General features: G+C 57.1%; 44 protein-coding genes, 2 tRNA genes and 4 pseudogenes (1 of these 50 only partly in view). 22 read left to right on the forward strand and 28 right to left on the reverse strand.

Features of this window, described 5'->3' with window-relative positions; all coding sequences use genetic code 11:
- Positions 1-193: 193 nt before the first annotated feature.
- Positions 194-1,201 (forward strand): LysR family transcriptional regulator, encoded by a 1,008-nt coding sequence (locus RLEG4DRAFT_RS26330; protein WP_003581344.1) that lies wholly within the window; start codon positions 194-196, stop codon positions 1,199-1,201.
- Positions 1,202-1,409: 208 nt separating this feature from the next.
- Complete coding sequence (locus RLEG4DRAFT_RS26335; protein WP_003581345.1) at positions 1,410-1,868, forward strand: hypothetical protein; 459 nt, start codon at positions 1,410-1,412, stop codon at positions 1,866-1,868.
- Here the strand turns inward: RLEG4DRAFT_RS26335 and RLEG4DRAFT_RS26340 are convergent, their stop codons facing one another.
- Complete coding sequence (locus tag RLEG4DRAFT_RS26340; protein WP_037094182.1) at positions 1,869-2,153, reverse strand: hypothetical protein; 285 nt, start codon at positions 2,151-2,153, stop codon at positions 1,869-1,871.
- Positions 2,154-2,348: 195 nt separating this feature from the next.
- Here RLEG4DRAFT_RS26340 and iolG point away from each other — a divergent pair, with 195 nt between their 5' ends.
- Positions 2,349-3,341: an inositol 2-dehydrogenase gene (gene iolG, locus RLEG4DRAFT_RS26345; RefSeq protein ID WP_003581347.1), complete on the forward strand. Its 993-nt coding sequence runs from the start codon at positions 2,349-2,351 to the stop codon at positions 3,339-3,341.
- A gap of 225 nt (positions 3,342-3,566) precedes the next feature.
- Here iolG and RLEG4DRAFT_RS26350 read toward each other — a convergent pair.
- Positions 3,567-4,771: pseudogene (locus RLEG4DRAFT_RS26350) on the reverse strand (IS481 family transposase).
- A gap of 496 nt (positions 4,772-5,267) precedes the next feature.
- On the reverse strand, positions 5,268-6,491 hold the full coding sequence (locus RLEG4DRAFT_RS26355) for an ROK family transcriptional regulator (protein ID WP_037094186.1): 1,224 nt from the start codon (positions 6,489-6,491) through the stop codon (positions 5,268-5,270).
- A gap of 226 nt (positions 6,492-6,717) precedes the next feature.
- Between RLEG4DRAFT_RS26355 and xylF the strand changes: the two genes are divergently transcribed.
- The 5 genes from xylF (at position 6,718) to RLEG4DRAFT_RS26380 (ending at position 11,400) form a co-directional block, all read left to right on the forward strand.
- A complete protein-coding gene (gene xylF / locus RLEG4DRAFT_RS26360) occupies positions 6,718-7,758 on the forward strand; it encodes a D-xylose ABC transporter substrate-binding protein (RefSeq protein ID WP_003581351.1) in 1,041 nt (346 codons plus the stop codon).
- Between the two features lie 262 nt (positions 7,759-8,020).
- Entirely contained in the window at positions 8,021-9,334 is a 1,314-nt protein-coding gene (locus tag RLEG4DRAFT_RS26365) for a sugar ABC transporter permease (RefSeq protein ID WP_037094189.1), read from the forward strand.
- Positions 9,335-9,348: 14 nt separating this feature from the next.
- Positions 9,349-10,131 carry an ATP-binding cassette domain-containing protein gene (locus RLEG4DRAFT_RS26370; RefSeq protein WP_003581354.1) on the forward strand — a complete coding sequence of 261 codons (783 nt, stop codon included), beginning with the start codon at positions 9,349-9,351 and terminating at the stop codon, positions 10,129-10,131.
- A gap of 204 nt (positions 10,132-10,335) precedes the next feature.
- Positions 10,336-10,412: transfer RNA gene (locus tag RLEG4DRAFT_RS26375), tRNA-Arg, on the forward strand.
- Between the two features lie 535 nt (positions 10,413-10,947).
- Positions 10,948-11,400 carry a hypothetical protein gene (locus RLEG4DRAFT_RS26380; RefSeq protein ID WP_003581356.1) on the forward strand — a complete coding sequence of 151 codons (453 nt, stop codon included), beginning with the start codon at positions 10,948-10,950 and terminating at the stop codon, positions 11,398-11,400.
- Positions 11,401-11,575: 175 nt separating this feature from the next.
- On the opposite strand, the gene RLEG4DRAFT_RS40425 is transcribed toward RLEG4DRAFT_RS26380, so the two are convergent.
- Complete coding sequence (locus tag RLEG4DRAFT_RS40425; protein WP_003581358.1) at positions 11,576-12,502, reverse strand: thermonuclease family protein; 927 nt, start codon at positions 12,500-12,502, stop codon at positions 11,576-11,578.
- A gap of 1,660 nt (positions 12,503-14,162) precedes the next feature.
- On the opposite strand from RLEG4DRAFT_RS40425, the gene RLEG4DRAFT_RS26395 reads away from it, so the two are divergent.
- Complete coding sequence (locus RLEG4DRAFT_RS26395; RefSeq protein WP_003581363.1) at positions 14,163-14,486, forward strand: hypothetical protein; 324 nt, start codon at positions 14,163-14,165, stop codon at positions 14,484-14,486.
- Between the two features lie 208 nt (positions 14,487-14,694).
- Positions 14,695-15,060 (forward strand): hypothetical protein, encoded by a 366-nt coding sequence (locus RLEG4DRAFT_RS26400; RefSeq protein WP_003581365.1) that lies wholly within the window; start codon positions 14,695-14,697, stop codon positions 15,058-15,060.
- Between the two features lie 62 nt (positions 15,061-15,122).
- On the opposite strand, the gene RLEG4DRAFT_RS26405 is transcribed toward RLEG4DRAFT_RS26400, so the two are convergent.
- From RLEG4DRAFT_RS26405 to RLEG4DRAFT_RS26445, 7 genes are all read right to left on the reverse strand, one after another.
- Positions 15,123-15,881, reverse strand: coding sequence for a hypothetical protein (locus RLEG4DRAFT_RS26405; RefSeq protein WP_003581366.1), 759 nt, complete (start codon positions 15,879-15,881; stop codon positions 15,123-15,125).
- Between the two features lie 831 nt (positions 15,882-16,712).
- On the reverse strand, positions 16,713-17,468 hold the full coding sequence (locus tag RLEG4DRAFT_RS26415) for a hypothetical protein (RefSeq protein ID WP_003581370.1): 756 nt from the start codon (positions 17,466-17,468) through the stop codon (positions 16,713-16,715).
- 725 nt (positions 17,469-18,193) lie between these two features.
- Complete coding sequence (locus RLEG4DRAFT_RS26425) at positions 18,194-19,084, reverse strand: hypothetical protein (protein WP_003581372.1); 891 nt, start codon at positions 19,082-19,084, stop codon at positions 18,194-18,196.
- An 18-nt stretch (positions 19,085-19,102) separates the two neighbouring features.
- Complete coding sequence (locus RLEG4DRAFT_RS26430) at positions 19,103-19,933, reverse strand: hypothetical protein (protein WP_037094204.1); 831 nt, start codon at positions 19,931-19,933, stop codon at positions 19,103-19,105.
- Entirely contained in the window at positions 19,926-20,771 is an 846-nt protein-coding gene (locus tag RLEG4DRAFT_RS26435; protein ID WP_003581377.1) for a metallophosphoesterase, read from the reverse strand. The genes RLEG4DRAFT_RS26430 and RLEG4DRAFT_RS26435 overlap by 8 nt, the downstream gene beginning before the upstream one ends.
- The gene (locus tag RLEG4DRAFT_RS26440; RefSeq protein WP_003581378.1) at positions 20,768-22,756 is read right to left on the reverse strand and encodes an AAA family ATPase; all 1,989 of its coding nucleotides are present in this window, start codon (positions 22,754-22,756) and stop codon (positions 20,768-20,770) included. The genes RLEG4DRAFT_RS26435 and RLEG4DRAFT_RS26440 overlap by 4 nt, the downstream gene beginning before the upstream one ends.
- A gap of 55 nt (positions 22,757-22,811) precedes the next feature.
- Positions 22,812-23,408, reverse strand: coding sequence for a hypothetical protein (locus RLEG4DRAFT_RS26445; protein WP_037094207.1), 597 nt, complete (start codon positions 23,406-23,408; stop codon positions 22,812-22,814).
- 233 nt (positions 23,409-23,641) lie between these two features.
- Here RLEG4DRAFT_RS26445 and RLEG4DRAFT_RS26450 point away from each other — a divergent pair, with 233 nt between their 5' ends.
- Positions 23,642-23,971: a hypothetical protein gene (locus RLEG4DRAFT_RS26450; protein ID WP_037094209.1), complete on the forward strand. Its 330-nt coding sequence runs from the start codon at positions 23,642-23,644 to the stop codon at positions 23,969-23,971.
- Between the two features lie 158 nt (positions 23,972-24,129).
- Here RLEG4DRAFT_RS26450 and RLEG4DRAFT_RS26455 read toward each other — a convergent pair whose 3' ends face one another.
- Positions 24,130-24,483 (reverse strand): hypothetical protein, encoded by a 354-nt coding sequence (locus RLEG4DRAFT_RS26455; protein WP_003581380.1) that lies wholly within the window; start codon positions 24,481-24,483, stop codon positions 24,130-24,132.
- A 1,006-nt stretch (positions 24,484-25,489) separates the two neighbouring features.
- Positions 25,490-26,263, reverse strand: coding sequence for a metallophosphoesterase (locus RLEG4DRAFT_RS26470; RefSeq protein WP_003581383.1), 774 nt, complete (start codon positions 26,261-26,263; stop codon positions 25,490-25,492).
- Between the two features lie 154 nt (positions 26,264-26,417).
- Between RLEG4DRAFT_RS26470 and RLEG4DRAFT_RS47245 the strand changes: the two are divergent.
- A pseudogene (locus RLEG4DRAFT_RS47245) lies at positions 26,418-26,691 on the forward strand (cupin); the annotation flags it as partial.
- A 103-nt stretch (positions 26,692-26,794) separates the two neighbouring features.
- Here the strand turns inward: RLEG4DRAFT_RS47245 and RLEG4DRAFT_RS26475 are convergent.
- Positions 26,795-27,868 (reverse strand): helix-turn-helix domain-containing protein, encoded by a 1,074-nt coding sequence (locus RLEG4DRAFT_RS26475; protein ID WP_003581384.1) that lies wholly within the window; start codon positions 27,866-27,868, stop codon positions 26,795-26,797.
- Between the two features lie 173 nt (positions 27,869-28,041).
- On the opposite strand from RLEG4DRAFT_RS26475, the gene RLEG4DRAFT_RS26480 reads away from it, so the two are divergent.
- The 8 genes and pseudogenes from RLEG4DRAFT_RS26480 to RLEG4DRAFT_RS26510 form a co-directional block, all read left to right on the forward strand.
- The gene (locus RLEG4DRAFT_RS26480; protein WP_003581385.1) at positions 28,042-28,986 is read left to right on the forward strand and encodes a CBASS oligonucleotide cyclase; all 945 of its coding nucleotides are present in this window, start codon (positions 28,042-28,044) and stop codon (positions 28,984-28,986) included.
- Between the two features lie 3 nt (positions 28,987-28,989).
- Positions 28,990-29,487 (forward strand): hypothetical protein, encoded by a 498-nt coding sequence (locus tag RLEG4DRAFT_RS26485; RefSeq protein WP_003581386.1) that lies wholly within the window; start codon positions 28,990-28,992, stop codon positions 29,485-29,487.
- Positions 29,484-30,380 (forward strand): AAA family ATPase, encoded by an 897-nt coding sequence (locus tag RLEG4DRAFT_RS26490; protein ID WP_003581388.1) that lies wholly within the window; start codon positions 29,484-29,486, stop codon positions 30,378-30,380. Before RLEG4DRAFT_RS26485 ends, RLEG4DRAFT_RS26490 begins: the two co-directional genes overlap by 4 nt.
- Positions 30,380-31,546, forward strand: coding sequence for a hypothetical protein (locus RLEG4DRAFT_RS26495; RefSeq protein ID WP_003581389.1), 1,167 nt, complete (start codon positions 30,380-30,382; stop codon positions 31,544-31,546). The genes RLEG4DRAFT_RS26490 and RLEG4DRAFT_RS26495 overlap by 1 nt, the downstream gene beginning before the upstream one ends.
- Positions 31,543-32,100 carry a 3'-5' exonuclease gene (locus RLEG4DRAFT_RS26500; protein ID WP_003581391.1) on the forward strand — a complete coding sequence of 186 codons (558 nt, stop codon included), beginning with the start codon at positions 31,543-31,545 and terminating at the stop codon, positions 32,098-32,100. Before RLEG4DRAFT_RS26495 ends, RLEG4DRAFT_RS26500 begins: the two co-directional genes overlap by 4 nt.
- A 68-nt stretch (positions 32,101-32,168) precedes the next feature.
- Positions 32,169-32,684, forward strand: coding sequence for a transposase domain-containing protein (locus RLEG4DRAFT_RS39260; protein ID WP_432416829.1), 516 nt, complete (start codon positions 32,169-32,171; stop codon positions 32,682-32,684).
- Positions 32,685-32,832: 148 nt separating this feature from the next.
- Positions 32,833-32,940: transfer RNA gene (locus tag RLEG4DRAFT_RS41010), tRNA-OTHER, on the forward strand.
- A gap of 357 nt (positions 32,941-33,297) precedes the next feature.
- Positions 33,298-33,399 (forward strand): annotated as a pseudogene (locus RLEG4DRAFT_RS26510) (transposase domain-containing protein); the annotation flags it as partial.
- 44 nt (positions 33,400-33,443) lie between these two features.
- Here RLEG4DRAFT_RS26510 and RLEG4DRAFT_RS26515 read toward each other — a convergent pair.
- From RLEG4DRAFT_RS26515 to RLEG4DRAFT_RS41150, 11 genes and pseudogenes are all read right to left on the reverse strand, one after another.
- Positions 33,444-33,848, reverse strand: coding sequence for a hypothetical protein (locus tag RLEG4DRAFT_RS26515; protein ID WP_003581392.1), 405 nt, complete (start codon positions 33,846-33,848; stop codon positions 33,444-33,446).
- A gap of 481 nt (positions 33,849-34,329) precedes the next feature.
- Positions 34,330-34,542, reverse strand: coding sequence for a hypothetical protein (locus tag RLEG4DRAFT_RS26520; RefSeq protein WP_003581394.1), 213 nt, complete (start codon positions 34,540-34,542; stop codon positions 34,330-34,332).
- 225 nt (positions 34,543-34,767) lie between these two features.
- On the reverse strand, positions 34,768-36,219 hold the full coding sequence (locus RLEG4DRAFT_RS26525) for a M81 family metallopeptidase (RefSeq protein WP_003581396.1): 1,452 nt from the start codon (positions 36,217-36,219) through the stop codon (positions 34,768-34,770).
- A gap of 653 nt (positions 36,220-36,872) precedes the next feature.
- Positions 36,873-38,342 (reverse strand): amidase, encoded by a 1,470-nt coding sequence (locus tag RLEG4DRAFT_RS26530; protein ID WP_003581400.1) that lies wholly within the window; start codon positions 38,340-38,342, stop codon positions 36,873-36,875.
- 103 nt (positions 38,343-38,445) lie between these two features.
- The gene (locus RLEG4DRAFT_RS26535; RefSeq protein WP_003581402.1) at positions 38,446-39,450 is read right to left on the reverse strand and encodes an ABC transporter ATP-binding protein; all 1,005 of its coding nucleotides are present in this window, start codon (positions 39,448-39,450) and stop codon (positions 38,446-38,448) included.
- Positions 39,443-40,456: an ABC transporter ATP-binding protein gene (locus tag RLEG4DRAFT_RS26540; RefSeq protein WP_003581404.1), complete on the reverse strand. Its 1,014-nt coding sequence runs from the start codon at positions 40,454-40,456 to the stop codon at positions 39,443-39,445. Before RLEG4DRAFT_RS26540 ends, RLEG4DRAFT_RS26535 begins: the two co-directional genes overlap by 8 nt.
- The gene (locus RLEG4DRAFT_RS26545; RefSeq protein ID WP_003581405.1) at positions 40,453-41,391 is read right to left on the reverse strand and encodes an ABC transporter permease; all 939 of its coding nucleotides are present in this window, start codon (positions 41,389-41,391) and stop codon (positions 40,453-40,455) included. The genes RLEG4DRAFT_RS26540 and RLEG4DRAFT_RS26545 overlap by 4 nt, the downstream gene beginning before the upstream one ends.
- Positions 41,391-42,389: an ABC transporter permease gene (locus tag RLEG4DRAFT_RS26550; protein ID WP_003581406.1), complete on the reverse strand. Its 999-nt coding sequence runs from the start codon at positions 42,387-42,389 to the stop codon at positions 41,391-41,393. The genes RLEG4DRAFT_RS26545 and RLEG4DRAFT_RS26550 overlap by 1 nt, the downstream gene beginning before the upstream one ends.
- A complete protein-coding gene (locus RLEG4DRAFT_RS26555) occupies positions 42,389-44,074 on the reverse strand; it encodes an ABC transporter substrate-binding protein (protein WP_003581409.1) in 1,686 nt (561 codons plus the stop codon). Before RLEG4DRAFT_RS26555 ends, RLEG4DRAFT_RS26550 begins: the two co-directional genes overlap by 1 nt.
- A 599-nt stretch (positions 44,075-44,673) precedes the next feature.
- Positions 44,674-44,835 (reverse strand): annotated as a pseudogene (locus tag RLEG4DRAFT_RS40430) (DDE-type integrase/transposase/recombinase); the annotation flags it as partial.
- 730 nt (positions 44,836-45,565) lie between these two features.
- Complete coding sequence (locus tag RLEG4DRAFT_RS41150; protein ID WP_037094226.1) at positions 45,566-45,946, reverse strand: hypothetical protein; 381 nt, start codon at positions 45,944-45,946, stop codon at positions 45,566-45,568.
- Positions 45,947-46,060: 114 nt separating this feature from the next.
- Here RLEG4DRAFT_RS41150 and RLEG4DRAFT_RS26570 point away from each other — a divergent pair, with 114 nt between their 5' ends.
- Complete coding sequence (locus RLEG4DRAFT_RS26570; RefSeq protein WP_037094229.1) at positions 46,061-48,721, forward strand: AAA family ATPase; 2,661 nt, start codon at positions 46,061-46,063, stop codon at positions 48,719-48,721.
- A gap of 218 nt (positions 48,722-48,939) precedes the next feature.
- Entirely contained in the window at positions 48,940-50,439 is a 1,500-nt protein-coding gene (locus RLEG4DRAFT_RS26575; protein ID WP_003581414.1) for a hypothetical protein, read from the forward strand.
- A gap of 41 nt (positions 50,440-50,480) precedes the next feature.
- Here the strand turns inward: RLEG4DRAFT_RS26575 and RLEG4DRAFT_RS26580 are convergent, their stop codons facing one another.
- From RLEG4DRAFT_RS26580 to RLEG4DRAFT_RS26590, 3 genes are all read right to left on the reverse strand, one after another.
- On the reverse strand, positions 50,481-53,939 hold the full coding sequence (locus tag RLEG4DRAFT_RS26580) for an ATP-binding protein (RefSeq protein ID WP_003581416.1): 3,459 nt from the start codon (positions 53,937-53,939) through the stop codon (positions 50,481-50,483).
- A gap of 3 nt (positions 53,940-53,942) precedes the next feature.
- Positions 53,943-55,169 (reverse strand): metallophosphoesterase family protein, encoded by a 1,227-nt coding sequence (locus RLEG4DRAFT_RS26585; RefSeq protein WP_037094811.1) that lies wholly within the window; start codon positions 55,167-55,169, stop codon positions 53,943-53,945.
- A gap of 439 nt (positions 55,170-55,608) precedes the next feature.
- Positions 55,609-57,671, reverse strand: the 3' portion of a protein-coding gene (locus RLEG4DRAFT_RS26590) for a DUF3320 domain-containing protein (RefSeq protein WP_003581419.1). It continues 3,499 nt past the right edge of the window; only the last 2,063 of its 5,562 coding nucleotides appear in the window; its start codon lies beyond the right edge, outside the window; the stop codon is at positions 55,609-55,611.

Genomic DNA, 57,671 nt, shown 5'->3' on the forward strand with positions numbered 1-57,671 from the left:
TACTTCAGATTGTGAGAAACGAAGTAGGTCTCCTCCACGATCTCACACGTGTTGAGTGCCAACCAGCACACGGCGGCAAACTGGTATGGATTCCTATAACTGTCAAATAGAATAAGTGGTAAAGTGCATAACAATTTTGGTATATCGTTAAAAAGTATTACTTTTGATGGAGCGCAGCGAGGAGGCTGCAACCATGACGATTGTTTCAGAGCCCATTTCGATGGATCACGTCGATATCCACAGTGATAGTTTCGGCAATGACAGCCTTTTACGTGCAGGACTTAAGCTGAATCACCTAAGGATGATCGTCGCAATCGAAGATAGCGGACAGATTTCCGCAGCTGCGGAAGTCCTGAACATTTCGCAGCCCGCCGCATCGCGCATGCTGTCCGAAATGGAATCAATCACCAAGACTCAGCTCTATGAACGCGTCGCCCGCGGCGTGGTGCTGACGACCTTCGGCGCGGCGCTTGCGAGACGGGCGCGGAAGATCCTGCTGGAGCTGCGCGAGGCAAGCCGCGAGATCGGCGAACTGAAGAGCGGCAAGGGCGGCTCGGTCTTCATCGGCGCGGTGACGGCGCCGGCCATGAGCCTCGTCGTGCCGGCGATCAACAGGGTGCGCAAGGCCTATCCTGGCATCGAGATCAACATTCAGGTGGAGACCAGCAATGTGCTCGCCCGCGAGTTGCTCGCCGCCCGCCACGACTTCGTCATCGGCCGCATCCCCGACGACCTCAACCCGCGCCTGTTCGAGGTGAAGGAGATCGGCATCGAGCGGGCCTGCCTGATCGTGCGCAACCGCCACCCGCTACTGAAAAGGAAGAAGACCAGCAGCCTTTCCGACATCAGGGATTACGACTGGGTGTTCCAGCCGCCGGGTACGCTGCTGCGCCGGACGATCGAGGAAATTTTCCTGTCGAGCGGCGTGGCGTTGCCGGAAAATATCGTCAACACCTCCTCGCTGCTGCTGACCTGCGCCATCGTCTGCGGAACCGATGCGATCGCTCCTGTTGCGACCGACGTCGCCCAATTCCTGTCCAGCCAGAGCGCCAGGGCTTCCGATGTGCGCACGCTGCCGATCGATTTCGACATCAACGTGAAACCCTACAGCCTGATCACCGCCAGAGAACGGGCGCTGCCGCCGAGCGCCAAGCTGCTCTATGACATCATTCTGGAGGAGAGCCTGAAGCAGGCGGGCTAGAGCATGACGCCGAAAAGTGTAAGCGGCTTTCGGGCCACATCATGCTCCAACGATTTTACCGCAAGCCCGGCGCCATCTTGCCCCTCTTTAATGCGCGCCGGAGCAATTCCAGCACAAGACGCAGCGGTTTTTTGCGTCCGGAAATTGCGTAGAAAAATTAGAGCACGTCGGTGTTTCGAAGAAACCGGCATGCTCTCGAGGGACGCGGATGCTGTTCGGACAGTCGGTATTTCAATCAGTCCTCGAGCGGCTGAAGGCGGAGGACGAGACGGCCGAAGAGGCTGAGGCGCCGGCCGGCCATCGCGTCTCCGGCCTCGGCACCGGGCTTGCCTTCGATATCCTGGAGGGGGTGTCCGTCGCCTCGCAGCGCGTCGGCCAAGCCTATTTCGACAATCTGGAACACGAAACCCCGGAGTTCGTGGAGAAGCCTGCGCCTCCACCCGAGCCCGTCATGCCGGACCATCTCACCCGCACCGCGCCGCAAGAGGTTGCCGCCGAATTGGCGATCTCGGCGGCCGATACGCCGCTGACACTCGGCGAGAAGCGCCGAGCCTTCGCTCGGGCCAATCACCCCGACGGCGTCGCCCTGCCCTTCCGCGACAATGCGACGAAGCGCATGATGCTGGCCAATCTGCTCATCGACGAGGCGCTGCGGCAGCTGCGCTGATTATTCCGCCTGCCCGTCCTTGGAGGGTTTTTCCGCAGATGTCTCCTCCGCGTCCGCCTCTTCGGCAGCGTCAGGCTCGGCTGCTGCCGCGGTGACCGTCTGCTGCGGCTTGAAGGTCCAAAACAGCATATAGAAGGAATAGGCGCCCGCCGCCCCCGCCAGCACCGCCCAGAACGGATCGCCGGTGACGAGTTCGACCCCGGTCCAGCCGAAGCAGACGGCAACGATGGCAATCCGCACCCAGAGGCGCCGGTATGCCGGATGGTTCGGATCGATCAGTTGCATCTTTGCCCCGTGGTCGCATATGTCACACTGCGTTAGCATGTGTCGCACTGCCCTCGGCCCGTGCGCGCTTGTCTTTAGTTCGAATCTTGCAAATGTGAAAGAGCCGCGGGCTTGACGCCGCGCATAGATGATGGAATGAAAATTCCAGATTTTTAGCAATTCGGTTCATTTGTTCCGAATTCAACGGAGGTTGCAATGACAGTGAGATTTGGTCTTCTCGGCGCCGGCCGCATCGGCAAGGTTCATGCGAAAGCCGTCAGCGGCGACGCCAATGCGAAGCTCGTCGCGGTTGCCGATGCCTTTCCGCAGGCGGCCGAGGCGATTGCATCAGCCTATGGCTGCGAAGTCCGCACCATCGAGGCGATCGAGGCCGCCGGGGATATCGACGCCGTCGTCATTTGCACGCCGACCGACACCCATGCCGATCTGATCGAGCGTTTCGCCCGCGCCGGCAAGGCGATCTTCTGTGAAAAGCCGATCGACCTCGATGTCGCCCGCGTCAAGGCCTGCATCAAGGTGGTGGAAGAGACCGGCGCCAAGCTGATGGTCGGCTTCAACCGCCGCTTCGACCCGCATTTCATGGCGGTTCGCAAGGTGATCGACGACGGCAAGATCGGCGATGTCGAGATGGTGACGATCACCTCGCGCGATCCCGGCGCCCCGCCGGTGGATTATATCAAGCGCTCGGGCGGCATCTTCCGCGACATGACGATCCACGATTTCGACATGGCCCGCTTCCTGCTCGGCGAAGAGCCGGTCTCGGTGCTGGCGACGGCCGCCGTGCTGGTGGATAAGGCGATCGGAGAAGCCGGCGACTATGACAGCGTCTCGGTGATCCTGCAGACCAAATCCGGCAAGCAGGCCGTCATCTCCAACTCCCGCCGCGCCACCTATGGCTACGACCAGCGCATCGAAGCGCACGGCTCCAAGGGCATGGCTGCGGCCGAAAACCAGCGCCCGGTCTCGATCGAAGTGGCAAACGGCGACGGCTATACCCGCCCGCCGCTGCATGACTTCTTCATGACACGCTATACCGAAGCCTATGCCAACGAGATCGCCGCCTTCATCGCCGCCATCGAAAAAGGCACCAAGATTTCACCGTCCGGCGCCGATGGTCTTGCAGCGCTGGCGCTTGCCGACGCCGCAGTCCAGTCGGTTCGGGAAGGCAAGCTGATCAAGATCGGCTGACGGCCCTCTCCCGACCGGAAGCCATGCATGAGATGGCCGGGCACACGCCCGGCCATTTCGCGTTTGATGCCACTGTTCGGCGGCGAGTTTTCCTTGGACCGATGAGGGGCCGGCGAAGACCACGTAATCGTCGCTGCTGCGGCCGTATTCGCGCTATCTTGCTCCAGAATCCACCCCACCCTCCGTCGTCCTCGGGCCCGACCCGAGGACCCACTTTGGCTTCGATCAGCAACGAGAATGGATCCCAGGCTCAAGTGTAAAGCCCGGATACATACCTGACAGATGTTCGGAGACATGCCTGACAGTCAGTCCTGGCTTTTGAGATCGATTTTTGCGACCTGCGTTGCGCCGAAGAAGACGCCGTAGAGACCGTCGTACTGGAGCGGGCGGATGGCGAGACGTTCGGTTTTGAAGGCGTTGGGCACGCGCCAGAATCGCCCCTTGAAGCTGACATAGCCCTTGGTTGTTCCAACGCGGCGCACGATTTCACCGCTGTCATAGACCGGTTCGGGCAGGCGGTCGGGAAAGGGACGCGATGAGGGACGGTAGCGGCTCGCCGGCACGGCCATGTCGATGCCCTGGTGGGGGCGGTGATGGTTGTAGATGTCGCGCCAGCGGTCGAAGGCGTGTTGCGCCTGAGCGTGGCTGGCGAGCGTGGCGAAGTCGAAGACCTCGGCCTTGAGGCTGCGGTGGAAGCGTTCGTTCTTGCCGCGGCCCTGGGGATGATAGGGCCTGGCATGGATGAGGTCGATGCCGAGTTTGAGCAGCCAGACGCGCAACCTTGTCCATTGGTTGGGCACGCCGGTGCCCCACGGCCTGCCGTTGTCGGTATAGATGGCCATCGGCAAGCCGTGGCGGCGCAGGATCGGCTCCAGCCGGCCGCGAACGGTCAGCATGCGCTCGTCGGCGCAGGCTTCGAGCCCGACGGCGAAGCGGGAATGGTCGTCGATGACCGTCAGCGGATGGCACCAGAGGCCCGAGACGAGCTGCGTGCGACCCTTGAAGTCCATCTGCCAGAGCAGGTTGGGCGCCTCGCGCTCAAAGCGGCCGAGCGCCGGCTGCCCGCCCATCTGCGGCCCGATGCGGTCGTGGCGCACCAGGATGGCATGGACGGTGGAGGCAGCTGGCGGCGCTGTCCCGAGATCCTGCAGCCGGCGGGCGATCTTGCGCGCGCCCCAGGCCGGATGTTCGTCGCGTATATCCAGCACCGCGCCTTCGAGATCGACGGCGGTGCGCCGCGGGCTCGCATGCGGCCGGCGGGAGCGGTCCTCTCCCGGCTCGCCTGCCAGCAGACGCTGCAGCCAGACATAGCCTGTCTGCCGGCTGATGCCGAAGCGCTGGCAAAGCGCAGAGACATTCGCACCCTCAAGCCCCGCCAACCGGCAGAATTCCAAACGTTCATCCACAACTGACCTCGACCGCCAAACCATGCCGACCTCCCGAAAAATCATCTCGAAAGTGTCAGGCATGTCTCCGAACATCTGTCAGGTATGTATCCGGGCTTTACATCAAGGCCTGGGATGACGGAGTGTGGGGGCGCCTTCTGCCAAACTCGCCGTCGCCGCACAGAACGATGCGCCACGCTTCGTGCCCAACGCGGCGCCGTATGGCCTATAGGCCCTTATCCGACCCTTCGGGCCATAACCGGGGCGAGGCGCGGGTCTCGACCCGTCCTTCGGCCCCCCGCTGGGGAGAAGAGAAGGCGGTGGGCAAGACCGGCCCGCCATCCACCTGCGGCACTGAGCGGCTCCAAACACGACCTCTCCCACCCTCATTCCTGTGCCTGTCACAGGAATCCAGCCACCGCGCGTCGACGCGGTGAATGAATCCATTGGAGCTTTGAAACAGTCTCTCGCGCCCAAGGACTTGGGCGCACTGGATTCCTGTGACGGGCACAGGAATGAGGGAGCAGGAGGAGATGTGTCCCTAATCCCCGCTCTGGACCCCCGAGATCACAATGTCCTGGTCGATCACCGAGAGCGCCCGGTTGAGATGGCCTTCGAAGACGAGGATTGGTTCGTCGGTGACGACGCGGATTTCCGGCATGGCTTCCATGCGGACGATGTGCGATTGGCCGAGGCCCTCCTCGATGCCCTGGCGGAGAAGGTCGTAGTAGCGGGTGCCGGGGCCGGTGATGGCGATGGGCATGCGTTCGGTCAGGCTCAGCATGCGCGACAGGCCGTTGCCCAGCGCCAGGCCGGCCTGACGGAAGGCGAAGGCGGAGGTGCGGTGGCCCTGGCGGGCTTTGGCGGCGATCTTGTCGAGTTCGGCGACCGGCACGAATTTGGCGGGGATGGTATCGAGCGGCACTTCGAAGGCGCTGCGCAGAATGGCGTAGAAGCCGGCATAGGCTTCGATGCAGCCGCGCGTGCCGCAGCGGCAGAGGCCGCCACCCGCCATGTGCAGCATATGCCCGAAATTGGGCGCCGAGATCTCCTGGCCGGTCTGATGGCCGCGCCGGACGATGCCGAGGCCGATGCTGTGGCCGAGCGACAGGGCGGCCAGCGAGCGGAAATCGGCGCCCTTGACGATCTCTTCGCGCGCGCCGAGGGCGGCTGCGACCAGCAGCGTCTCATTGTCGAGGATGACCTTGGCCTGCCATTCCGGCCGCAGCACCGATTCGAAATCGATCTGATCGCTGCCGAAGATCGGCGACCACAGAAGCACCGGCTCGGTGGAATTGACCAGCCCCTTGGAGCTGATCGAAATCAGCAGCACCTTTTCTTGGCGGATCCTGGAGCGATCGAGAATGCGCGAGAGACCGGCGCGCACCGCCTGGACGAAGCGGGCAGCCCCTGCCGGATCATGCGAGCGCTCCTCGCCGAACCGGTCGATCAGCTTGCCGGCATAATCCACCAGCGAATATTGCACCGCATCCGAGGAGATGATGACGACGATGAGATAGCCGCAGTCGCGTCGCTGGCGCAGAAGCACGCGCGGCCGGCCGCGGCCGCTTGCCGGCTGATGCTCCGATTTTTCGATGATCTGGGCGCGTTCCAGGTCGGCTGTGATCGCCGAGATGGTGGCCGAGGAAAGGCCGGTGAAATCCGATATCTCGGTATGCGCCAACTGACCGTGGCGGCGCAGCACGGACAGCACGAGCACGCTGTTTCTCTGCCGGACCAGCTCCGTGCTCGACTTGGTCAGCATGAATGCCGCCCTCTCCTCCTGCTTATTCGCCTTTGCTTTCCACTGCATCTCCGGCCGCTGCTGCGCAAGGAAATTAAGCCGGCAGTCCAGTGTTGACAGCTGAAAAAATCTCTGACATCAAATTTCTCGACTGTCGAGAAAATAATCCGAATTTCCTCGACAGCTTTTTCGCGGTGGCCGGAGGAAGCATGGGCTGGGCCGGTCGCAACTCACTCGGGAGGACATTATGAAGTCTATTTTGAAATTGATGGCAGGCGCGGCCATTCTCGTTTCCGTGCATACCGCGGCCATGGCTGCCGATCTCGTCGTCGGCGTTTCCTGGTCGAACTTCCAGGAAGAGCGCTGGAAGACGGATGAAGCCGCAATCAAGAAGGCTCTCGAAGCCAAGGGCGCCAAGTATATTTCCGCCGACGCGCAATCATCGGCCGCAAAGCAGCTGACCGACGTCGAATCGCTGATTTCGCAGGGCGCCAATGCGCTGATCATTCTCGCCCAGGATTCCGACGCCATCGGCCCGGCGATCGAAAAGGCCGCTGCTGAAGGCATCCCGGTCGTCGGTTACGACCGTCTGATCGAAAATCCGGCTGCCTTCTACATCACCTTCGACAACAAGGAAGTCGGCCGTCTGCAGGCTGAAGGCGTCTTCAAGGCCAAGCCGGAAGGCAACTACGTTTTCATCAAGGGCTCGTCTTCCGACCCGAACGCCGACTTCCTGTTCTCGGGCCAGCAGGAAGTGCTGAAGGCCGCGATCGACGCCGGCAAGATCAAGAATGTCGGCGAGGCCTATACCGACGGCTGGCTGCCGGAGAACGCCCAGCGCAACATGGAGCAGTTCCTGACCGCCAACAACAACAAGGTTGACGCCGTCGTCGCCTCCAACGACGGCACGGCCGGCGGCGCGATTGCAGCGCTCGACGCCCAGGGCCTCGCCGGCTCCGTTCCGGTTTCCGGCCAGGACGGCGACAAGGCAGCGCTGAACCGCATCGCGCTCGGCACGCAGACGGTTTCCGTCTGGAAGGACAGCCGCGAACTCGGCAAGCGCGCCGCCGAAATCGCTCTCGACCTCGCCGGCGGCAAGGACATGAGCAAGATCGACGGCGCCCAGGCTTTCAAGGGCGGCCCGAAGGGCGTCGAAATGCAGTCGGTGTTCCTGAAGCCGCTGGCGATCACCAAGGACAATCTGAACGTCGTCATCGACGCCGGCTGGATCTCCAAGGCTGAAGCCTGCCAGGGCGTCAAGGCCGGCACGGTTGCTGCCTGCAAGTAAGCCAGCGCTGAACTAGAATAAGCGGCGCCGCAACGGAGTTACCGTTTCGGCGCCGGATGCGGATGGGAATTCCAATGACGAAGTTTTCTCCGCCTCGCCGCACCATCGCGGACTTTCATTCCCTCGGAACGGTGCCGCGATGCCACGCGACCGGTTTCCGGAAGCATCGCGATGGTCAGTTGAAGAACAGACGAATGACGCCGTTGGCAGCCTCTGGCACGCCGGCGCACCCGTCCAAACACAGTGGGGGAACGGCAAACCCATGGCCGAAATGGTAAAATCAACGACATCGAGCGGACCGCGAACGGCGGACGCCAATCCGGTGACCCGCTTCTTCCGGGCGACCGAGATCGACACGCGCCTGCTCGGCATGATCGGCGCGCTCGTCATCATCTGGATCGGCTTCCACATCATCACCGGCGGCCTGTTTCTGACCCCGCGCAATCTCTGGAACCTCTCGGTTCAGACGACAGACATCGCGATCATGACGACGGGCATGGTGCTGATCATCGTCACCCGCAACATCGACCTGTCCGTGGGATCCGTGCTCGGCCTCTGCGGCATGATCATGGGCGTGACGCAAGCGAAGATCCTGCCTGAATATATCGGCTTCGACAGCCCCTTCACCTGGGTGATCACGCTTGGTATCGGCATCATCGCCGGCGGCCTGATCGGCACTTTCCAGGGCATGATCATCGCCTTCCTGAACGTTCCCTCCTTTATCGTCACCCTCGGCGGCCTGCTGGTCTGGCGCGGTGCGACCTGGCTCGTCACCAGCGGCCAGACGGTTGCGCCGATGGACCAGACTTTTCGCATCATGGGCGGCGGCGCCGAGGGCTCGATCGGCGCCACCTGGAGCTGGGTCGTCGGCATCGCCGCCTGCCTCTTCGTCATCGCCAGCATTATCGGCTCGCGCCATCAGCGCCGCCGTTTCGGCTTTCCGCGCCGGCCGATCTGGGCGGAATATTTCCTCGCCATTCTGAGCTGCGTGCTGATCCTCGGCGCCGTCTGGATCGCCAACAGCTATTACTGGCCGATCAACATCGCCAAGCGTTATGCCGAGGCCAACAATATCCCCTGGCCGGAAACCGGCCTTGATATTCCCTACGGCATCGCCGTGCCGGTGCTGATCGCCATCGTCGTCGGCATCATCATGACCTTCATCGCCACAAGGCTGCGCTTCGGTCGCTATGTCTTCGCAATCGGCGGCAATCCCGAGGCGGCCGAACTCGCCGGCATCAAGACCCGCTGGGTGACGGTGCGCATCTTCGCGCTGATGGGCATTTTGGCCGCGATCGCCGCCGCGATTTCCACCGCCCGCCTCAACGCCGCCACCAACTCGCAAGGCACGCTCGACGAGCTTTACACCATCGCCGCCGCCGTGATCGGCGGAACGTCGCTGGCAGGCGGCACCGGCACGATCGCCGGCGCCATGCTCGGCGCGCTCGTCATGCAATCGCTGCAATCCGGCATGGTGCTGGCGCATGTCGACACGCCGCTGCAGAGCGTCGTCGTCGGCACCGTCCTTGTCGTGGCGGTCTGGCTCGACACCGTCTACCGCGCCCGTGCCAAGTGAGAGGAGCTAAAGATATGGCTGATCAACGCACTCCCCTCGTGGAACTCAAAAACATCTCGATCTCCTTCGGCGGCATTCACGCCGTGGACAATGCCTCGGTCGATCTCTACCCCGGCGAAGTGGTGGCCCTGCTCGGCCACAACGGCGCCGGCAAATCGACGCTGATCAAGATCCTCTCCGGCGCCTACAAGCGCGATGGCGGCGAGATCCTGATCAATGGCGAGCCGGCCGACATCCGCAATCCGCGCGATGCCAAGAAATACGGCATCGAGACGATTTACCAGACGCTCGCCGTCGCCGACAATGTCGACGCCGCCGCCAATCTCTATCTCGGCCGCGAGCTGAAGACCCGCTGGGGCACGCTCGACGACGTGGCGATGGAAGCCTCGGCGCGTCAGGTGATGGGGCGGCTGAACCCCAACTTCAAGCGCTTCAAGGAGCCGGTGAAGGCGCTTTCCGGCGGCCAGCGGCAATCGGTGGCGATCGCCCGCGCCATCCTCTTCAACGCCCGCATCCTGATCATGGACGAGCCGACGGCAGCCCTCGGCCCCCAGGAGACGGCGCAAGTGGGCGAACTGATCAAGCAGCTGAAGAAGGAAGGCATCGGCATCTTCCTCATCAGCCACGACATCCACGACGTCTTCGACCTCGCCGACCGCGTCTCGGTGATGAAGAACGGCCAGGTGGTGGGACACGCCCGCACCGAAGATGTGACCAAGGACGAGGTGCTGGGCATGATCATCCTCGGCAAGGTGCCGCCAAAAGCCATCCCCGGCCCCGGCGCCATGCAAATCTGAGTGCCGCCAAGCGCCCTGCCCCCGACAACCCCGCTCCGCCGCCCGCAAGGCCGGCGGAGTTTTTCGTTCAATCCGAAGGCTGACGAATAAAAACACCCTGCAAACCGCAAGCATCGGTATTTCTGAGAATTTCGCGATTGAAGCCGGCCGCAAGCTAGGCTAAGAACCACCCATCGGACAGGCGATTCAAACCGCCTCAGGCATGCACCCGTAGCTCAGCTGGATAGAGTGTTGGATTCCGATTCCAAAGGTCACAGGTTCGAATCCTGTCGGGTGCGCCACCGATCCCGGGTCCGTTCTGGACACATGGGTTACGGTTTATTAATTGTGCCGCCTTGGTTTGCGCCGGAATCGACTGGTTTGCTATTTTTCTCGCGATAGGCATGCGTCTTAGGATCGTCGACCTGGAATCGGCCCTGCTGCATTGACAGAAAGGCGTTGCCCACGCGCGTGCGATCCTGTGAGTCGCGGGCCCGCGACAACACCGGCCTCGTCACCCTGTCCCACCGATATTTTTGGACAGCTTCACCAAGACCTGAATAGATAACAACCGCGGACCTAGGCAGGTGGTGGAGCTATGGGACTGTTGACGGGCACGGGTCAAAGGTTGATCCAAGCGAGCGTCTGCGCCCTCCTCCGCAATGACAAATGGCACCGCGCCCATGCGAAAGCAGGATCCACCAAGTAGGAGCCACAGGGTCGTTAGCGGTTGTCTCTCTGCCATGATAGTTCGTGACGTCGACATCAGGGAATTTTTCGCTTGCGATAGCTTTTTCGTCGCATGACAATTTGCAATGTCGCAACTTGATAACTCCAATGAATTTTTACACGGTCACAAGTCTCAACGGTTCATCGACGACGAGCGCACATCACATCGAAGACGCGGTTAACGGTTTTGCTCGCAAATATCTCGGCGCCGCCGGGGCCGTCGCCTGGGCAAGCAAATCAGCGAACCGAGATCCAGCTAAATTCGATGGATCGACCAAGGTTTTATTGCTGGAGGGTGAAAGCAACTTCAGTGAGGACCCACAGGCGAGCAAGATGCCAAGCGATCCATCGAAGGCGAGATCGATCTGGATCTTCGAACCTAGAAGGCGCTACGATCAGATATTATCCTCCTTGAATGAGGTTCGCGATGGGCAGCTTGAGACAGCCCTTCGGGAAATCGCGGTGCTCGCGCCGATGATCAAGGATTTATGCCTGGCGGCCGTCGTGAGGCAGATCAATGAAGTGCTGCCTGCTCACCTAAGATGCTCGATCAGTTTCTGATGAGCCACACATCGTGGATCCGTTGTCGAAGCCGGAGATATCGCCTTTCAAAAGAGGAATGAGAACGGGCTTGGTTTCTTCTTGTAGTTCGCTTCCCTTACACTTGCGATCTTCACGCGTTTAGGTGGGACGCCGGAAGGCTTCGGACGAGGTAGTTGTGCGACATGAGGCTAGTTCATCCACACCAGGGTCGTGGAGTTGGCGGGCAGCCGGTCGCCCCACAAACAAAGGGAACGGCAAGGCCCTCATCGATCAAGATCTGTCCGACGTCGCGACCGTCGACTTCAAGCTTCCCGCAGCTACGGCCGTAGTTGCATTTTTTGGTCCCCTCGGTACCGGGTTTGCAAGAGCACGCGACTAAACTGACGTTGGTCGTGTTCGCTCGCCCCACCAGTTCCTGCAGGCGTTCGGAAGCGCGATTTCCTAGTTTGGCCTCGTTTGAACACAACGGCTCGAATTTTTCCGGCGTGTTAAAGCCAATCAATCTGACGCGCGTGCCGTTGTTCAGACGGATCGTGTCCCCATCGGTGATCGTAAAATTCGCACTGCCTCGGGAAGGTGCGTTGGCCACGACCCCGGACCCGACTTGCGGCTCGGCGCTACCCACGCCGTCGACGGTGCGTCCAAAAAAGCTCCCCAATAGTCCGACGAAGAGGATGAAGCCGATTACAATCAGCAAACTGTCTCGTCCTGCCCCGGATGCGTAGCAAAAAGGGTATCGCGGCCGAAACGGATTTCGGAGTCTGAAGGGATTTCGCGGTCGAAGTGGATTGCGTAAACGGAAGGGATTGCGGTTGCGCGATGCTCGCTCGAACGGCGCCCCGATCGAATAGCTATTGCTTACCTGCCGTTGGCGTGGCTGACGTAGTGCCGCCGCTACTTCAGAGAGCACCACTTCGAGTTTTGGTGCCGGCGACTGATCCTGCGTTAGTCGTTTTAGTATCGCAAATTGCTTCTCGCTAACCCTCGTTCGGACACCATAGCGAGCCATCTTGTCGCGGATATCGCTTAGAAACTGACGTTGCCATTTTGTGACATGGCCACTCTGCAGCACCTCATCGATCCGACGCCGGAAGTACGCAATGTCCTGTTCGCTAAGCATTTCCCGCCCTGATGCGACCTCATTCGAGCGGCTACACTAAGTTGAAATGCTTAAATTTCGCCCAACCATACGAGCACGGCGATACCGCACAGTCACGCCCGCCGAGTCGGATAAGACGGTCGGCTCAGCACCAACCGGCCTCCAATGCCCGCGTTTGTGTCGTCTCGATCGACCAAGAGGCAGTACGTGGTGGCGCAGTATTCACTTGAGCCGCCTCGCCTCTGCGGCCCATCAAGCTGGTCGTGAACAGACTGAGATGTCGTGTCGGCGCCCAGCCGTTCCAAGCAGTGACCTTTGGCTGCCCCCGAATAACCACTCCGTAGGAGGGACTGTAAGGAGCCAGCCCTTGACGCTCGCCACGTTTCCGCGGACGCAATTTTCGAAAGGGATGTCCAGCGGTTGGCGAGGTCATCTCGCTGGCAGCATCTGCATTGGGTGTGATTTTTAAACAAAATGGCCGAAAAACCCAAAAGGCGTTCCGGGGATGACCTTCGGCCACCCGAACAAGCAGGAGACAAATGCGACGTGACCATGGTTTGAGTTATCATACGGCTTGACGGCTCCTCGGCTCAGCACCACCCTTCTCTCACCGCATTTAAGCCTACTCCATGACCAGCCATCTCGACAGCACAGACCGTGCACTATTCCCTCGCGTTCTGTCACTCAGTTCGGCGCATCTATCCGAGCGAACTGCGAGTTTTCTGCAGAAGAATGACGCCGCCGATTTTCCCTGTCTTGGAGGACATTGGAGTGACCGGGGATGGATGCCGTGGGTCGACACTGAGTTCGGAGTTATTCCGTCCTGCCCTCCGGATCTGCGTGAGGTTTTCGAGTTCGCGGAGAGGCTAGGTGTCAGCATTGTTATATTTGACGAAGGGGGAAGGGTCTTGCCAGAGCTACCCGTGCTCAGACAGGAGGTTGCGGATAGCTCTCTTGATCGATACGCTCGGCGAGCCAGAAAGAGCTTAGAGCAACTCGAAGACTTATCCGGTCGGGAAGCGCTGGAAAGTCTCGAGAAGACGGGATCGTTCAGCCGGACCGCCGGATATTTTACGACCAGAATGCAGTCGATCAGGGACGCCCTTACTTATGCCTACGAGCGAGGTGACGATTTTACGTCTACAGCTTACCCTTTGCTTGAACAGCTATCCGATCTAAGCGCAGCGTTCGCCTCCTGCGTCCGCCTGGAGCCCGATCAATATCTGACGTCCCTTGATTGCATATGCTCGCTAGAGGCAACGGTCGAAGCTACTCTGGACGGGAATGAATTCCGTGACCGTGGGATCGAACGAAAGATTACCGACGCGTTGGAAGATATCCTTTATCGTCTTCAACGCGCCCGCCAAACGTTAACACATCGGATCATGACGTGAGGACCACGACACGGGCGTTAGCACCTGTCCTTTCTTCGAATAGTGCCTGACGTTCAGAGCCTCTTCCGTACAACATCCCCAAAGGTCAGTTGCTTGAAGGCTGCCCGCACCCCTTTAGGCATCTGCGATCTTGTAAATGTCTGGTACACCACAATTGGGACAACGGTGAAAGGCGACGCGGGAGGGCCTCGAAGTGAGCGATTCACACGCTAAATCGCTTAGTAAAAATTCTTGACGTCGCATTCAAACCCTCCGACAATTATCGTACCGCATCCGAGTTCCACCAAATGCTCTTCCAGCTTGAACTATCTGTCTCCGGCTCCATCACCGTCAACGCCGAGTCCAGCTCAGACGCACTTGCGAAATTCCTGTCCGCCCACAAAGCGGGCATCGACCCGATGGGTCTCTGGTTCAGCGAAAACATGTTCTCCGAAGAAGACTTCCCTGATGTTGATCTCGTGGTGGAGGAAACGCCGACGCCGCTCAACGCGCGTATCATTCTGCGCAACGGCAGAGGAGTCATCAGCACTGCGTATATGCATGTCCCTCACCTTCCTGGCGCCAACGACGGATGTGGCGCTGATAACGCGACGTTCCCTGACCCCGCTTGATACATAATTCTCCAAAGCTAAATTGAGTCCTGAAAAACGATAAGTTCGTTGATCTGACGTGGAGAGCGGAAGAGCCCCACTACGATTGTCGCATGAAGCCTGCCGCCGGGGCCGCATAGTGGCAGCGCCGTTACAACAATGCCTCACGCGAGCATATTGAAATACGCTCCCAGCATCACGATCTCAGATTGGCAATCGGAGCCTTGAAATGCTGTATCTCATCCCTGCCCTGTTCGTTATTACCTGCGCGATATTCGTGGGAAGATACTATGCAATCAAAGCGGGACTCGCGCAGACGATCCTTGATGACGCCATTGCACGGAAGCTTTCCACATCTCCGCTGAACTTGGAGGTGATGCGCTTGAGGGAGCAGAATGCAGTGATGCGCAACCTCCTCCTAGACATGGTGGAGAACGAGGCTTCGGTTGAGACCGACCGGCCAAAGACGGAGCAAGCTCGCGCGTTCAGCGCCAGAACACTGCGGCGGCGGGAGATCTTCGGAGAAGCCGTATTTGTGCTGGAGCAAAGTGAACGACCTCAGGCATCAAATCAAAATCTTAAGATTCCCGGCTAAGGCATTTATATAGCTTGATTGTCTCCGGCTTAATACCACCAGAGTTCGAACTGATGCGCTATTCATCCCTGACAACCTGCTGCTGGTCCGCTTTCACAGCACATCGGTCTAAGTATTTGCAACCGTTGCCTCCCGTCCAGAATTGCTAGGAGGGCGGTCTCGGGATAACGCCATGGGAAGCGGTCAAAGGCATGCACCATCTTACCGACGCCGTAACCGCCCATGGATTTGAACTTTTGAGTTGCGAATTCCAAGAACGAAAGTCCACTGCCGCCAAATGGTTCAACGCAGTTTGAGGGAGCACAGCTAAAGTTGGGAGTCGTGAGAAGTTGAGGCTCACCGTCCTGCTCGAGTATGTCATTTAGGATATGCAGCGCGTAAGTCGGGCCGCCATTGAGATGGCAGCCCTCTCTCAGCTCAAAAGAGGACATCAGCAACGCTACCGTTGCTTCGCGCCAATCATTAACATCGCCTGCGGCGTTTCCATTGTACGTCGGCCTTACAATTTGTGGCGCATCGTTTTCCTGCTGAATGATTAGCGCGACAGCCGCAGGCTCTGTCCATTCAATTGAAAGTAAAAACTCCACCAGCCGAGTTGGAATCGCTTCCGACAAGTTTCGGTAGCCCCCTGAGAATATCACCAGACCAGGCTCGGCAAACAGTTCAGATTTAATGTCGACATTTCCACTCAAGCGGGCTGGAGGTTCCAAGTCCTCGATGGAGAACCACTTGTTGATGGTTTTGATCACATTTGCGTCTGCCTGCGACCGTGCAATTTCCAGATCAGAGAACAAGAGGGTAATTGCTGTGGTAATGGCCATATCCGTGTTACCTGGTGCCGTCCTAACTAGGCTGCGCCAGACCCTGGCCGGCCACAAGCGTTTATTGTTTGCTGTCTCACTGCACGACGACGTTCTGTTTGGCATCAATCAGGAACTTCGAGCCTTTGGCTCCGCCGCGAAACCGTAAGACCATTGTTGGAGGCGGTCCCTCCTTCGTTTTCGGCCTTCCTCGCTCTTGCCTCAGTCAAACTGTGGTTGCCTTTCATTTGTGCGAAGGCCTCTTAGGGCGCTCCTTCTCCGCGCTCCAAAAGGACAAGCCGAGCATCGGGCGCTTCTTTGCGAATGGTAATTTCCATGTAGGCCCGAAGCTCGCTACGAAAACGCGAGGCATTGCGGGCTCCCCATGCGCCAATGAAGCACTCCCCTGATGTATCGTTCTTGAAGACCGCTGAGCCACCGAACGAGGATGATAGGCCGCCTTCACCGACCGCCCCGCCGTTGCCGCAAACGGCGACGACGCTGTCCAGAGGTGCGACGCAGGCCACAGTGTCGCCCGAGGGGGCGAAACCTGTGCTTCTAAAAACGTAAACTGGGCAGGGAGACGTTGTCATCCGTAGAACATATCGGGAAAATAATGAGCCGCAAGCTCGCGGTCAAACTTTGTCAACACGGCCTAGATGCCGCTTCGCCTTTTCAATATTGGGGCCCTTGATGTAAACCGATCCGTAAATTCTGATCTCAACGGCGAACGTGGGCATTCTAAATATTCCATGCTCAATATGGAAATGCTCTTCTGGATATTTGAGCCTGTCAACGTCGCCCACTTTCTATGCGCAGGCAGGACTGTTGCACCTGAGCGGTCTTCGGCCACTAGCGTTGCGACAAACTGATCAACAAACTTGTTACCTGAAGCGCTTCCTCGGCAGACATCTCGCGCATTCCTTTCGCAGTCATTGCCATTCGAAGATTGATCGCAAGATCTTCGACACTTTGCTGATGGACCGTGAACCATGAGGTGAGATCGGCGAGAGTTTCCGGCAGCATCGGCACCTCCTCATCACGGCCAACTTCCTCCTGATCCCGGCGATAGCACGCAATTGCTCTTAGGATACTCAGGATGATCGAATCATGGTTTTCTTCGTCAGGCAGATCGCTCCGATCAATCGCCTGTGGCCAACTCTCTGCATGAGACCAGTTTACCTGACGCTGATCGCTTGACGCCAATGCGAATGTCCAGCCGTCCTCTTCATCCTCGAATGTCCAGTTTAGATCGCCAAGTTCACCTTCCGTCCATACACCGTTTAACAGGATTTGGCGGATCCGAAGGTCCGGGAACGCCTGAAGCTTTGCCCGAACATCGTATGATATCTTGAGTAACGAGTGGTCGACGAAGACCCCGGCATCGGTGTTGCTAACCCAGAAAACGCCGGCCACATAACCGCCATTCACAGTACGTTCAACGAGATGTTCGGCTGTAATATTCGGACTATCGAAGAGGCGGACAGCCGCCTTTTCTATCGACGTCGCATCTGGGTGACGTGGCTTTTGCAAAGCTGCGATGAGCTCATCATCTTCGGTGATAGCGACAATTGCATTAATATCTTCCTGCGTAAGGTTCACCCACATAATTAAACTCAAATGGCGACATCAAATTGTTCAGCGTGGTAAGGAAGCTGTCAAGCCAGAGGCTTCGTGCCAACACATATACGATCAGTCCTGGCCTTCTGGCATAGGGACATTGCCATCTTCATGAGCTGTGTCCACAATCATGAGGATCGAAGGGTCGAACGTTGTAGGCCACCAACCGGGCCCCTTCTGCGGTAACAAATCGGAGCGGTGACAAGGTTCGAAAACGCGGCTCTCTGCCGCTTGACACAGCATGGTTAGTTGCACCCCAATATTCCTTGGTCACCTGGTCCTACCGAGAAGCTCAAAATTGAGACCGCAGGTTCTCGCATATCTTGCACAGGTTATCCACGATCAGCGGAAGGCTGGATCGTCCTGCAGCTCAGCAGCGAGCCCGACAGCCAATCGTTCTGCCGCAGTTTTTCGCTGCCGCAGGAGCCGATGTATTCGGGATAGTGGAATCGCAGCCAACTAAGAAGATCAGCCGCATCCCAAGGGGTCGCGTCGGTCCATGGCTCGAAGGAACCTGTCATGCATCTGCTTCGGTTGAGCTTGTCCGCTTTCTGTCACCTGGTCGGACCTACGAACATCAAACAGGGTGAGATTACCGCATCAGGTTAGGAGCGCAATCGTCCAGAAAGCATTCGGGCAGAGAGATCGAATGCAAGACCTCCGTGCATTCAGCCTCAGCGACGGGTTCACTGCCCTTCTGGCGTCCTTGACCTTCAAGCCGAGTTTTGACGAGACCTTCGCCTGACCACTTCCTCAAAATCCCGTCTCGCCTCGACGTGAAATCGAAAGTAGGATGCCAATCGACCGTCGCGGATGCGGCGACGCACTTCAAAGGCTGGGTCACCATCTACCGGTTCGTCGCCAAGTATAGCGGCCGCCTCCGCTGGTAGCATCGCCTCCTCTGTCGGCAAAGGAATACCTAATTGAATTGCGATTTCGTCGATCCGGTCGCCCTCCTCCAATGCCAGCATCTCTAGGGCAGTGCTGGTGGCCAGAAAGCCTTGCGACCAGCACCAAAGGATGTCCTGCTCGGTCACCGGATCAATGTGATTGAAGTCCCCGATCAGATAATAATCTGGCCGTCGCACGACCCTGTTCAGTCCGCGCAGGACCTTTAGGTTTTCTTCATTGTACTCGAACCCATCGTCGTATGTGTCCTCGAGTGACCGCGCTTTTCCAAATGTCTCTTGTGCCGAGGCGATACTGTCGAGGGAACGGCGAAGCCTGGCATGCACAACTGCATACAGTCGTTGGGCTTCGCCCTGCCCGTAAGCCTCGGCTTCGATAGCGAGGGCAGCCACCGTATCAAGCGTCTCATTCACTGACATCCTGGCCTGGGTAAGTCCCTTGCCGATCTGCTTGCGTTTGGCGTCCCGTAGCTGGGGGCGGAACAACGATTCCAACTGCCAGACACGTTTGTCCAGCGCTTCCTGAGTTGGCGGATTGATACCGTGCTGTTGCGCGAGTTCGAGGAATTCAGAGGTCGTGACCCTTAAAATTGATCGGGCTGTCGACTCGACCAATTCAGCGATGCTCCAGAGGCGCAGGATTTCGATTTGCCCTTCAAGGGTGCTGACATCAACGTTGAATGGATATTGGGCCATTTCAGATCTCCCCGCCCATCACTCGTCCTCGTCCGGTAGCTCGGCCCATGTCCTGGTTGACTTGTCAAATCCGATCACTGTCGACGATGATGTCGAATTCAGAGCCTCGAGTTCACGATCAGCAAAATAGGGCAACTCGATCCCGTAGGTGATAGCCCTTTCGACGGCCTCCTGGCCACTGATGCCGAGCCGCCGGATGACCCGTCGAAGGCTTAAAGCTCCCACTGCCCATCCCTCCAAGGTCGTACGCTCGTAATCGGGATGACCCTTCTCGAACCGGCTTCGATCGATCCTTCGATAGATCTCAACTGCCTTCAGGATGCAGCGGATCGCATCCTCGTCGGACATGTACCCAGCCTCAAAACCAGTTTTGCTCGGCCAGTCCTCTTCGTGCCACCACCTTGCGCCCTTCGTGCCACTTTCGTTGCCTCCAGCTTCGAACCGCCAGTAGGATCCTCTTGCCCGGAAATAAAAGTAGTGCCCGTCAAACACGCCGTGAGCCTGAACGGGGCACCACCCGACAAGTTCGCCTAAGGTAAAATTTGGCAGAGTTTCAAGGCTTTCTCGCGTTTCTGGAGTAAGATGGAGGCGATGAACATTGAAAGGCCTATCCTTATCATCTTGCTCCAAATCGAGATTAAACCCGAGCGCCCGCACCGCCTCAAACAGTCGATGAAGACGTGACCTGTCTGTAGGTGCCCACCGATCACCCTCGCGAACGAAACCTTCCGTGTCAGCAGCCCACTTAATTTCGTCTCGCTGTACAGCAGAGGTATTGGAGAATGTGACAATGTAGGTGGGAACACCGTTATCCCACTCGGTACGCCAATGAACTGTGGGCTTAGTCATCCTTCGTCTCCATGGATTCCGGCACGCCGGCTTCCACAACGTAGCCCGGGCGGAAGCCGCTGCCGCCCAACTCCCCCAGGTATCCCCTGGGATTGCAAAGGAGTCGGGTGCCGCCCTCGACATAGTCTGCGAAGCGATGAATGTGGCCATGCACCCAGAAATGCGGCCGCTCGGCATAGATGACTCCAGATAAATCTGACGCGAACGCCGCGTTCGAGATGTGGCCGGTGAACCGTGGATCCAGAGACCTTGGCGAGATCGCATGGTGGGTGAGCACCATCGTCGTGCCGTCGAAGGGCTTCGCAAGCTCCTGCTCGATATACGCCCTGCTCTCCAAATGGCGAGAGATCATTTCGTCTGGTGTGATGAAACCGCTATCGTCGCCATTCCGAGCATCCGAGCGGTGGATCATTCGGAAGTCCAGCAGATACCGCATGCACTCCCGGGCCGCCAAATCGCGCCGGGCCTGCGCTGGCAGATGCCCGAAATCGTGCGCATCGATCTCGAAGTCGGTCCACAGCGTCGCCCCCACGATACGCAGATCATCGCGATGGAAGGTGTTATTTTCGAGGATGTGGACGTTGGTTCCAGCAGTCCATTTGCGGGCGTACTCCAATGAACGATCAATCGATGAACCGTAATAATCGTGGTTCCCAAGGGTCGCGACCACTGGCATGTGAGGAGCAATCTCAGCATGGAGGAAATCGATGGCATGCTCGATGTTCCCTGCAATATCGCCAGCACAAATGCAGATCTCGGCTTTCGGGACAACCAACTCCCGTCGATGAAGCAGATCAAGTGGCGATGAATGGAGGTCACTGATGATCCACGCCTTCATCGCTGCGCCTCCTTACTAGAGCGTGATCGACTATCACCTTGGGACGTGCCCGACGCTCTTCTCCCGGGGTCTCGCACACGTTTGATCGGAGCAACCGACGGACCTTTTTCGAATTCTTTGCGAAGGTGGTCGAAGCGATCGGGTAGGACGAAACCGGTATCCTCCAGCTCCTTGGTCACCGCGAGAAGGAGCGAGCGCTGCGCCGCTACAATGTCGCCGGCACGAGCCATTTCTCTTCGAAGGATCTCGTCCACCCTATCCATTAGCCACGGCACACTTTGCGCACCGAACGCGTCCCAGGCGGTGCCCTTGCCGAACTGGTACAGGCGAGCGCCCATTCCAGTTTTGGTTTCCATTTGCAGCGCGAGATCTGTTGCGATCGCCAGATCACTTGTCGGCCCCAGGCCGCATCCATCGCCATGGCTTCCAAGGATCAGTCGCTCGGCGGCAATTCCGGCAAGCCGGAGGCAAATTTCATCGCGAAATCGTTGCTCGTTGCGAATATGCAAAGCTGGAAACTCGAACCTCGCCCCGCCCGCCGATTGCAGCTCAAATCTTGGATTAAGCTGGTTGACGACAGTGACTCCGACGAACATTCCAAGCCCAAGAGCGTTGCCAACAACCGTGTGGCCAGCCTCATGAATGGCGACAGTGTGTCGATAGTATCCGGTAATCTGGATGAGTTCGGGCAGTTGCGACGTCAAATCGGATAGAGTCACCCGCCGGTCTTCTCGCCGCGCCCGCTTCTTAGCGTCTCTCACCATTTGCGCGAGATCGGCGCCGGCCATCGCTTCCGTCAGGGGTCCAAGCGTATGGAGATCGGTAAGCTCGTGCTCTCCAAGCATCTGACCGATGATTGCAACCCTATCAGCCGAGCTGGGCATTCCGATCACGACATGCCTATCCAGCCTGCCGGGACGGCGGATCGCGGCGTCAATCTTCCCCGGAAAGTTGGTTGCTCCGATGACTACCAGGCCGTCTCGCTTGACCGATCCGTCCAAGGCTTCCAGCAAAGCGTTCACGATCTGAATGGAATACGACGCATGTTCACCGGTGAAGGTGTTTCGGTCCCCAATGGAGTCAAGTTCGTCGAGTAAAAGGATGCATGGCGCCTTGTTGACGGCAGATGCGAATTCCGCCCGCATGGCTTTGAGGAGGTCACCCAAGTGACCTTTTGCTTGCCATTGGACGACTGAAGTCGCCACGAAGTTCACCTCACAGGTCTCGGCGAGAGCCCGAGCGAAGATGGTCTTCCCGACGCCAGGCGGTCCACTCAACAGGAGACCCCGATCGACTTCGGACCATTTCAGGATACCTGCCTTCCATGCCGCTAGATCCTTGGCGAGCTGTAAGCCCCATTCCTTGGCGTCGCCATATCCGTGCAGCTCCTCCAGTCGCGGCAGGCTCTCCTCGATCGGTTTTACGGCGGGGCTGGTCGGCGATACAGAGTTGAGACGCCGGATTGCATCGGCCGCCGTACTATTTCGTCGAATGGCGGCAAACATCAGGTCGGGCGGAAAAGCCAGAAGCTGCCGAGCCTGTTTGGCGGTCATCTTCAGCTTCAAGACGTATGCGCACGCGACTCGGAGGTCATCCTCGCCGATGGTATCGAGTTCGATGAACTTGTCGACAGCGACAGAGACAAGCAGTGGAAGATTTCTCGTCTCAGTGATTACAATCGCTCGATTGCGTCTCCAGCATTTCCCGGCGAATTCGGATTTTACGTGATCCGGCTTGTCCGTCGCGCTGATGCAAGCATAACCGACATTATCCCAGTCGTCGCGTTCAACGCCTTCATAAAGAAAGGCAACTGCGCACGCCTTGTAGTCCTCTGCCGCTTTTCCTTCAGGGGTGACCAATCCCACGATGCCCGGGCCACCCAGTTTGAAGTCGTTGCATTGCTCGAGCGCCCGTTCAAAGGTGCGATAAAGCGCAAAGGTTTCAACTGAAGAAGCCATTTTCGCATTGATTGTGCTAATAGCCATAGGTTTTCCTCCACTGCCCTTGGCAGCGTCAAAGTGATCGGACGTTTTTGGGAAATTAGTCGCGCTTGCGGCGGACTATGGTCTCAGGGCCGATCAGGCGTTCGTCGAGATCCATCGTCACGAACCGTTGGAGGACCATCGATGCCAGTCCGGCCATTGGTTTCGTCTCGCGAAAGACAATCAACGCCTCGGATACTGTCATACTTGTGAATTCATCGAGTGCGGCAAGAAGCCGAACGCGGTCCGACAAGGCGGCCTCGTACCTGGCATAACGCAACAGATCTTTGGCGTTCTTCAGTCGAACGGATGGAAGGACGGAAGCATCGATTAATTCGTAGGGGTATCCGGCCGCAATGGCCTTTTCACGAACCCATTCCGGCGCCGCTTCTTCACGGATGCCATCAACCACAAAACTCAGGTCTGCTCTTTTCACCAGGAAGTCTGGCTTATAGATCTGCCCGCCGTGCGAAAGAGAAAGGGACCGACACGACCAAGACAGGATGTCATCATCGATATCGAGAAGGCACGCGATATCCCGGGCCAACTGATCTCTGAATAAAACAGGCCCGGCGCATCGGACCGTACTGAGAGGATAAAAAATCTGGACGGAGTTAGACTGCGCTGCGGAACGCAAGGAAGCGATGCTCATCATGAACCCTCGAAAACACAAAACCAGATGATCCCGCTCACGCGGACCGGCTTAGCTGTCTATTCGTATCGAGGTGTGAGCGATGTAGGTCATGCGTGAACAGATACGGAACATCTCTAAACGCGTCAAGTGAAAAAATGGAGTTGACGCAAGCGAAGTTCAGACCAATGCTATTCTTGGCGGCCGGGTTCCTCTGTCGTCTCACGACTGGTCCGTCACCCTAACGAACAGCACCGATGACTATTTTAGCAAAACTCAATTGCTCGACAATATATGAAGTGCCCTCGCATTTCCGCGGGCGAAGCAAACTACAGCGCGGCACGTTCCGCGAGCTTACGGAGCATTTTTTGGCCGAAATTGGTTGGAAGTGCGAGACGCGCCAGCTAATCAATGGTCGTTGGGTCACGAGTGCCAGCCGACGGGGCCGCGAAGTCCTAAAAGGCCACCAAAAGGACACCGTTATCGACGCTGAGACCGACCTTCTGGTGGCTTTTCACCTAAGTCTATCTCCCACCTACAAGAAGGAATATTTTACGTTCTCAGAGGTTCCGACAGACAGGCTTTGATATTCGCTCCGTACGTGAGTTTTCACTACTCGTCCCGAGCCGAAATGAAGATCTCATCGCGCATAGACATCCCGTGGTGTCGCCGGCCTATATCCGGTTCAGGCGCCTGTAACCGTCCTTCGACGCGAGCGTGCTTTGCAGCCTCGGCAAGTGACGTATCACCAATCGGAATCCGTCTTCCACATCCTCCACCGGTAAAAGCCGGCTTCTAGGGCCTGGAGGTCATAAAAGAACCTGCGATTAATCAGTTCGCGAACAAAAGCGAGATCGTCGGGATGGAGCGGTGTCTTATTGGCGCCGACGATCGCGCTTTCTTCGATCCGAACAAGATGACCCTCATCCGTCACTCGTTCGAAGGCGCGAATAACCTCGTCTGCCATAAACAAGTCGAAAACGAGGGTTGATTGCCCACTTTCATCAATGCAGTCGACGCGTTTGATATCGATTTCGGGTGAGAATGGGAGATGCTTGGTCGCTGCCTCGAGCGTATGCGGGCTCAGTTCGTTTATCAAGATTAGGTGCTCTGTACTGGATCATTGATAGCTTGGGTCGAAATGCCTGCACCCGTCAATGGTATTCTCCGGGGTCTCGAGATCACCCCACGGCATTAGTTCGTCTGAGAGGATCCCAGACGCTGCGATCGACCATGCGGACATAGCGATGGCCAGCGCTTTTGGTGCCCCGGCAGCGGAGTCCAAAAAAAGTCCACTACCGTTGTCGACTCTGACCAGTGGCACAGACAATGTGCCAAAATCGAGAATGCCAGCGGAAGTTGCCATGGCGCGTAGACGCCGACCAAAGAAGCTCCCCAAAATCACGCCAGCGGTTTTCTTGGCCGTCCTGGTGTTGGGCGGACTTGGATCGCTATTCGGTCGAACCAATCCAACCACTTCCCCCGCACTCAATGAAACAAGCACTGTCAGCGCTGCTCCTCCGACCGTTGAGCAGCAGGAGACATTGCCAGTTGGGCCGTCCGTCGGCCCCGCGACTCTTCAATCCGCCACGTCGCCGACCGAAATGCAGACGGAAACCCCGCTGCCCTCCCGTCTTGTAAAAGGGAGCAAGGTCGCCCTGAGGGATGGCCCGCGCAAACAGTTCGGCATTCTGGACCGCTATGATAGCGGTAGGGAAGTCAGAGGACTCGATACGGAGGGCGCATGGTCACATATCAGGGATAGCCTCACCCTGCGGGACGGTTGGATTTCGACAAGCTTTCTCAGTGATCAGCAGCAACCACAGACCGAACGAAAAGATCAGGCATCTTCGGAGCGGAAGCCCTCTATTCCCCCAGCAACTCCCGCGATCCCGGATACTCTCGTCGTCCAACGCATCATCGCGGAGTCGATCTAGATGTACCGCTTTGTTTCGCAGGCGATGTGTCTGCCCCCCTTCTGGCGCGTCAAGCGTATTATATTAATGAGCTCACTCCAACCAAGCGCCGGGTCAATCGCCGTTCAACAGGTGAATGGCTGAACAAAAGATAAACCGCGAAGACGCGCACGCCTAACGAAACCGGCCTCAGATTTCGATCACGAAAGCACTGTCGAACTCTGCGAACGTTCTTTCGCCGGGATAGCCTCTTGGATTTGCCAGAACTCTGGTTTTGCCCACCATGTAATCTCGTCGATGGTGGATGTGGCCATGGATCCATAGTTCCGGGCCATCGGCGTAGATTACGTCTTCAAGATCTGAGGCGTAGCAGGCAGATAGGATGTCTGCTTCGTCCCCTGGTTCGATCGATTTTGGCGATGGTGCGTGATGAGTCACAACTACCGTTTTGGCCGATCCGAATTCTGACAGCGCGGTTTCAATGAAGCGTCGGGTTTCAAGATGCTTCCGAAAGGAATGGATCGGTTTAAACCGCATATAAGGCTGTTTACGAAACTTAATTCGCTTGTAGTCATTCATACCGCGCTCAGCAGCAGCCATTGATAAGCCCGGATCATAAGAAAGGACCTTGAAGTCGGTCCAGAGCGTCCCGCCGAGAAAGCGAACCCCACCAATATCCGCAACGTCATTGTCTAAAAGATGGAAATTCTTTTGCAGCTTCGCGTGACTGCGGGCGGCCTGCAGGCTGTCCTCGAAAGAGGCTTTATAGAATTCGTGGTTCCCGGCGACCATCACGATGGGCATGGCGTCGGAAATCGTTTGTACCAGCCAATCGATGCTCGGGACAATTCCCTTCGGCAGGACATCACCTGCACATACGCATACATCCGCTTTTGGAACCGCGAATGACTTCGGAAGTGATGCAAACTCCAGATGCAGATCGGAGAGGATCCAAATGCGCAATTTTACTACTTTCTGTTAGAAAAGTACGGGCCTTCGTTAAGATTGATTTGGATAAGCGATTTCAGGGAGCGGCGGAGGCGGTGACTGGCGCCCGACATCCACATCTCCGATCGGCGGTAACGCGGCGGGCGGACCAGGCGTTGGCGCGGGAAGCTCCGGTGCCCATGAAGTGCTGGGAATTGAACGTGGTAGCGCCACGCGGCTGATTGCTGTCCCGGCGGCCAAGCACTGGAGGTAGCAGCAGGAGACTGCTTGGCGCTTCCAGCGGGGAGAGAGCACCAAAATCTCGGCTGCACTCGGACTTCGAGGGAATCGGCGCTTATCCCAAGGTACAGCACGCCGACGTTCAAACTTCGGCTGTTTCAAGCGAAATGCTCGCGAAAATCTCGTCAGTCCCTCTCCCTGAAACCGATGTTCCACCCGGTTCGCCGCCCGGGCCAACTCCGCGACGAAGGCGTTTTCTGGATTCTCGCTCACATCAGAATGTCTACCCAAGGCGCCTGCTCTCGAAGTTAAACTGACTGAAATGAGTTAGGTACACTCGCCCTCCCAGCTGTACGATATCCGTTTTGAAAGTTCACTCTCGGAGACACCGAGAAGATCGCTGGCATGCGAATTGTCAATAAGCTTCTCGCTCAACGCCCTGAAGCATAGGCGCTCGAACCGCCGTGGCTTTTCGTATTCATAAGGCATGCGTTCGGGTTCCTCGAATGGAGGAGTTCGCCAACCGCGTTCAGCTAAAACTTTGAACAGCTCGGCGAACGTCGCCTCAGAGATGATCCCTAGCTCTCGACACCGATACGTCAATGCCTGGATGCTAACCCCATAGCGCCGCTTCAATGCCGCAAGCTCGGCTAGACTGATGGTCGACCGCTTCGAGCCCACCTCGGCGCGAAGCATATCAGCTGGTAGCAGGAGCGCTCCTGCGAACCGGTGCGCCGCTTTTTCCGAGTTCAAATCCTGTGCGACAGCCAGCACCATATGGCCCAACTCATGGGCCATTGTGAACCGTTTCCGTTCCGACCAAGTGTTTCGCTTAACAACGATAACTCGGGCAGCGTCACGGTCCCGCCGAGGCGCGTGGGCCGCGAGCCCGTCAATGTCGTCGAGATCGACAGACAGGACCTTAATTCCGCGCTCTTCAAGGAGTTCCGCGAAGCGCGGGATCGGATCGTTCCCAAGACCCCAAGCCTCTCTGACCGACCTTGCCGCGTCTTCCGCGTCGCGAAGGTCATTTACAGGGAATGGAACACCGCGTGGTTTCTCCCAATCCGTGCTTTCCAACCCAAGGATCGCTTCGATCTCAAGGTAGCGCTGCAGCAGTGTTATGGCCTTGGCCTGGACAGACGCCTCTTCCTTTGCAGAATTCATGCCCTTGCGAAACTCGACGCTTTCTAGGGTAAGTTGCTCCTCGCTCTCAAGGTGAGCAATGCTGACACCCAAAGCGGTTGATAGAGCCTTCAAAACTGGCGGACTGGGAATGTCCTCACCGCGTTCGTACTTGCCGATTGCCTGGGGGCTGACCAAGCCCGCGATGCGTTCGGACAGCTCTCGAAGCGAAAGCCGCATCGCGGCGCGGGCGATCCGCAACCTTGAGCCAAGCATCACAACTCCCATCTCGCCAGTTTATAACTGGGGATTTTTATGCCTTTTTGTAAACCGCCTCTTGCGGTCGCACGTCGATAATACAATATTACGGATAGTTAAGGCCAAGTTAAGACGGGCGATTGGAAACCAGGCGCTCCCAGCTATAAAATTGCCTCCTAAAAGGATTTCCGATGCCGCTGACCAATTCTGCCCTCTTGAACTACGACCACAACGTTCTCCGCCTGCCCGCAGACAAGCGTAAAGAATATCATGAGCAAGTTGATAGGCTGGTTTCCGAATTGGGCAAAACGCTGAAAGGCCGGGCCGACATCAAGATCACGCGGGTCTTGAAGGCGGGGTCGTTCGCCAAATTCACCATCGTGAAGAAGACCACTCAGGACCCGGTTGACGTCGACATTGTCATCTATGTCGCCGGTGTCGATCCCGACAAGGAGACGCTGGAGCAACTGCTCGACGACATCCACGCTGCATTGATTTCCATCTATCCTTCGAAATCCGTCGAAGACTTCGAAATCCAGCGCAAGGCCGCTACCGTGAAATTCGTGGGCAGCGGTCTCTATGTCGACATCGTACCCGTTGTCGAAGACCCCTATCGTCCTGGCTATGGTTGGCAGTTCGACCGCGATGGGGGGAAGATCGAGACCAACCCGCCAGGCCACTTGAAGTTCATCAGGGACCGAAAGGATATTGACCGTCATTTCCGAACGCTTGTCCGCATGGGTAAGCGTTGGAGCCGTCATGCTGAATTGTCGGCGCTCAAAGGCTTTCACGTCGAGCTGATCACGGCGCACGTCCTCGCGAAATACGGCGCAACCGAGAGCATCGAGAAGCGGTTCCGCGATTTCCTTCTTTATATCGCGCAGTCTGGACTGAAAGAAAAAATCAGCTTCCCGGAAAACACTGGAGTTCACGGTAGTTTCACCGACCCGGTCGTTATTCTCGACCCAGTCAACAGCGAGAACAACGTGACTTCCCGTATCACCGAGGCAGAACGCCAAGAGATCGTCAAGGCAGCAGACCAGTCTTGGGAAGATGCTAACTATGCCTCTGCTGAGGACGACGACGACATCTGGAAGGAAGTTTTCGGAACTCGCTTTTCGGTCGAGGAGGCCTGAGACATGTCGGTTACGCGTACCGCCTCCGCCACTGGCAGCTATACGACCACTGATATCAACATCGTTGTCCGCCAATTCACGACCGATCTGAAGATGATCGCTTCCAGCACCCGGGCGATGACTGAAACGGCTGCGGCCGATTATGGCGCAGACGTCGAGCTTCTGGCTTCCAAGGGTTACCTGAAAGCGGTTGATGTAACGCAGATGTTTGGCGGCAGGGAGATCAGGGCCGTGAAATATCACGTCGATGAGAACACGGGCACACTAAAGTCCGCCCGACCGGGCGGCGTCCGGTGGGACGAGCTTTCAGGCTCGTCCATCCGGATCATCATGAGCCATACCGACAGTTTTAGTAGTGCCGTTCTCGAATCCCTCCGCGGTCGGCTCAACATCAGCTGGGGCTTCACCTCTGTCGATACAAGCCACTCTTCACTGACGAGTTCCGGGCGCCGCGATTATGCGAGCAACGGCTGGGGTATGCGCCGGGAGGATTGGTCGTGAGCGAATCGTCGTTGTTTGATGCCGAACTGCCTCTCCCCGACGACGGTCTCGCTCAAAAGGCGAAGACGCTGATAGGATTCGATGAGCGGTATCAGGCGGTACATGCCCAGCTCCGGCTCCTGCTGAATTCCAGCGAACTCCCTGCCTGGAATACGAAGTTTCACCACGGCAAGTTGAACCTTGGGACATTGCTGCAAGAGCAATATCCGTTTGCGATCTTTCATGGAGACGTTGGCACGGGCAAGACCGCGACGGCGGAGACAATCGCCAACCGCCTCGTGGCCGAGGCGCGAGTCGAGGATGCGACGCTGTTCAAGATGAGTAACCGCGTACGCGGCAGCGGCATGGTCGGCGAAATGGGAACACTCATTTCCCAAGCATTCCAGCAAGTGATCAAGGCTGTTGGAAAGAACAAGCGGGCGATCCTGATCATCGACGAAGGCGACTCCCTCGCCGCCAATCGGTCGCAGGAACACAGCCACCACGAGGACAAGGTCGCGGTCAACACGCTCATCCAGCACATTGATGATCTCCGCCGGTTCAACGGGCGCATTCTCGTTATCCTTTGCACGAACCGCCTGTCTGTCCTCGATCCCGCGCTCCGGCGGAGAGCAGCTGTTGTCCGCGCCTTTTCGAGACCTACGCCGGAGGAGCGGAAAGCTCTCTTCAGCAGCGACCTTGCCGCTCTGAACCCTTCCGCAGACGACCTTGCTAAGCTGGTTGCCATCACCGGCCCACGCGCCGATCAGCCGACGTGGACATATTCGGACATCCGTACCAGGCTCTATCCGCAAGCTCTGGCGAAGGCATTTCCAACTCAACCACTTAGCGCGAACCTCTTGCTACATGTCGCGTCTGCAATGGCGCCCTCGCCCGTCATGGAGGACAAGTAATGCCGAGGTCACCACTGTTCGGACGCCGCATCCACATCACCGGCAGCATTTCGAAAGAGCTGGAACACGCCTCTGTGGAGAATGTTGGCTTGGCACGCCAGTTCGTGGCCGCACTCGTCAAGGAACTCGTTAAGAACGGCGCCAACTTCGTGGTACCCGTGGACGGCGAACCGACGCGCGATATCGACGGAAACCCAAAGATTTTTGATTGGCTTATTTGGGAAACCATTGAAAAGAATGTGATTCTCAGACCGCCGGACGCGCCTGGAATTATGGCTGTCGCCGTTCAGCATCACAAGTCCGAAGGGCAAATCCCCCCTCAGTATAGGGAAATGTGGGATGGCTTGCGCCGGTCGGACAAGGTCAAAATCGACAATGCCTCCTTCTGGAACATGGCTAGCAAGAGGATGGAGGCTCAGGCGTACTGGGGTGACATACTCATACCAATTGGAGGAGAAGAAGGCGCCCTCTTTCTGACCAACCTCTACGCAAGCAATGGCAAACCTGTCGTTCCGGTGAATATACCTATCACGCCGCAAGGAACGGGAGCCCGCCGGGTTTTCGAATTTGGGCTCGGCCGAGCCAACACAAAGCGTTTGTTTCAGACCAGCGGCGCGATTGATGCGCACGGCTGGCTTAATCGCGTGAACTTCGCCAGCCAGAGCAACGTAAATGCGATGGTCCAGGATTTTGTCGATCTGCTAGAAGCACTCGTTCCACCGAAGGCATTCGCGGTTAGGCTGCTGGATCCCACACACGAAAATTTCAAAGCCGTTGAGGACTTCTTCGAAGGCGTGGTTAAACCCGTCGTGGAAGGTAAACTGGGCTTCAAGCTCCTCGTCGTTGACGGGCGGCAGTCTGTGGATCAGTCCCGTATAGATGCAGATATTTTTGCCAAGCTCCATCATAGCCAGTTGGTCATTGCAGACGTCACCGGTTCGAGGCCGAATTGCTTCATAGAGCTTGGATACGCGCTGGGTCGCGGCCATCCCACCATCCTCACTGCCATGAAAGGCGAGAAGTTTCCGTTTGACATCACAACCTACGCAGGGTTCCCTTGGGTACCCACAAAGACTTCTGTTGATTTGCAGAAGGAACTGTTTGAACACTGGACGTCAGTTCAAGCTCGCCCGCCTCTGGTCGACGTGGAGCCGTTGATCTCATGACTGAAAAGCGTGAGGAAATTTTTATCTCTGTCGACATTGAAGCAGCTGGTCCAATGCCTCCGGATTACAGCATGCTTTCACTCGGTTGCTGCTTGGTCTCCGATCCCGACAAAAGCTTCTACGTCGAGTTCAAGCCGATCAGCGAGAATGTCATTCCCGAGGCGATGGCCGTTAGTGGGTTCGATCTCGACAGCCTGAAAGACACCGGGACGAATCCTGCAGAGGCCATGGGACGTCTGGATGAATGGATCACCGCCAATTCCGGGGACGGAAAGCCGATTTTTGTGGGCTTTAACGCACCTTTTGATTGGGCCTTTGTGAACTATTATTTCCTTCACTTTTTAAAGAAGAATCCTTTCGGCATCGGAGCCGTCGACATCAAAGCGATGTATATGGGAGCAACAGATTCGTCCTGGGACGCCACTCGATCAAGCCAGTTTCCTGTCGACAAGCAAAATGAGGCCGAGAAGCATGATGCACTTGCTGATGCCCGTCACCAAGCCAAGCTTTTTCGCTACGTTCGCGGCCTGCGCAACCAGTCCACGAGCGACTAGCTTTCAAAACATATACACATTTCGGTGAAGGATGACGCCAACTTCCCTTAGGCCATCCGGGATTTGCCATTGGGGGCAAGCCTAAGGCCGATGCATTCCGCCACTGGGCTGAAGCTCAACTCACGCGCATTCCGGGCAAAAGCGATCTGGCGACAGCTTTCCGCTGCGTATTGAGCCGATGGTCTTCGCTCTATCTGTTCCCTCGAAGACGGTCGCGTCGCGATCGACAACAATGCCGCCGAGTGGGCCCCCTACGTCCGATAGGCGTGGAAAGATGGAACTGGCTCTTCCCAGGAGCCGATACGGGAGCGGAGACCTTGGCTCGAGCCATGACGATCATTGAGACGGCCAAGATGAATGGTCTTGATCCGCAGGCCTATCTGGCTGTGCTCGATCGCATCCACGATCACAAGGTCAATCGGTTAGAGTTCGTCTGTGAAACGGTTGCGCTTCATTCCCCGGTCCTCTCAATTGGGCCAGAGCTTGCTTCAAATGAATATTTCAAACGGGGCAAGGTCAGAGGCTATTCGCCCATACGTCCGAGATCAACTTCATCGGCCGCGTTATGCACTGATCAATATTAGCGATGCTGTCGTTCTCTATGCATCGTTGGCTGAATTGTAATTGGCGTTGCTCGATCGCCAAGGGCGAGATGGGCAGGAAGCTTACAATCATCTTCGCAGTGGAAGATCCTACTAGGAACAATCGCAAGGCCCGGGAGTTAATGCTTTAGTCGGGCGTAAGCGTAATTGGAGCGCGGCGCTCTCCCCATCCCTCGGGTATCCGAGGTCGCTTCCAGCTTTCGAGCTGTGACGCGGGGTTCGAATCCCCGCCCCGACAACCAAATTCGATACAATCGAATAACGCCCGGCGATTTCTCGTCGGCCTTTGTTCCCCGCAAGTCGCTACGATCTGCAGTCAACCGATCGCGGTCGTCCGAAAGATGATCGCATCGATAATCAATCTGTAACCGGCGTTCCACTTCCACGTTGTCTTCATGACCTGATCTGTGATGGGCTTTCCATGGACGAGCAACGGGAGTTTCTCCATGAAGAGTACATTGGAGTTTCTCACAACCAGGAAGTCTGGACGTGAGGTGCATCGGCATTGGCCGGACGACGTCAAGGCGCAGGATCGTGTCGGAGAGCCTTCGGTCAGGCGTGATGGTGAGTGAAGTCGCAGAGCGTCAATTCCATCGATTCGCTTGCCTACCTGACCGCCACGCTCACTGCCATCGTCAACGGTCACAAGCAGAGCCGGGTTAACGAGCTACTGCCTTGGAATTTTCCGTTCCGGTGACTCGTTTCAGATACCGCAGTCGTCCCGAAAGCGGAAGTTTCGGTTTATGTTTGGGATGCATTGAGAGCTGGAGTTAGCTCTTCATAATCCTCGCTAAATCGGCCTCGCGTCAGAAACAAGGTCAGAGCTTCCTGCGCCACTGGTTTGATCCGTTCAGCGCATCCGGACTGGATGTATTCCGCCTCGCTTTGGAAGTGCAGTGTTTCTGTTGTGATGCCCTCCAACATGCGCCCCAGGTCGTTGACCGTCTGTTCTTCCACGTCCGTGAACGCGCTATTTGGCCACCTGATCAACCGTCCATTATCCCAGCAGTCGAAAAACGCTAAAAAGAACTCATTGTAATTGACCTCAACGAGCCCTTCGTTTCCCCGAGCGAGAACTTCGACGGCGTCGATCACTCGATTTCGCAACCGTTGTTCAATCACACGATCCGAAACTTCTTCATCCATATCGAACACTCCGTTGAGCAGTCGCCTGCCCAACAGTAGTGGTTTTCATTGAAGTCGCAATGTCAGCTTGCGCCGCTATGCTACCGCGCAACTCATGCGGCCATCAGCAAATCTACCGATGACTTCGGTCAAGGTGCGGGTGGCACGCCGCTTACAGGTCACGGAGCCAATCGTCACCTATTTCGAACCCGGAAACCGCGCTGCTTTCGTCACCCGCGCTCCCGCCACCTTCATCCAAGCCACTGTGCCATACCCTTTCCTTGGACGGGCACCATTCATAGAACGCCACTCGCGCCCGCGGCCTAGCCCAACACGTTTTTAGCGCACCGTCGGGGGCTGAGCGCTCGTCACCGTCGATACCCGCGACGCCACGCTAAAAACGCTCTGCGTTATGCGCCGATTGAGATTATGTGGCGGAGCCGTCCCGGCGCCAGCCGACGCCTGCCAAAATCTGGAATTCTCCGCCACATATTACACAATATCAGATACCGTTCAGCAGTTGCAGCCCGGCGTCATTTGGTCGGAAATGGACGCCAAGATCGCCAGCGACTCCCGCCTTCTCGAGTCCTTTACGCATCATCTCGACATCGGCGGCGGCATAGCGGTGGGTCGTGGCGACCACCGGGGGGCGGAATGCTTCGGTAAGCTGAATCCCCAGTCCATACCAGAGACCAGACATGAGGTGGAATGTCATGCCGGGCGCAATTCGGCCTTGTCTCCGATCCGGAAGTTCGCCGGGCTCCCCCGGCGGATAGACAAGGCCAATCGCGTAACCAGCACAGTCCAATTTCACGAGACCGTATTGGCCAGGGCGTTACCGCAAGCGTTCGTTTGTCGTCGCAAGTTTCCCCTACATTGCGATTTGTAGACCAGCACTCATTTCCTCCAGAACAGCCTTTTCTGCGTCTCTCGTCGCGCACTATGCGTCCGACCTCGGCCAGACGGGTCGCTGCAACTTAGTATAGGCGATCCGCGCGAAGTCCGGGGCAGCCGACCCCGGCGCTGCAACGTATTGAATTTCCGCGGCAATCGGTTCGAAGTTGTGATAGAAGTGCTGAGCTGATTTCACCACAATGCCTCTCTTACCCGAGATGGAACAGCCTATATCAGTGAAGAGCTCAGGGGAGAATACCTGTTCGCGGATAGTCGAGCAAATGATGTGCACCCCTTCGACCTCGGCGTAGGCACTGGGACCAAGCCGCGATTGTGAGCCGCTAAGGCCTGGCTGTTTGTGCTCGGGGCAGAGCCCTCGAACGGTGCCGACAACATCCACGGGCTGGCCGGAATTCCGCCCCACCTTTCCGCCGATACGTAGCGCAAGAGCAGCCCCGATGCCGGCGCCGAAGCACATCTGGACCGCGACTGGATCCCAGAAGCAGCCCAGAGCGATGTCTCGAATGCCCAGGTCCAAAACGCGCTGCAGGATCGCTGTGTTGTCGGAGGCTGCTCCACCGCCTGCATTGTCGGCGACGTCCGCGATGACGACAGGAGCCCTCGCCGTGCTGGCGCGAACTCGTGCGAGAGCCTCGTCAACAGTCAGGTATGGTGTGCGGGCTTCCTCGCGCATGGCCGAAAATTCTGCACCGAGTTGGCTTGCGAGCGCATCCGCTTGCGCTTGATTAGTGTCGGCAATCACGAGCACCTTCGCGCCGACGTCGGCCACGTCACCCCATGGGAAGCCATGGATCAGTGAAATCGAAGCAACGCCGTTCTTGCTTTGAAGTGCGCGTAAGCGTTCCACGAACGAGCGAACGGGTTCGCGTGTAGTCGGCCACAAGCCGATTAACCTACAATCATGCACGGCCTTTACGGGCGTCAAGCTGCCCTTGCGCGTGGCCATCGTGAGATCATAGACCTCGCGCGCGCATTCTCGCATGTCGGTGTGTGGGTACTCTTTGTAAGCTACGAGGATATCGGCGCCCTCCACCATTGCCTGAGTTAAGTGGCAGTGGTGATCGAGCGAAACCCCAATCTTGACGTTAGGTCCAACAAGGGCCCGCGTGCGCGCGATGATGTCACCTTCACAATCGTCGTACCCGTCCGCGATCATGGCGCCGTGGAGATCTAGCAGAACAACGGCGACGGGTTGGGCATCGCGGAGGTCATCGAGAATGAAGTCGCGCAACTCTTCGTAAGTGGCACGGACGGTGGTACCGGCTGGTTGAGCAAAGGCGGTGATGCTTTCGACGACCTCGAGGCTATCATTCTTTGCCGCACGGCGCCACTCTGACAGCGCAACGCTACTCGCACTCCTCTCGCTGCAGCTTCCATCGCGGCGTGAATAGCCTCCTTCAGCGAACGACCGCAGATTGGTCGGAATTGGCGAGAACGAATTAGTCTCAGTCGCCAATGACGTCATGAAGATTCGCACTTCCCATTCTCCTCACAGTCAGAGTTTAGCACAATTGGCCCGATTGTCCTCCGCAGCCGTCCGGCTAGGGTGATATGTGGTGGTAGCTCGAACGTGGCCGGCCAAGTGACAAGATCGACCGACAAAAGCGCATGCATTCGGCGCGTAGAGCGGATTGGAACGTCATTGCGTGGCCCCCAAATCCGTTCGAAAGCTGCCCGTTCCCGGCGCGAAAGCTCTGCCCGCACCGTCGTTGTCGCATGCCCGCGGAACAGGCAAGAAAAAGTGGCATGCGGTTCGAGCCATCTTCTGCTACTATCCCCTCCCGCTCCGCGAGCCGCCCGCCCTCCTTTTTACATATACAGAGACTACGATTTCGCCGCGCGCCTGGGAAAGGGAGATAAGGTGAACGTAATATGGTCCTGTGACTTGAAGGAGACGATTCCGGCAACGCAAGAGCGACGTGCGTTCCTAGAAAATCAAACCACGCGGCAACGATGGGACAAACGGATCGCTGAAACAGTAGCAAAAGCTGCGCGACGGCATCCCCTGGGCGCGCAACTGTTTTTAAGTTTGCATAACTAGTTAATAAAGCTAAGTCGCTCTGCACTATTCTGCGATACTCAATAGCCACGGCCGCGATTCCAGTCCAAGCAGTATTTTGTGACGGCACTTTAAGTACCTTGGGCGCGCACAATCGGATCAATCGATCCAGCTCTTATCCTCGGTTTGCGATGCCTCCATGGTAGAGCGTCTTCTAAGTCCCTTGCTGCGCGTACCAAGGTCGACTCGTCTCCGAAGCGGGCGACAATTTGAATCCCGATCGGCAGTGCATCATCACTTTGGGCCAAAGGCAAAGACACAGCTGGATGGCCCGTCACGTTGAATAGGCCGACAAACTGGTAAAGAGCAGCATCCGCGTCCATGTACTCTTCAGCAGAAATCGTAGGATGGGTTGCGCAGTAAATACCGCCGTGAGGGATTGCACGCGATGGCATGGTGGGCGTCAGGAGTATGTCGTAGTCTCGAATCGCCTCACCAACCTGCAGCCTCATCTTCCGTACGGCCTCATGGACGTCAGAGGCATGAGACAGTGGTAAATTACGGGCATGCTCATGAAGCTTCAAATTGACTGGCTCGAGGGTTTCCACATTGATCTCTCGGCCCATGAGTCGCGCCGCATTCTGAAGCCAGTTCGCTCGCAAATCTGCCATTCCGAGCAGGATGCTGCTGTAGTCTGCGGAAGTGTGTGGGGGATCGACGTCCTCAAGCAAGTGCCCCATCTGGGAAAGAACCGCTGCCGTGACATCGATCGCTTTCGAAACTTCTGGTTCGAGTTCGACCGCACCCCATTTTGTCCTAGCGACGCCAATCCGCAGTCGACCAGTCGCCTGTGTCAACTCCTCAACGTACGGGCGATCTGGCTGAACAATAACGAACGGATCTCCTGGATACGGCCCGGAGAATACGTCCAAGGCTGCAGCCATATCTCTAACCGTTTTACATACAACAAACTGACGCGAGAACCCGAAAGCGGAGTCCTGGTTGTTTGGACCTCCGGATATCCGACCGCGTGATGGATTCAACCCGACCAGTCCGCACCATGCTGCGGGAGTACGTGTTGAGCCACCACCGTCACTTGAAGAAGCAATTGGCGTGATTCCTGCCGCAACCGCCGCGGCCGCTCCGCCCGAAGAGCCACCTGCAGTACGGTTTAAGTCCCAGGGGTTTCCGGTCACTCCTGTGAGAATTGATTCGCTCATCCCCGATATGCCGAATTCAGGCGTTGTCGTGCGGCCAAGAATTCTGAGGCCCTCAGCGCGTGCTCTGCGTATATAGTGGCTATCTGTTTCCCAACGGTTGCCCTTGAACAAACGGCTTCCTTTCTCTTCAAGGCGCCCTGCCTCCGCGAAACCCAAATCTTTTCTCAGGAATGGTACGCCGTTGAAGAGTCCTCCGTCCCGACCATTTGCAGCTACAGTTTCAGCATCATCGTAAAACTCAATCACCGCGTTGATCTTGGGATTAACGTCATCATGCGCCTCACGAGCAAGTTGAGCGAGTTCTATCGCTTTCACTTCTCCAGAGCTGACCAGAGAAGCCAATCCGGTAGCATCAAGATCAACGTATTCGCTTAGCTTCATGGTAACTCCTCCATTCGAGCTGCGGCGCCGCGCTTGTTTCCTGCTCGTATCCATGCTCAGAGCCCGCCGAGTACGACCCGGTGCTGCGGTCCAGAGAACTGTCTTATTTCGTGAGCAACCAACAGGCGGCGTCATGAGTTGGACTTAAGGCAACCGCTGGGGGATCCTCCCTTCTGCAGCGATCTACAGCAACTGGGCAACGGGGGTGAAATCTGCACCCTATTGGGATTCGTGCCGCACTAGGCACCTCGCCATCAAGAGCGGGAATAGCTTCGCCAGTGGTGGCGGGATGCGCCTTTGGCGTAGCCTTGCTAAGAGCCAGTGTATAGGGATGCTGGGGATTAAAGGTTATCTCGTCGGCGGTGCCGATCTCTACAATACGACCGAGATACATGACTGCGACGCGATCGGCAATTGACCAAGCGACTGGTAGGTCATGGGTGATGAAGAGGAGGGCCATGTTGCTCTGCGTGCGTAAGTCCGTCAGGACCTGTAGAATTTGCGCGCGTATTGAGACGTCGAGCATCGATACCGGCTCATCCGCCACAATCAGGTCCGGTTGGACAGCCAGTGCCCCCGCAATCACAACTCGCTGACGCTGGCCGCCGGACAACTCGTGAGGAAATCTAGAAAGAAAATCCTGCGGAGGATTGAGGCCGGCTGCTGCGAGTGAGCTGGAAACTCGCTCCGCCAGTTCCTCATCATGCTCCGCCAACCGAAGCGAGCGCACGCCCTCAGCGACGATTTCGAAGACGGTATGGCGCGGGTTTAACGCCTGGTAGGCATCTTGAAAGATCATCTGAACCCGATGCCTGTACGGACGCAGAGCAGAAAAGCCGTTCACCGAGGTCACGTCCCGACCATCAAAAAAAAGCTTGCCGCCTGTCGGCTGGATCAATTTCGTAATAACACGACCCACCGTGGACTTGCCGCTACCAGACTCCCCCACAACGGCGACAATTTCGCCGCGGCCGATGGTAAGATCTATCCCGTCTACAGCGCGAACCGCTGCGACAGGACGTGCAAAGATCCGATCAAGTGTTCCACCTCTCCCTGCAAAGTGTACTTTTAGGTTCTCCAGAGACAAGATACACGCGGCGTTAGACATTTGAGTTTGCTTTCGGTTCTTGGCAAGTCGCCGAGTAAAGGTGACAAGCGACGCGTCCATGTTGTTGGGCCGTTGGGCTCGGAACCTCCTTGGCGCAGATGTCCATCGCGGACGGACAGCGTGTGCGGAAGGCGCAACCTGACGGGCGGTTCTGCAAGGACGGTGGATCACCCGGTATCGGCTTGGTTACACGCTTTCCCCGAGTTGGATCTGGAATGGAGTCGATGAGAAGCTTAGTGTATGGGTGCTTGGGGCTTCGGAAGACATCGGCCACGTTGCCATCTTCGATGATGCGGCCAGCATACATGATCATGACGCGATCGCAGGATTCTGCGACAACCGACAGATCATGCGTGATCAAGATTAGTGCAAGGTTGAGTTCTTTCCTCAGGCGCTTCACCAACGTTAAGATTTGCGCTTGGGTGATCACATCGAGTGCGGTTGTGGGCTCATCCCCAATAATTATAGAGGGGTGGCAGGCGAGCGCCATAGCGATCATCACCCTTTGCCGCATACCCCCCGAGAGTTCGTGGGGGTAAGCGGCGCCGCGCTCCACCGAGATGCCGACTAACTCCAGTAGTTCCCTTGCACGCCTCATCGCCTCATTGCGTGTCATTCCGAGCTTGAGAATGCATGGTTCGGCGATTTGTTTGATGATTCGTTGTACGGGGTTGAGCGCGTTCATTGCTCCTTGAAATACGACCGACACATCATTCCAACGGTGTGGCCGCATGGCATCTTCATCGTTGATGGGAAGACGCTTGCCGCGATAGCGGACCTCACCTGAGGCGACCTTCGCGTTTGGTGGCAACAAGCCTGCGACGGTCATTGCGGTCGTAGTTTTGCCGCTGCCGGACTCGCCGACAAGCGCAACCGCCTCACCAGCATGAATTAATAAGCTGATATCGCGGAGAGCAGGCAGCGACCTGTTCAATAGTTGATAATCGACTGAGATGTCTACCACCTCCAAGATGGGGGCTGCAGTGGGTGGAAAGGCGCTGCTCATGGGATAGCCCTCCGGCGCGGATTGAAAATATCGTCGAGAGCGTTGCCAATCATAACAAAGCTGAGCGATACGATGACCACACAGAGGCCAGGTGCGCCGAGATACCACCACGCTCCGGAACTGGCAGCGCCGGCACGCTGAGCCAGTGACAATATTGTACCCCACGAGGGCTGCAACGGGTCGCCAAGCCCAAGAAACGAGAGAGCGGTTTCAGTGTAAATGGCGTTGGCGACAACCAAGGCGCCATTTGCGGCAATCTGCGGCACGAGATTTGGTAGGAGATGGCGCGTCATTATCTTAATGTTGCTAGTTCCTACTACCCGTGCACGCTCGACGAATTGCCGCTCGCGCAACGTTAAGGTCTGGCTTCGCACAATTCTGGCGACAAATGCCCAACTGGTCAGGCCAATCACCAAAATAATTACGAGAAGCGAAGGTCGAAAACCGAGGATATCTCCACCGCGGCCCATAACACCGACGGCTACAGGCGTGATGACCAACGCTAAGACGAAAGACGGAATGACAAAAAAGAAATCCGTCATGCGCATCAACCAGACATCAACCCAGCGGCCGTAGTAGCCAGAGGCCATCCCGACCATAGTTCCAACGATAAGGCTGATACCAGTGGAAATCAGTGCGATAATCAGAGAGGTGCGGGCGCCATGAACGACAAGGTTCAGCACATCTCGCCCAACCTCATCGGTTCCGAGCGGATTTGCGTAAGAGGGTGCTGCCAGAAAGTCACCCGCGGCATTTATGGCTGTCTGCAAGGGGCCAACGAGGATGACAGGCATCGCCGCCATGGCAAGAAAAACGACCAGAGCCGCCAGCCCAAGCTTGGCACCGTTGTGGGCCATCAACTGACCAAGGAATGCTTTGACAGCCCGGCCGCGGACCCGCGGGCTGGGTCGTCTAGATTTTTTCATGTCGGTCATTACCGCACCCGCGGATCTAGAAAGCCGTAGATCAGATCGGCTATAAGGTTTGCGAAAACGATGGAAACACCAAGGAGCAAAAATATGCCCTGCAGAACTGGATAGTCCCGCGCGTTCAGCGCTTCGACTGTCAAGCTGCCAATCCCAGGCCAGGCAAAAACTGATTCGACCGTGATCGCGCCAGCAACCACATAGCCGAGGTTAAGCGTGATTAGCGTAACAACCGGTAACAAAGCGTTGCGGAAAGCATGCCGCATCAGCATCTGTTTGTTAGTCAATCCCTTAGCGCGAGCCGTCACCATGTAGTCCTCGGTGACAACATCACTCATTGCAGCACGCGCGACCACCACATACTGGCCAATCAGTCCTAGCGTTACGGCGAGAACCGGCAGTATGAGATGGCGGGCATAGTCTGATAACCATTCCAGAGAGCCACCATAAGGTGCCCCCGCCGAATACGCGCCATAACCCGGGAGCCATCCGAGCATCGTACTGAAGACCACAACTAACAACATGCCGAGCCAAAAGGGTGGTGTTGAGTATAACGCCAAAGAGACACTGGTGGTGATATTGTCAACTGCTCCACTTCTTCGCCAACCAGCGATGATGCCGAGTGAAACACCAATTGAGATGGCAACTATCTGCGCTAGTCCTGCCAACGCGAGAGTTTGCGGTAACCTTTCAAGGATGAGGTCAGCAACACGTCTCCCCCTGAATTTGAAACTATAACCAAGATCGCCCCGCAGCGTGGCCGAGATATAGCTGACGAGTTGGTTTGGGATTAATGGCTGATCAAGGCCCCAGCTTTGACGTTGAGCCTCGATCTGCTGGGTCGTAACTGCACTGCGAGCTCCTGCCAACAACATGTTGGCAGGGTCGCCGGGGATTACCCGGAACAGCAAGAAGTTGAGAACGGCCACCATGAAGAGCGTAGTCACTGCTCTGAATATGATGCGCCCTAGATGATGGCCTGCTTGGCCTCCCGATCCGCCGGCCATCACGCAGCCTTCATACGATCAAACGGGAAGGAGCTCCACATGGAGATCAGGTCATCCGTTCCCCAGCCTTCGAAGCAGTCTTTCCGACGCGCATCCAACATGAATGGATAGGCGAGCATTATATAGGGGGCCTCTTTGTAGATGAGCCGAACAGCCTTCTCGACCAACTGTTGGCTCTTTTCGAGTTGAGCTGTCTTCGCAACTTCAGCAGCAAGCTCATCAAACGTGGCATTTTGCCAGTAAGCGCGATTATGTCTAACGCCTTTTTGTCCAAGAACAAGCAAATCGGGTGCACTAGGAGACAGCCATATTCCGCCGATGAACAAGTCCCATTTCCCGCCGCCTTGGCTTGGCAAAGCGGTACGCGCTTGAATTGCTCCTGAGTCCAACTGTGTTACAGAGACCGGAATCCCGATCTGTCCAAGCCAGCCTGCGACCAATTGAACAGCCGCGATGGGGGTTTCCATTGTTCCTGAGCTTGTACCGCTAATTAGCTCAAGCTGAAAACTGTGGCCCTCCTTGTCCTCCCGGACGCCGTCACCATTTGTGTCTTTATAGCCTGCAGCATCGAGTCTGCGTGCCGCCTCCTCCAAGTCGAAGTGACGCCTGATGTCGGCAAGGTCGGAATAGTAATCCTTCGAGACCGGCATAACCAATCCTAAACCCGGGTCGGCATGGCCCCGAAACGCGCGCTCGGCAATCAAATTCTGGTCGATGGCATAACCAATTGCGTCGCGAAACGCCTGATCTTGCAGCGCATTAGTACTTCCCGCCCCTTCGCCTGAAGCGGTATTGAACGCGAGATAATTGCGAGCCTCAATGCTCTCTTGTCCAACGACTACACCATCGTCCTTCGATAGATCATTCCATTGAGCCGGGGTAAGGTTCATTCCGTAGTCAAGGTCTCCGCTCTTTAGCCCCTGCGCGATGGAATCTGCGCTCTGGAAGAACGAAAACACCAACCCCGCTATAGCGGGCTGGCCTGTACGGAAATACGCATTCGGCATCATTCGGGCGAACTGGCCTTGCTGAAACTCCGCAATGATCATCGGTCCCGTTCCTACGAGCGGCGGGTCGTTGCGGAATGTGCTGCGAGCGTCGGCGTAACTGATGTCCTTCCAGATATGCTCCGGAACGATCATAATGGTATTGTCGATCGGCCACCGTGTCGGGGTCTTCGTGACGATCTGTAACGTCAAGTCGTCGAGAGCTGCAATCTTCTCCACAAGTTCTAATCCACCCGTGTTGTTCCAGCCGATGTTCAATTCCTCTGGCTTCCCGATGGAGTCGCGGAGATAATTGTAGGTGAAAGCCGCGTCTCGAGCTGTAGCGGGCTTGCCATCCGACCATTTCATCCCGGGCCAGACCTTGAAGGTCCAAGTGAGACTGTCTTCGGCGACAGACCATTCCTTTGCAAACCCCTTCCGATCGGCGTGACGCTGAGCGTCAACGCCCACCAGGAAGTCATAGGTGAAGGCTGTAGGCCAAAATGAGGACCAGGTGGCAAATGGGTTCATCGTGTCTGGCGCCAGAATTCCAGCGATGCGCGCAATATGGTCGCCGCACGACGATGCCAAGGCTGTCGAGCTCATAAGCAAAGGTGCGGCTAATCCGATCAGGATTGCTTTTAAGATCGTACGGCGTTGATGAAACCAAATGTCCTGTGTGTTTGGGTTTGATGTCATTTAAGTTCCCCTTTCGTTGAATTTCGGAAATGACCGACGCGCTCACCGGCATATCCATTCTCGCTGTCCGATCTAGCATTATGCGGGCCGCGCGCTGCTTGCGCCGGCGTTACAAGCATCACGCATCTGCGTTCGAGGCATCTGACGCAACCGGGACGGAATCCAAGGAGCGCGCGGTACTGGGCAGCGGCTTAGTATTCCTCGTCCTTGATCCTTCATTTAACGGCGTTGCCTAGCATTTCCGCCTCCATCGCGGATGACGACCTTCCGCATGCTTGCGCACCGACGAGCGGTTGCGGCAAAGTTCCGCGCCGCCAAAGGCTGTATGCAGGTTGCTCAAAGGTATCTTTAGAAGTCCCCGATGCGGATGTCAATATCAAGAAAACAACCGCTTTTCCGAAATTTGCTTAAGCTCCCGGCCTAGACCTGTGTACAGCTGGGTTCGGACGCCCTCCGAGTGCAGCTGAAGACTGCTCGGGTGGTGGGTTCGCCGACTAGTTCCAGTCAAAGATCGGCATTCTTCAAGACATCTCTGATGGGTCGAGTCGACTTAATGGAAGCCAGGATCTGAAGGGTGTTCCTGTCGGCATTTCAGGCGCCAAGGTGTTCGAGGTGAGTTCGGTGCCTTTGTCTGAAACAATCATGTCAGGCTTGCCGCGTCGTTCGACCTGCGTCGTCAGTTCCCGAACAACACGGCGACCGGAGATCGACGTGTCGGGAATTGACGCCAGGCATTCGCGCGTCACATCATCGACAACATTTCGCCCGGAAGCGTCTAAAGGCAGCAGAGTGGGCGGATCTCCTACAAGGCGGGGTCGACCCTTTCGCAAGGGCCAAGACTGAAAGATTCCAGCGCGAGCTCCAACGGCGGCGGACGTTCGGTTCAGCGCTAACTGACTATATGGCCGACATGCCTGGCGAACATGGAGACGAGAACAGTGATGACGCGTGAAGAGCTTTATGACCTTGTCTGGCCTGTCCCCGGCACAAAGGCAGCACGAGACTTGGGCATTGCCGAAGCTTATCTGACGAAGCTCTGTGCCGCACTGGATGTTCCCATGCCACCGAGGGGATACTGGCAGCGCAAAAGGTTTGGAAAGAATCCTCTCCAGACCCCACTTCCTTCCGCAATCCGGGTTTCCCGACCGCTGGATTCGAGCCGGTGAAAGCAGGACAGCGAACATCAAGCTCCTTCATCAATTGCGGGACACCGAGAGATCGTCTTTTGCCCAATCAGCTGCCAAAGATGTCACCCTTGCGTTCAAGACGGCGCGCCCGTCAGATGGAGAAGGTTATCTTCTCCCTCGCAAAAAAAGCACGCTCGACCTTACGGTCACAGAGGGAACCGTCGCACGAGCAGTAGATTTCTTTTGTCGGCTAACCGGAGCCTTAAGCGCCTGGGACATCCAACCCGTATCGCGTCGTCCAATGGCACATTGATCCGCAAAACTGTCGATCCCCGCAATTTCCCCCAAGGACGGACAAACACCATTATCGAGGCTCTGGGCGCCCATGCCTGCTGTCGCGATCATCTAAGCGGCGCAGCATTCCAAACTCAACCAGGCGACGAAATTCTCCAGTTCGTTCGTGAACAGCCGTATTGCAGCGGTCCAGAAGCTCTCCTGCGGCAATCTTCATCCTCAGAGCATCGGGAATGGCGGAACTCCGCTGTGTGCGCCCGAGTTGTTCCTGGAGGGTAGGGTTCTGCATGTTGAGCACGCGATCGAGATCGGTGGATTGCCCGGCCAGCATCCCGGCAATCTTCTGCAGGCTGAGACCCGGCCGCTTCAGCGCCAGGATCTCGCTCAGCTGTGCAATTTCCTGGGTGCCGGAGAGCCGCCCGTTCTTCCCCTCGTAGTCCAGAACATACACCCAGTCTTTTTTAACTCCACAATTTCCACGTTCGCTTTTATTCTCATAATTTTACTTTGCCGCGAATCTGCATATCGTCTGCACACCGTGAAACAAACTTGCCGCGAGGGCGCGTTGGCGAAGACTCTCTTGGAATGGTCAGGTGACCAGGATCTGTGGACCCGTGACAGCTTGAGGCGTATCGCCGCTGCATCGGACTATACCGTTGGCGACGATGAACTGGTGGCAATCAGAAAGAATGTCATCGCCGCGGCCCGATCGAGCGAGGAGTTGGTTGAAGGCGAATGCCTCGATAGAGGCCATCTGGGAATATCTTCAAACGAAACACGTCGTGCCGCGATCCTCCAGCTGGGTCCGGTCGAGAACATTGATCGCCTCGCCCCAAATCAACAGCTTCGTTTCGCGCCAGCTGGGATCACTCTCGTGTACGGCGAGAACGGGAGCGGAAAAAGTGGATATACCCGCATTGCGAAAAAGTTATGCCGGAGCTTGGCGGCTGAAGATCTGCGAGGCAACGTGTTTGCGGAGAGCGGCAATGCTCCCAAGGTGACGGTGCGCTACAAAGTCGGAGATGACGAGCCTATTGCTTTGGAGTGGGATCCTCAGACCGACGCGCCAGGGGTGCTGCAACAGATTTCAGTCTTCGACAGCGGCAACGCCCGGCTCTACGTCGATACCAAGAATCGGATCGCCTATCTTCCTAAAGAGATTGCGATCCTCGAACATCATGGCGAGATTTGCCAGCGTCTTTCGCAAGGATTCGCGGCGGATGAAAGAACGTCCCTGACACGGATCTCTGTGCCTTTTTCCGCTGGCTACTCGCCCGGAAGTTCTGTGACGGAGATGCTCGCCAGGCTTGACCCCGCGAAGACCGATTTGCCGAAAGCGGACGAGTTGAACACGCTCGCCGAGCTGTCGGATGCAGAACGGGGCGAGCTCGCGGATCTTGAGCGCGAGCTGGCAGCCGACCCGATGGCAATGGCAGCAGCTCGACGGCGGATGGTGGCGTTGCTCGGAAGGGTCGACGAAGTCCTTGTGGGCCTCCAAGAGGCGTTGTCCAATGATTTCGAGGTCAAGCTTGCCGCCGCCAGAGCGGCCTGCATTGAGGCGGATAAAGCGGTTCGGTTGTCTGCAACGGAGAGGTTTGCCAACGAACCGTTCAAGAACACTGGGACGGATGCGTGGCAAATCCTCTTCGAGGCTGCGAGAGCGTTCGCCATTTCGTCTGGCGATCAAACAGATGACCGTCTGCCTGCACTCGAAGGTGATCTCTGCCTTCTATGCCAGGAACCGCTTAGCGAGGCTGGCGCATCCCGGATCGGTCGCTTCAATGACTTCATCAGCAGCGAAGCTTCTCGCTTGGCGCAGGCGGCGAGAACGCGGCTTGAAGAAGCACTCGGCGGCTTGAGGAGCGTTGCAATTCCTTCCGAGCAAGTCATAACCGAGAACTTTGCCATCTATGCAGAAGACAATGCCGTACGTGCGGGTGTGACATCCCATCTCGTGGAGGCCATCCACGATTTTGAAAGGCGCCGAGCAGCCATGGTATCAGGCGCTACCGAGATACCCAGAGTTCCAGACCTTTCGGATCTCCTTGCGACGGTCCGGAGCGAGCATAATCTTCTTGAGGCTGAAGCTCATGAGTTGACGCATAAGGCAACTCATGCCGCCAGGCTGGATGAGAAACGAGCGCGACTGGCGGATCTGCGGGACCGGAATACCTTGGCGGCAAATCTTCCATCGACGCTGCAGCGTCATGCAGATCTATCGGCGCTCCAATGCATTCGGCGCTGCGTGCAGCTCGTAAATACGCGTGCAATCTCCACCCAAATCACAGCTCTTCGCAAGGAGATGGTGACTGCCGAGTTCAACAAGCGCATCCAAAGTGAGATCGAGGTCCTTGATCTCAAGCACATCCCCTTTCAGCTCCAGGAAACGAGCGCGGGTGGACAGAACCTGTTTTCGATCGGCCTCCAGGGCGTCAAACACGTCAAAAATAAACAGGTCCTATCTGAAGGAGAACAGCGAGCACTCGCCTTGGCGTGCTTTCTTGCCGAGATTGGGGACGATCGGGAGAAGTACGGGATGATCATCGACGATCCGGTTTCATCTCTGGATCACATTCGCATGCGACGCGTTGCCAAGCGCCTGGTTGCCGAGGCTGCAAAGGGCCGCCAGGTTGTCATCTTTACGCACAACATCGTCTTCTTCAATGAGATCGTGTCCGAGGCATCGCGGTTCGGCGAACAGACTCCTCTTGTGAAAACGGTCATTCGGAAGACAGACAGCGCGGGTTTTGGCGTAATCGAAGAAGATAAGGAACCGTGGGTTGCCGATCTAAGCGCGCGCATTGGAACCCTTCGGGATCGTGCCAAATCTTATGCGTCCCTGACCGAATTCGATACCGAGAGCTATCGCAGGCTTGTTAAGGACTTCTACTCGGATCTTCGGGAAACGTGGGAGCGCGCGGTGGAGGAGCTTGTACTGAACAAGACAATCGTTCGGTTCGTTCCGGACGTCATGACGATGAGGCTGAAGGCGGTAGGCGTTGATGACGATGACTACAGGACCATTTATCACGCGATGAAGCATGTGTCGGAGCGCTCGGGGCACGACATGTCCTCTGGTCGGGACATCCCTCAGCCTAAGCCGTCCGAGATGGCAGATGACCTGAAGGTTCTCGATGACTTCCGGATCGCATATCGCGCAAAACAGAAGCGGCTGACCGAGGCAAGAGAGAAGCTAGAAGAACCGGTGAAAGCTCTTCTCGAATAGGCTTTCGTCACCCGCATTCTCGGCTGTCCTGGCATTTTTGTCGGCTCAAGGGTCTCCTAAATGACCGCGATGGTATCACGACCGCGCGCCGGGAAGCCGCCATCACTGCTAAATTGGAGCACGTGCTGCTTCGGTGCCTGAGATCGATCGCCAGTAACGCACCCTTCACAACTTTTGGTTACAAAGGACGTCAACAGTAGTTCGTCAAAGTCTTTTCAATGGTATCAGCCTACTCTCTTTCGCCAGCCGAAATCCGACTGATCAAGCGCATGCTGCTCCTTCGGCCCAAACCCACAAATCAGATGATCCTGGCATACTTCACCCGACCAGGACGCGATCTAAACCATCGCATTATAGCTGAAATCGACAGCGGCTCGCGTGGCGCATTGGAGCCACCTGCAACCGAGGGCGAAACCCTTGCCTACATGGCGGCCGTTGCAAACTTGCGCTTTCCGGACGGCAGAGATTTTACGCCTCAAGGCCAATTCTACGCACCGGGGGGCGCGATCGGCCAGCTTCGGCTGCACTGGTGGCCTGTTGGGCAGGGCTTGTTCTCCAGCGGTGCTTTGACGTTGTCTGGCCGTCGTCCACTCACCTGGGTGTTCGACTGCGGAACCGTTTCCGGGAGTTCATTATTGGACGCTGCGCTGGACGGGTTCGAAAACTCTCAGCACGCGATATCCAGCAGGGAGATCACCGTTGCAGCCATTTCCCACTTCGATCGGGACCACATCAATGGGTTCGTCCGGCTTCTCGCGGCTCATCGCGTCCGAATGTTGCTGCTTCCATACATTCCGCTGTGGCAGCGAATCCTCGTAATGCTTCAGCAGAACATATCAGCATCCGAACCCTTGGCCGAATTTTTCATTGACCCCACAGGTTTTCTAGCCTCCCGCGGACAGATTGATGAGATAATCTATGTCCAAAGCAATGGGGATGATCTCCCATCGCCCCCATCGCCCGTCCCCTTCGAGCCCTCTGGGTCGCCACCTGAGGAGGACCCGCTGGATGTCGACTATGGCAAACCGCCCGAAGCCGCGGAGCATGATCCAGCACGAGCCTCAAAAACAGTCTCAGTTCGTTTTCTACGCCGCGGGGGGAGTATCAGGACAGCGGTTTGGGAATTAGTTCCGTACAATGACACGAAGTTGCTGACCGTTCCGTCAGCAACCCTAGAGGCTAGAGTACTGCCCGATGCTCGAAGATTGTTGAGGGCGAGCAGCGACGCTGCACGTGATGCAGCTCTCGCGTCTCTCGGTGGGATTTACGATGCGACGTTTGGCAAAGGACCCGGCCCGCGAAACAGGATCTCCTTGTTCCTTTACTCGGGGCCACTTGATCAACGTATCAGGTTGGAAACCATTTCGTCCTCACATCCCGTAGGACTCCGGGAAGAGACCACGAGATTCTCACAGATGTATACAGGCGATGCGAGGCTTAAGACAAAACGGGAGTGGAACGAATTCGAACTGTTTTTCCAACCGGGCCAGCGACTGGCGAACAGCGCAATTTTGCAAATCATGCACCACGGATCGAAGGGAAATTGGCAATCCGGAATCGCTTCCGCGCTTGCACCTTCCGTCAGCCTGTTCTGCTCCGATCCCGGCAGCCGCCCGTTCCATCCTCATGCGGAAGTCCTGCGCGAGTTCTGGCCACACTTCCCTGTCCAAGTGGATACCCGCATCGGATTTCATCTCAGTGCTCGGCTACGCCTGTAACACGGGTGCTGGATTGTGGCGGTTCGTCTCGACGCGCCTGTCTAGCTCGACGCGACGCGTTCGAATCTGACGATATCAACGTCACCTCGCAGCAAGTCATTCGCGATTTCGACAATCTTGCCCTCATGGGTGAACAGGATTGGCTGAAAAGCGCGCCCTCCGGATGCCAGAGTTCTCAACCCGGAAGCCTTGCGCTCGTCATCGAACGACTGAAATACATCGTCTGTTATGAAAGGCAGTGGCTCGTTGCGGCTGCAGAAGTCCTCGATGAACGCCAGACGGAAGGCGAGGTAAAGCTGATCTGCGGAACCTTCGCTGAGCGCTTTCGTCGGCAGCCGCTCGCCGTCGGCTCGTTCGGCCTTGAGCCTTATCGCATCCTGATCGTCGAATTCTTGCACCAAGCGAACGAAGGAGCCGTTCGTCAAGATGGAGAGGTACTCACTTGCCCGCGCGAGCAGCGGATCTGCCTGTGACTCTCTATAGCGTTCCAATGAGGTGGATAGCAGTTTCGAGGCGAGCCTCAGAACGGCCCACTGACGAGCCAGATCCTGTGTCTCTTGCTCCGCAGATGCCTTGTCGAAAGCAGCCTGCTCCGCGCTCATTCCTGTTTCGAGCGACTCTTTTGTCGTTGCCAGTTCAGCGAGCCTTCCCTTGAGCTTGCCGAACATGTCGAACTGTTGAGAATCCTCGGCCGCCAGCGCCTCGATCTCCAAATCGGCGGCGACGCGATCGAAAGCGTTCAGTTTCACCCGGATTTCTTGTTCGCTGATGACTCTTGAATGCAGCGAAAGCCTTCGCCGGCTGTCGTCGAGCTTCTCGACCGCGGTACGACGCCTTCCGAGACGTTCGAGAAGTGTCTTGCCGTCCATCTCCACATTCAGGCGAGCCAGCTGAGCCGCGACATCTTGACTGATCGACTGGCGTTCCTCTGCTATCTGTTGAAGTTCAACCGATACCCGCTCCCGGCTTGTAGCGAGATGTCGGTCATGATCCTCGGCGGATTGTGCGTCGGTCATTCGTTTGTGGAGGATATCGACACCGAGCAGCGGAGCGAGTCTGGAAAGATCCTCGCCGATCGATTTGCATACTTTCGACAGCTTCTCCTCGAATTGGTCGACGTTGCGCATCATGCCGTCCACGCGACGCTGCCTGTTCTGTCTTTCGGCATAGCAGCGTGGGATTTCTTTCCAGACTTGAATTGCAGCCTCTGCCATCTCCAGCGTCGGAGCATTATCGAGGCCGAAAGCAACGCATGTTTCAACAAATTGAGATTGCCACTCATCAACCTTGATAGCCAAGGCAGCAATCTTGTTCTCACTGTCAGCAATATCCCTCTCCAGCGCCTCCCCTCGGGCGCGTACCATACGTCTCTCATCCCATGCCTTCGCCAGTTCCGTCAGCTTTGTCTCGACTAGCCTGGCGTTCGACGAGAGCGGACCGGCGATCGTGGCATCGAGCCCGATGGCGCTGGCGACGCTATTCAATTCGGCTGCGACTTGAGCATTCCGGTTCTCAAGAACCTGTTGCTGATCTTCCAAGTCCCGAACGCTTTCGCGCCTTTGGGCGATGGCATTGATGCTGCGGAGCCATTTGCCCATCTGATCGATATCGAGAACGGGGATTCCCGCATGCTCGAAAAGTCGAGAAAACTCGGCCAAGACACCACGCTGGTGGTTCCGTGCAGCGTCGAGTTCAAGCTCTCCGGCTTGGATAGCAGTATCAAGACGAGCCAACCTCAGCGTCAGCTCCGAGTGGCGAGCCGTTCGCTCAGCTTGCGATAGTGCACCGTCCGACAGATTGTCCGCCTCGCGAACAAGCGCGGGCAAGGCACCGTCCCAAGGCTTACCGGACTGAAGTCCGACAATCGCCGCATCGCGAACCGCCCTCGCCTCTTCGATCATCGAACGAGTAATAAGGCGCCGATCATCCTCGAGGTCGGAAATAAGCTGTGTTACATCCTCACGCTCCAGGCGCCGCTCTGCCTGCTTTTCCGTTGCTCGATTCAAACGGTCGAGAGCGGCAACAAGGTTCGGGCGGTGTTTCTCCAACTCGACTTCGTCCGGAAGAGGAACCTTTAGGAGGCTTTCGAGATCCTCGACCGGAGGAGCCAGACGAGCCTTCGCCTCGACGATATCCTGGCGTGCCCGCGCAAGCGTGGTGTCAAGCTCGTCAATACGTTCCAATAATCGGATATCTGGCTGGAGGGCGCCAAATCGCTCTTGCAGGGCCCTGACGTCCTGAAGCGCACCGACGCTTTCAGTCCGCTGCATACGGCTGAGCTCCGACGTCTGGTCCTCCAGGCGCTGGCTCAGACTTGTCTCGGCGCGTCTCAGCTCATTGCCATCGCGGATAAGGCCGTTGAGATAATTGATTTGAGCATCACTTGGCTGCGCATGTATGAGTGTTTCAATAGAACTCCTGTAACCTGCCCTTCGACCGAGACCAGCGAGCTCGAGATCGAAATCCGCCACCTCTGCCCTGATCCTGGAGACATCGGCTTTCGCTTGAGAATACGCCACTTTTTCGGTGAGGAGTTCGTGGATCAGATCTCGCTGCGTCAAAACAGCAGGGTCGAGCTGCAGTGCCTCAAACTCGCCCCGAATACGCTCACGCGTTTCTATGGAGGCCGCGTCTCGTGTGGCAAGTTGCTGGAGACGCTCCAGTTGGTTTTCAAGCTGTTGCTCGATCTCCTTCGGGACCGCGGCGATCTCGTCAAACTCAGCCAGTCCGGCCAACTTTACATCGACATCGGTCAGAAGCGGTTCGAGCGTGCGTAGGTTCTGTAGAAGATCAAGACGCGTTTTCGTTCGTAGACGCGCTTGCCCAAGCTCTTCCAGCTGGCGCTCAACCTCGCGGATTTCATCAGAAAGGCGCTTCCAGTCGGGAGAACGGAGCTCATGAACTTTCTCGGACTGCCGCGCAGCCTCGTGACGGTCGAGCGCCTGATAGAAGGCCCGATCCTTCGATTTCCGCTGAGAGAAGATCGCGTCAGCCTCACCGTCCAAACTCTTGCGCAACTGAGTGAGCCCAGTCAGTCCGGACGCGGCCGAGAACAGGAGGCGGCCGATCTCGCCATCGCCCGTCGCCATCTCCTCTCCGCCTTGGCGGAGCCTGGCCGAATCCATTCCGAAGGCCTTTTCAAAGACGGTCCGGCTCATCGCGCCGATGAAGGGTGAGAGACTATCGTCGGCAAGAGGCGCCTCTTGTTCCGAATTGGAGACCAATGTTGCTTTGCGGCCTTTTCGACGCCGGAAATCTATCGAAGCTCCGTCGCGTCGCGTCAGGCTCGCGCCGACTCTGAGGATAGATGGCTCGAACTTGTGCAATCCAGCAACCTCGTTCTGAAAACCGAACAAGAGGTCGGACAGGGCGCGCAGCATCGTGGACTTGCCCGCTTCGTTCGGCCCGAAAACGATATGCAGCTTGGCATCCGGTCGAAACGGTATGGATCGGTCCGAAAGCGAGCCGTATCGGAGAAGGTCAAGCCTATCGAAGCGCATGGTTCAACCCGCGGCCGCCATTCGTGCTAGAAGCAGTTCACGCGCCTCCTTCAGCAGTTCAACATTGGAAGCGCCAAGTGGGCTGTCATTGGTGGCGAGGCCCCCGGGCATTTTCGGCAAGATTTCCATCAAGATCTCATCGACATGGATGGCGTCATCCCCATGAACCTCCAGCGCTTTGAGAAGCTCAACTCCCGCAAAGGGGGTCTCGGCGACGGTCACCGCGGGGGAGAGCCGCAACTCCAGTTTCTCGATCCAGATGTCACTGTACGCCCGCTGGCAGGCCGCGAGCACCTCGTCAAGCCACTGCGCTCGATCACGCGCCAGATCGTCGTAGAACGCACATATCCCAGAAATCCGGATCCGTGCCGCAATTGGCTTGCCGTCGAACTCCGCAGACAACCGGGTCACTTCGTCCTCGATCCGCTTCAATACATCAACCTCGAGGTCGCCCTCGGTAACATCGATGCCGATTGAGATGAATCGAGCATTGTCCACGATCAGGCGATCAACGGTCGCAATGCCGTCATCAACAGTAACAAGTACGGCACCCCTTGCGCCTTGCTCGCGGATGCTTCGACCCTGGAGATTACCCGGGAAGACAACCAAAGGATCAGAAGCAACTATCTCAAATTCATGGACATGGCCAAGCGCCCAATAATCGTAAGCGCGGGAGCGCAGATCGTCGACTGAGCACGGCGCATACGCCTCATGCCCCTCGCGTCCAGTCATTGAAGTGTGCAGGACCCCTATGTTGAACCAGCCTGCCATAGCCGAAGGATAGCCGATGGCTAGATTTTCGTATGCCGCCCGGTCTGTAAAACCCTGTCCATGCAGGGCGACCTTCTTTTCCTCGATAAGGAAGGTAGCGGGCTTGCTGGTTGAAAATTCGTGCACGTTGTCTGGTAGCGTGATTGTCTTGGTAATTACACTGGCGGCATCGTGGTTTCCACGTAGCAGGTAGACTGGAATTCCCGCCCGCTGCAGCCGCGCCATTTCACGGTTAAAGAAGAGACCAACCTTGTTGTCCTTCCAGTCTCCGTCATAGACGTCGCCTGCGATAACCACGAAGTCAACGGCGAGTTCGACCGAACGGGTGACCAGCAGCGCTAATGCCTGCCTTGTGGCTCGCGAAAAGAGCGCAGCCAGCTGCTCATCTTTTACCGAAAGCCCCTTGAACGGACTTCCGAGATGAAGGTCGGCGGCATGGATGAATCTGAATGAGGTCACGACACATCTTCGGTCTGTTGCCTTAAAGGTCCACTTTAACGCGACCATTTCACACGGGTAGCCAGTTCGCGCTGTTGTCCACCGGTTTAAAGGTAATATTGGTGCTAGTTTGCGGCACCTGCTGGCACCGCCTTTTTTCGTCCATATCCCTGAGGATACGCTCCTTAACTTCGGTTTTGATGCGATCCCTCAAGCCCATCTCACGGCACCGACCAGTCAGATCGGATTGCAGGAATAGGCGTTTCTGATTTCAGCATTGAAAAACTACCCAACAGAGGAGGCCTCCGGCGATACCACCCTTCGCTCCACTGCATGTGCAATTGGCAGCTTCCAGCGCGGCCGCTGAGACAAGAACGATCGCCAACGCCGCAGCCCAGTACCTCGCTCAGACGCCGAGGGGTCCACACCCGGACGGGGATCACTCGAATGGATGACCTTATCACTGAGCGGGCGCCGCATTTCCGGATATCAGCACGCCATCTCGGACCAACAGTTCTCCGTCGGACTTCAGCGCCTCGATCCGAGCGACGATCACATCACGCAACTGGCTACTGGTCGCCTTGAACCCGAGGCCGCGCGCGACCGCGTTGACGGCCTCGTTTTCGGTGGCGCCTAAGCTAGTGGAAATAAGTGAGCTCAACCCCCGATCGATTTCCATTGGTGGGATCATTTCGATGCGCCGCAGGCTCGGCGACGCAACGGCGCTTCGATCTCGAAGGCGGATTTCGGCGCCAGGAGATAGCAGGAAGTCACCGGATCTATAGACGTGCGCCGCGTTGACTGCCGTATTGATGGCGTTGCCGACATGTGAATCGATCCGGTTGCCAGCGCGCTGCAGCCCCCACGCTGTCCGGATGCGGGTAATCACCTCGTCCCGATGGATCGGGCCCTCTGCCTCCACCGTCTGCTTGATCAGACCAACGAGCACTCCAAGCGGCGCTTCGTGAAGCTCGGTTGTGGAGTTCGGTGTGAGCGACACTTCCTCGTAGAGAGGCGTCGTGTTCTCGAAGGAGACTTGCTGAAGCCCGATCTCGGTGACATCCGCTCGCTCGATCGTGACGACTTCGACGGGCACCGCTCTCGTTGCTGCCTCAGCGACATGATCGCCGGATAGCGCGTTCGCCTTCGCCTGTTCAATTGCTGCGACGAGGCGGTCGAGTTCAGCCTTGGGGCGCTGGAAGAAGTCGGTGCTCCAGATACGGTGGATGTTCCAACCATGATCCTCGAGAACCGCTTGGCGCAGCCGATCGCGGTCACGGGCGGAACGGGAGTCGTGGTACGAGGCACCATCGCACTCGATACCAAGCAGATAACGGCCGGGGACCGCTTCGTCGGCAACGGCGAGATCGATGAAGAACCCTGCGATCCCGACCTGCGGATGAACCTGATATCCCCTCTCTTGAAGCGCTGCCATGATCTGCTCTTCGAAGACACTGTCCATCTGGCGATCGGCGCGCTGGCTCATCGAGAGACGTCCGGTCCGTGCGTAGTGCAGGAACAGCTTGAATGCGAAGACGCCCTTCCCTTTGCCGCGTTCCAGATCGATGTCATCATCCGTGATCGAGGCGTAGACTTCGCAGCGGCGTTTTGCGCGGCTGATGAGGACGTTCAGGCGGCGTTCCCCGCCTTCGGCGCCCAGCGGTCCGAAGCGCATGCTCATTGGCGCACCACCTGGCCCCTTGGCGTATGCTACCGAGATCAGAATGACATCGCGCTCATCACCCTGCACGTTCTCGAGGTTCTTGATGAAGAACGGTTCGTGCGGATGTGAATGGAAGAACTCTTCCGTCTGCGGGTTCAACCGCCGCAGAAGTTCGAGCTGGTCCTGTATCTCCCGCCGCTGCTTGATCGAGAATGCAGCAACGCCCAGGGAGAGGCCGGGTGAGTTAAGCGCATGCCGGATGATGGCTTCGGCAACCGCCTTCGCCTCCACCTTGTTCACCCCGTCTTCAAACGTCCCACCTGGAATGTGGTTGAAGCGCAGTCCCATCCCGGCTTCCTGAGTGTACGGACTGGGAACGATGAACAACTTACTGTCGTAGAACTGGGTGTTCGAAACCGCAATCAGCGACTGATGTCGGCTGCGGTAATGCCAGCGGAGCATCTTCTCGGGCAAACCACGGGCAGAGAAAAGGCCGAGAATGCTCTCGATATCGGAGACTTGCGCTCCCTGATCATCGTCATCATCCGATCCGCCGGACGTCATCTTCGAGAAAAATTTCGTGGGTGGTAACTGTCGCTCGTCGCCGACGACCACGACCTGCTTCGCGCGAGCAACCGCACCCAGCGCATCCACGGGCTGGATCTGACTGGCTTCGTCCATCACGAGCAAGTCGAATTCCAGGACGCCAGGCGGCAGGAACTGGGCTATCGACAACGGGCTCATCATGAAGACTGGCTTCAGCGCTTGAATCGCGAGCGAAGCCTTCTGCATGAGTTGCCGGATAGGCATGTGGTTGCGGCGACGGGCCATCTCTCCACGAAGGATCCCGACTGGACCCA

It is taken from the genome of Rhizobium leguminosarum bv. trifolii WSM2297 (assembly GCF_000271845.1).

What these genes read in the sequence shown, in the direction of transcription:
- RLEG4DRAFT_RS26330 (WP_003581344.1), top strand. Translation starts at nt 194, where the DNA reads ATGACGATTGTTTCAGAGCCCATTTCGATGGATCACGTCGATATCCAC.
- RLEG4DRAFT_RS26335 (WP_003581345.1), top strand. Translation starts at nt 1,410, where the DNA reads ATGCTGTTCGGACAGTCGGTATTTCAATCAGTCCTCGAGCGGCTGAAG.
- RLEG4DRAFT_RS26340 (WP_037094182.1), bottom strand. Translation starts at nt 2,153, where the DNA reads ATGCAACTGATCGATCCGAACCATCCGGCATACCGGCGCCTCTGGGTG.
- iolG (WP_003581347.1), top strand. Translation starts at nt 2,349, where the DNA reads ATGACAGTGAGATTTGGTCTTCTCGGCGCCGGCCGCATCGGCAAGGTT.
- RLEG4DRAFT_RS26355 (WP_037094186.1), bottom strand. Translation starts at nt 6,491, where the DNA reads ATGCTGACCAAGTCGAGCACGGAGCTGGTCCGGCAGAGAAACAGCGTG.
- xylF (WP_003581351.1), top strand. Translation starts at nt 6,718, where the DNA reads ATGAAGTCTATTTTGAAATTGATGGCAGGCGCGGCCATTCTCGTTTCC.
- RLEG4DRAFT_RS26365 (WP_037094189.1), top strand. Translation starts at nt 8,021, where the DNA reads ATGGCCGAAATGGTAAAATCAACGACATCGAGCGGACCGCGAACGGCG.
- RLEG4DRAFT_RS26370 (WP_003581354.1), top strand. Translation starts at nt 9,349, where the DNA reads ATGGCTGATCAACGCACTCCCCTCGTGGAACTCAAAAACATCTCGATC.
- RLEG4DRAFT_RS26380 (WP_003581356.1), top strand. Translation starts at nt 10,948, where the DNA reads ATGAATTTTTACACGGTCACAAGTCTCAACGGTTCATCGACGACGAGC.
- RLEG4DRAFT_RS40425 (WP_003581358.1), bottom strand. Translation starts at nt 12,502, where the DNA reads ATGCTTAGCGAACAGGACATTGCGTACTTCCGGCGTCGGATCGATGAG.
- RLEG4DRAFT_RS26395 (WP_003581363.1), top strand. Translation starts at nt 14,163, where the DNA reads ATGCTCTTCCAGCTTGAACTATCTGTCTCCGGCTCCATCACCGTCAAC.
- RLEG4DRAFT_RS26400 (WP_003581365.1), top strand. Translation starts at nt 14,695, where the DNA reads ATGCTGTATCTCATCCCTGCCCTGTTCGTTATTACCTGCGCGATATTC.
- RLEG4DRAFT_RS26405 (WP_003581366.1), bottom strand. Translation starts at nt 15,881, where the DNA reads ATGGCCATTACCACAGCAATTACCCTCTTGTTCTCTGATCTGGAAATT.
- RLEG4DRAFT_RS26415 (WP_003581370.1), bottom strand. Translation starts at nt 17,468, where the DNA reads ATGTGGGTGAACCTTACGCAGGAAGATATTAATGCAATTGTCGCTATC.
- RLEG4DRAFT_RS26425 (WP_003581372.1), bottom strand. Translation starts at nt 19,084, where the DNA reads ATGGCCCAATATCCATTCAACGTTGATGTCAGCACCCTTGAAGGGCAA.
- RLEG4DRAFT_RS26430 (WP_037094204.1), bottom strand. Translation starts at nt 19,933, where the DNA reads ATGACTAAGCCCACAGTTCATTGGCGTACCGAGTGGGATAACGGTGTT.
- RLEG4DRAFT_RS26435 (WP_003581377.1), bottom strand. Translation starts at nt 20,771, where the DNA reads ATGAAGGCGTGGATCATCAGTGACCTCCATTCATCGCCACTTGATCTG.
- RLEG4DRAFT_RS26440 (WP_003581378.1), bottom strand. Translation starts at nt 22,756, where the DNA reads ATGGCTATTAGCACAATCAATGCGAAAATGGCTTCTTCAGTTGAAACC.
- RLEG4DRAFT_RS26445 (WP_037094207.1), bottom strand. Translation starts at nt 23,408, where the DNA reads ATGATGAGCATCGCTTCCTTGCGTTCCGCAGCGCAGTCTAACTCCGTC.
- RLEG4DRAFT_RS26450 (WP_037094209.1), top strand. Translation starts at nt 23,642, where the DNA reads ATGACTATTTTAGCAAAACTCAATTGCTCGACAATATATGAAGTGCCC.
- RLEG4DRAFT_RS26475 (WP_003581384.1), bottom strand. Translation starts at nt 27,868, where the DNA reads ATGCTTGGCTCAAGGTTGCGGATCGCCCGCGCCGCGATGCGGCTTTCG.
- RLEG4DRAFT_RS26480 (WP_003581385.1), top strand. Translation starts at nt 28,042, where the DNA reads ATGCCGCTGACCAATTCTGCCCTCTTGAACTACGACCACAACGTTCTC.
- RLEG4DRAFT_RS26485 (WP_003581386.1), top strand. Translation starts at nt 28,990, where the DNA reads ATGTCGGTTACGCGTACCGCCTCCGCCACTGGCAGCTATACGACCACT.
- RLEG4DRAFT_RS26495 (WP_003581389.1), top strand. Translation starts at nt 30,380, where the DNA reads ATGCCGAGGTCACCACTGTTCGGACGCCGCATCCACATCACCGGCAGC.
- RLEG4DRAFT_RS26500 (WP_003581391.1), top strand. Translation starts at nt 31,543, where the DNA reads ATGACTGAAAAGCGTGAGGAAATTTTTATCTCTGTCGACATTGAAGCA.
- RLEG4DRAFT_RS26515 (WP_003581392.1), bottom strand. Translation starts at nt 33,848, where the DNA reads ATGGATGAAGAAGTTTCGGATCGTGTGATTGAACAACGGTTGCGAAAT.
- RLEG4DRAFT_RS26520 (WP_003581394.1), bottom strand. Translation starts at nt 34,542, where the DNA reads ATGACATTCCACCTCATGTCTGGTCTCTGGTATGGACTGGGGATTCAG.
- RLEG4DRAFT_RS26530 (WP_003581400.1), bottom strand. Translation starts at nt 38,342, where the DNA reads ATGAAGCTAAGCGAATACGTTGATCTTGATGCTACCGGATTGGCTTCT.
- RLEG4DRAFT_RS26535 (WP_003581402.1), bottom strand. Translation starts at nt 39,450, where the DNA reads ATGTCTAACGCCGCGTGTATCTTGTCTCTGGAGAACCTAAAAGTACAC.
- RLEG4DRAFT_RS26540 (WP_003581404.1), bottom strand. Translation starts at nt 40,456, where the DNA reads ATGAGCAGCGCCTTTCCACCCACTGCAGCCCCCATCTTGGAGGTGGTA.
- RLEG4DRAFT_RS26545 (WP_003581405.1), bottom strand. Translation starts at nt 41,391, where the DNA reads ATGACCGACATGAAAAAATCTAGACGACCCAGCCCGCGGGTCCGCGGC.
- RLEG4DRAFT_RS26550 (WP_003581406.1), bottom strand. Translation starts at nt 42,389, where the DNA reads ATGGCCGGCGGATCGGGAGGCCAAGCAGGCCATCATCTAGGGCGCATC.
- RLEG4DRAFT_RS26555 (WP_003581409.1), bottom strand. Translation starts at nt 44,074, where the DNA reads ATGACATCAAACCCAAACACACAGGACATTTGGTTTCATCAACGCCGT.
- RLEG4DRAFT_RS26575 (WP_003581414.1), top strand. Translation starts at nt 48,940, where the DNA reads ATGGTATCAGCCTACTCTCTTTCGCCAGCCGAAATCCGACTGATCAAG.
- RLEG4DRAFT_RS26580 (WP_003581416.1), bottom strand. Translation starts at nt 53,939, where the DNA reads ATGCGCTTCGATAGGCTTGACCTTCTCCGATACGGCTCGCTTTCGGAC.